Source organism: Acidovorax sp. SDU_ACID1 (genome assembly GCF_045291395.1).
GTDB lineage: Bacteria > Pseudomonadota > Gammaproteobacteria > Burkholderiales > Burkholderiaceae_C > MR-S7.
The window spans coordinates 2,864,760-2,920,784 of record NZ_CP152342.1 but is presented as its reverse complement, the minus strand read 5'-3'; the positions used below and the strand labels follow the sequence as shown (position 1 = coordinate 2,920,784).

The 56,025-nt window shown below is 68.7% G+C and carries 48 protein-coding genes, 4 pseudogenes and 1 riboswitch (2 of these 53 running past the window's edge); of the genes and pseudogenes, 43 read left to right on the top strand and 9 right to left on the bottom strand.

Going from position 1 to position 56,025, the window contains the following annotated elements:
• The 4 genes from AAG689_RS14405 to AAG689_RS14390 form a co-directional block, all read left to right on the top strand.
• Nucleotides 1-1,429, top strand: the 3' portion of a protein-coding gene (locus tag AAG689_RS14405) for a malonyl-CoA decarboxylase (RefSeq protein ID WP_020230473.1). It extends 29 nt beyond the left edge of the window; the window shows 1,429 of its 1,458 coding nt (coding positions 30-1,458); its start codon lies off the left edge, out of view; the stop codon is at nucleotides 1,427-1,429.
• A 75-nt stretch (nucleotides 1,430-1,504) separates the two neighbouring features.
• Nucleotides 1,505-2,527, top strand: coding sequence for a tripartite tricarboxylate transporter substrate binding protein (locus AAG689_RS14400; RefSeq protein WP_020230474.1), 1,023 nt, complete (start codon nucleotides 1,505-1,507; stop codon nucleotides 2,525-2,527).
• 186 nt (nucleotides 2,528-2,713) lie between these two features.
• Nucleotides 2,714-3,532 carry an enoyl-CoA hydratase/isomerase family protein gene (locus tag AAG689_RS14395; protein ID WP_406622618.1) on the top strand — a complete coding sequence of 273 codons (819 nt, stop codon included), beginning with the start codon at nucleotides 2,714-2,716 and terminating at the stop codon, nucleotides 3,530-3,532.
• A gap of 23 nt (nucleotides 3,533-3,555) precedes the next feature.
• Nucleotides 3,556-5,115: a malonate--CoA ligase gene (locus tag AAG689_RS14390; RefSeq protein WP_406622617.1), complete on the top strand. Its 1,560-nt coding sequence runs from the start codon at nucleotides 3,556-3,558 to the stop codon at nucleotides 5,113-5,115.
• Between the two features lie 52 nt (nucleotides 5,116-5,167).
• On the opposite strand, the gene AAG689_RS14385 is transcribed toward AAG689_RS14390, so the two are convergent.
• A complete protein-coding gene (locus tag AAG689_RS14385) occupies nucleotides 5,168-6,130 on the bottom strand; it encodes a LysR substrate-binding domain-containing protein (protein WP_406622616.1) in 963 nt (320 codons plus the stop codon).
• A 174-nt stretch (nucleotides 6,131-6,304) separates the two neighbouring features.
• Here AAG689_RS14385 and AAG689_RS14380 point away from each other — a divergent pair, with 174 nt between their 5' ends.
• The 6 genes from AAG689_RS14380 to AAG689_RS14355 all read left to right on the top strand — a co-directional run bounded on the left by AAG689_RS14380 (nucleotide 6,305) and on the right by AAG689_RS14355 (nucleotide 12,090).
• Nucleotides 6,305-7,537, top strand: coding sequence for an amidohydrolase family protein (locus AAG689_RS14380; protein ID WP_406622615.1), 1,233 nt, complete (start codon nucleotides 6,305-6,307; stop codon nucleotides 7,535-7,537).
• Nucleotides 7,538-7,572: 35 nt separating this feature from the next.
• Nucleotides 7,573-8,790 (top strand): ABC transporter substrate-binding protein, encoded by a 1,218-nt coding sequence (locus AAG689_RS14375; protein WP_406622614.1) that lies wholly within the window; start codon nucleotides 7,573-7,575, stop codon nucleotides 8,788-8,790.
• A gap of 73 nt (nucleotides 8,791-8,863) precedes the next feature.
• Complete coding sequence (locus AAG689_RS14370; protein ID WP_020228298.1) at nucleotides 8,864-9,739, top strand: branched-chain amino acid ABC transporter permease; 876 nt, start codon at nucleotides 8,864-8,866, stop codon at nucleotides 9,737-9,739.
• 4 nt (nucleotides 9,740-9,743) lie between these two features.
• Complete coding sequence (locus AAG689_RS14365; protein ID WP_406622613.1) at nucleotides 9,744-10,625, top strand: branched-chain amino acid ABC transporter permease; 882 nt, start codon at nucleotides 9,744-9,746, stop codon at nucleotides 10,623-10,625.
• Nucleotides 10,622-11,380, top strand: coding sequence for an ABC transporter ATP-binding protein (locus AAG689_RS14360; protein WP_024001280.1), 759 nt, complete (start codon nucleotides 10,622-10,624; stop codon nucleotides 11,378-11,380). The genes AAG689_RS14365 and AAG689_RS14360 overlap by 4 nt, the downstream gene beginning before the upstream one ends.
• Complete coding sequence (locus AAG689_RS14355; protein WP_406622612.1) at nucleotides 11,377-12,090, top strand: ABC transporter ATP-binding protein; 714 nt, start codon at nucleotides 11,377-11,379, stop codon at nucleotides 12,088-12,090. Before AAG689_RS14360 ends, AAG689_RS14355 begins: the two co-directional genes overlap by 4 nt.
• Before the next feature lie 64 nt (nucleotides 12,091-12,154).
• Here the strand turns inward: AAG689_RS14355 and AAG689_RS14350 are convergent, their stop codons facing one another.
• Entirely contained in the window at nucleotides 12,155-12,598 is a 444-nt protein-coding gene (locus AAG689_RS14350; RefSeq protein ID WP_406622611.1) for a universal stress protein, read from the bottom strand.
• Between the two features lie 112 nt (nucleotides 12,599-12,710).
• Here AAG689_RS14350 and ccoS point away from each other — a divergent pair, with 112 nt between their 5' ends.
• From ccoS to AAG689_RS14310, 8 genes are all read left to right on the top strand, one after another.
• The gene (gene ccoS, locus AAG689_RS14345; protein WP_406622610.1) at nucleotides 12,711-15,254 is read left to right on the top strand and encodes a cbb3-type cytochrome oxidase assembly protein CcoS; all 2,544 of its coding nucleotides are present in this window, start codon (nucleotides 12,711-12,713) and stop codon (nucleotides 15,252-15,254) included.
• Between the two features lie 65 nt (nucleotides 15,255-15,319).
• Nucleotides 15,320-16,759, top strand: coding sequence for a cytochrome-c oxidase, cbb3-type subunit I (ccoN, locus tag AAG689_RS14340; RefSeq protein WP_024001279.1), 1,440 nt, complete (start codon nucleotides 15,320-15,322; stop codon nucleotides 16,757-16,759).
• Between the two features lie 19 nt (nucleotides 16,760-16,778).
• Nucleotides 16,779-17,411 (top strand): cytochrome-c oxidase, cbb3-type subunit II, encoded by a 633-nt coding sequence (ccoO, locus tag AAG689_RS14335; protein WP_406622609.1) that lies wholly within the window; start codon nucleotides 16,779-16,781, stop codon nucleotides 17,409-17,411.
• A gap of 12 nt (nucleotides 17,412-17,423) precedes the next feature.
• Nucleotides 17,424-17,561, top strand: coding sequence for a cbb3-type cytochrome c oxidase subunit 3 (locus tag AAG689_RS14330; RefSeq protein WP_020228289.1), 138 nt, complete (start codon nucleotides 17,424-17,426; stop codon nucleotides 17,559-17,561).
• Between the two features lie 30 nt (nucleotides 17,562-17,591).
• Nucleotides 17,592-18,506 carry a cytochrome-c oxidase, cbb3-type subunit III gene (gene ccoP / locus AAG689_RS14325; RefSeq protein WP_406622608.1) on the top strand — a complete coding sequence of 305 codons (915 nt, stop codon included), beginning with the start codon at nucleotides 17,592-17,594 and terminating at the stop codon, nucleotides 18,504-18,506.
• Nucleotides 18,507-18,587: 81 nt separating this feature from the next.
• A complete protein-coding gene (gene ccoG / locus AAG689_RS14320; RefSeq protein WP_020228287.1) occupies nucleotides 18,588-20,030 on the top strand; it encodes a cytochrome c oxidase accessory protein CcoG in 1,443 nt (480 codons plus the stop codon).
• 59 nt (nucleotides 20,031-20,089) lie between these two features.
• Complete coding sequence (locus AAG689_RS14315) at nucleotides 20,090-20,371, top strand: FixH family protein (protein ID WP_406622607.1); 282 nt, start codon at nucleotides 20,090-20,092, stop codon at nucleotides 20,369-20,371.
• A gap of 115 nt (nucleotides 20,372-20,486) precedes the next feature.
• Entirely contained in the window at nucleotides 20,487-20,774 is a 288-nt protein-coding gene (locus AAG689_RS14310; protein WP_020228285.1) for a hypothetical protein, read from the top strand.
• A gap of 25 nt (nucleotides 20,775-20,799) precedes the next feature.
• Here AAG689_RS14310 and fnr read toward each other — a convergent pair whose 3' ends face one another.
• Complete coding sequence (fnr, locus tag AAG689_RS14305; protein ID WP_020228284.1) at nucleotides 20,800-21,522, bottom strand: fumarate/nitrate reduction transcriptional regulator Fnr; 723 nt, start codon at nucleotides 21,520-21,522, stop codon at nucleotides 20,800-20,802.
• Between the two features lie 195 nt (nucleotides 21,523-21,717).
• On the opposite strand from fnr, the pseudogene hemN reads away from it, so the two are divergent.
• The 4 genes and pseudogenes from hemN (at nucleotide 21,718) to AAG689_RS14285 (ending at nucleotide 27,682) form a co-directional block, all read left to right on the top strand.
• A pseudogene (hemN, locus tag AAG689_RS14300) lies at nucleotides 21,718-23,099 on the top strand (oxygen-independent coproporphyrinogen III oxidase).
• A gap of 3 nt (nucleotides 23,100-23,102) precedes the next feature.
• Nucleotides 23,103-23,829, top strand: a pseudogene (locus tag AAG689_RS14295) (sulfite exporter TauE/SafE family protein).
• 101 nt (nucleotides 23,830-23,930) lie between these two features.
• Nucleotides 23,931-25,235: an HD-GYP domain-containing protein gene (locus tag AAG689_RS14290; RefSeq protein WP_406622606.1), complete on the top strand. Its 1,305-nt coding sequence runs from the start codon at nucleotides 23,931-23,933 to the stop codon at nucleotides 25,233-25,235.
• A complete protein-coding gene (locus AAG689_RS14285; protein ID WP_406622605.1) occupies nucleotides 25,235-27,682 on the top strand; it encodes an EAL domain-containing protein in 2,448 nt (815 codons plus the stop codon). The genes AAG689_RS14290 and AAG689_RS14285 overlap by 1 nt, the downstream gene beginning before the upstream one ends.
• A gap of 256 nt (nucleotides 27,683-27,938) precedes the next feature.
• Here AAG689_RS14285 and AAG689_RS14280 read toward each other — a convergent pair whose 3' ends face one another.
• The gene (locus AAG689_RS14280) at nucleotides 27,939-28,280 is read right to left on the bottom strand and encodes a cell division protein ZapA (RefSeq protein ID WP_020228279.1); all 342 of its coding nucleotides are present in this window, start codon (nucleotides 28,278-28,280) and stop codon (nucleotides 27,939-27,941) included.
• Nucleotides 28,277-28,498 (bottom strand): hypothetical protein, encoded by a 222-nt coding sequence (locus tag AAG689_RS14275; protein ID WP_020228278.1) that lies wholly within the window; start codon nucleotides 28,496-28,498, stop codon nucleotides 28,277-28,279. The genes AAG689_RS14280 and AAG689_RS14275 overlap by 4 nt, the downstream gene beginning before the upstream one ends.
• A gap of 35 nt (nucleotides 28,499-28,533) precedes the next feature.
• Nucleotides 28,534-28,778: riboswitch (cobalamin riboswitch) on the top strand.
• 81 nt (nucleotides 28,779-28,859) lie between these two features.
• Here AAG689_RS14275 and AAG689_RS14270 point away from each other — a divergent pair.
• Genes AAG689_RS14270 through cobT form a run of 14 tightly spaced genes read left to right on the top strand, consistent with a single transcriptional unit; the run spans nucleotide 28,860 to nucleotide 42,183 of the window.
• On the top strand, nucleotides 28,860-30,749 hold the full coding sequence (locus tag AAG689_RS14270; protein WP_406622604.1) for a TonB-dependent receptor domain-containing protein: 1,890 nt from the start codon (nucleotides 28,860-28,862) through the stop codon (nucleotides 30,747-30,749).
• Between the two features lie 6 nt (nucleotides 30,750-30,755).
• The gene (locus tag AAG689_RS14265; RefSeq protein WP_406622603.1) at nucleotides 30,756-32,108 is read left to right on the top strand and encodes a cobyrinate a,c-diamide synthase; all 1,353 of its coding nucleotides are present in this window, start codon (nucleotides 30,756-30,758) and stop codon (nucleotides 32,106-32,108) included.
• On the top strand, nucleotides 32,105-32,680 hold the full coding sequence (locus AAG689_RS14260; RefSeq protein WP_406622602.1) for a bifunctional adenosylcobinamide kinase/adenosylcobinamide-phosphate guanylyltransferase: 576 nt from the start codon (nucleotides 32,105-32,107) through the stop codon (nucleotides 32,678-32,680). The genes AAG689_RS14265 and AAG689_RS14260 overlap by 4 nt, the downstream gene beginning before the upstream one ends.
• Nucleotides 32,677-33,546 (top strand): ABC transporter substrate-binding protein, encoded by an 870-nt coding sequence (locus AAG689_RS14255; RefSeq protein WP_406622601.1) that lies wholly within the window; start codon nucleotides 32,677-32,679, stop codon nucleotides 33,544-33,546. Before AAG689_RS14260 ends, AAG689_RS14255 begins: the two co-directional genes overlap by 4 nt.
• Nucleotides 33,543-34,610 (top strand): iron ABC transporter permease, encoded by a 1,068-nt coding sequence (locus AAG689_RS14250; protein ID WP_020228273.1) that lies wholly within the window; start codon nucleotides 33,543-33,545, stop codon nucleotides 34,608-34,610. Before AAG689_RS14255 ends, AAG689_RS14250 begins: the two co-directional genes overlap by 4 nt.
• Nucleotides 34,607-35,413, top strand: a complete 807-nt coding sequence (locus tag AAG689_RS14245; RefSeq protein ID WP_406622600.1) for an ABC transporter ATP-binding protein — start codon at nucleotides 34,607-34,609, stop codon at nucleotides 35,411-35,413. Before AAG689_RS14250 ends, AAG689_RS14245 begins: the two co-directional genes overlap by 4 nt.
• A gap of 9 nt (nucleotides 35,414-35,422) precedes the next feature.
• The gene (gene cobO / locus AAG689_RS14240; protein ID WP_020228271.1) at nucleotides 35,423-35,992 is read left to right on the top strand and encodes a cob(I)yrinic acid a,c-diamide adenosyltransferase; all 570 of its coding nucleotides are present in this window, start codon (nucleotides 35,423-35,425) and stop codon (nucleotides 35,990-35,992) included.
• Nucleotides 35,993-35,997: 5 nt separating this feature from the next.
• The gene (locus tag AAG689_RS14235) at nucleotides 35,998-36,546 is read left to right on the top strand and encodes a methylated-DNA--[protein]-cysteine S-methyltransferase (RefSeq protein WP_406622599.1); all 549 of its coding nucleotides are present in this window, start codon (nucleotides 35,998-36,000) and stop codon (nucleotides 36,544-36,546) included.
• 11 nt (nucleotides 36,547-36,557) lie between these two features.
• Entirely contained in the window at nucleotides 36,558-37,502 is a 945-nt protein-coding gene (gene cbiB, locus AAG689_RS14230; RefSeq protein ID WP_406622598.1) for an adenosylcobinamide-phosphate synthase CbiB, read from the top strand.
• Nucleotides 37,499-38,491 (top strand): aminotransferase class I/II-fold pyridoxal phosphate-dependent enzyme, encoded by a 993-nt coding sequence (locus AAG689_RS14225; RefSeq protein ID WP_406622597.1) that lies wholly within the window; start codon nucleotides 37,499-37,501, stop codon nucleotides 38,489-38,491. Before cbiB ends, AAG689_RS14225 begins: the two co-directional genes overlap by 4 nt.
• Nucleotides 38,488-39,258, top strand: a complete 771-nt coding sequence (locus AAG689_RS14220) for a HipA family kinase (RefSeq protein ID WP_406622596.1) — start codon at nucleotides 38,488-38,490, stop codon at nucleotides 39,256-39,258. The genes AAG689_RS14225 and AAG689_RS14220 overlap by 4 nt, the downstream gene beginning before the upstream one ends.
• Nucleotides 39,245-39,655, top strand: coding sequence for a DUF3037 domain-containing protein (locus AAG689_RS14215; protein WP_406622595.1), 411 nt, complete (start codon nucleotides 39,245-39,247; stop codon nucleotides 39,653-39,655). The genes AAG689_RS14220 and AAG689_RS14215 overlap by 14 nt, the downstream gene beginning before the upstream one ends.
• Nucleotides 39,652-41,115: a cobyric acid synthase gene (locus AAG689_RS14210; RefSeq protein ID WP_406622594.1), complete on the top strand. Its 1,464-nt coding sequence runs from the start codon at nucleotides 39,652-39,654 to the stop codon at nucleotides 41,113-41,115. The genes AAG689_RS14215 and AAG689_RS14210 overlap by 4 nt, the downstream gene beginning before the upstream one ends.
• Before the next feature lie 21 nt (nucleotides 41,116-41,136).
• The gene (gene cobT, locus AAG689_RS14205) at nucleotides 41,137-42,183 is read left to right on the top strand and encodes a nicotinate-nucleotide--dimethylbenzimidazole phosphoribosyltransferase (RefSeq protein ID WP_406622593.1); all 1,047 of its coding nucleotides are present in this window, start codon (nucleotides 41,137-41,139) and stop codon (nucleotides 42,181-42,183) included.
• 61 nt (nucleotides 42,184-42,244) lie between these two features.
• On the opposite strand, the gene AAG689_RS14200 is transcribed toward cobT, so the two are convergent.
• The 3 genes and pseudogenes from AAG689_RS14200 to AAG689_RS14190 all read right to left on the bottom strand — a co-directional run bounded on the left by AAG689_RS14200 (nucleotide 42,245) and on the right by AAG689_RS14190 (nucleotide 48,202).
• Nucleotides 42,245-43,795 (bottom strand): efflux transporter outer membrane subunit, encoded by a 1,551-nt coding sequence (locus AAG689_RS14200; protein WP_406622592.1) that lies wholly within the window; start codon nucleotides 43,793-43,795, stop codon nucleotides 42,245-42,247.
• Nucleotides 43,792-46,934, bottom strand: a pseudogene (locus AAG689_RS14195) (efflux RND transporter permease subunit). Before AAG689_RS14195 ends, AAG689_RS14200 begins: the two are co-directional and overlap by 4 nt.
• A 14-nt stretch (nucleotides 46,935-46,948) precedes the next feature.
• A complete protein-coding gene (locus AAG689_RS14190; protein ID WP_406622591.1) occupies nucleotides 46,949-48,202 on the bottom strand; it encodes an efflux RND transporter periplasmic adaptor subunit in 1,254 nt (417 codons plus the stop codon).
• A gap of 247 nt (nucleotides 48,203-48,449) precedes the next feature.
• Between AAG689_RS14190 and AAG689_RS14185 the strand changes: the two are divergent.
• From AAG689_RS14185 to AAG689_RS14155, 7 genes and pseudogenes are all read left to right on the top strand, one after another.
• Nucleotides 48,450-50,103 (top strand): annotated as a pseudogene (locus tag AAG689_RS14185) (methyl-accepting chemotaxis protein).
• A gap of 190 nt (nucleotides 50,104-50,293) precedes the next feature.
• On the top strand, nucleotides 50,294-50,938 hold the full coding sequence (locus AAG689_RS14180; protein ID WP_406622590.1) for a DUF937 domain-containing protein: 645 nt from the start codon (nucleotides 50,294-50,296) through the stop codon (nucleotides 50,936-50,938).
• An 83-nt stretch (nucleotides 50,939-51,021) separates the two neighbouring features.
• Complete coding sequence (locus AAG689_RS14175; protein WP_020228257.1) at nucleotides 51,022-51,459, top strand: CBS domain-containing protein; 438 nt, start codon at nucleotides 51,022-51,024, stop codon at nucleotides 51,457-51,459.
• Between the two features lie 127 nt (nucleotides 51,460-51,586).
• Nucleotides 51,587-52,744: a branched-chain amino acid ABC transporter substrate-binding protein gene (locus AAG689_RS14170; protein WP_406622589.1), complete on the top strand. Its 1,158-nt coding sequence runs from the start codon at nucleotides 51,587-51,589 to the stop codon at nucleotides 52,742-52,744.
• 35 nt (nucleotides 52,745-52,779) lie between these two features.
• The gene (tsaD, locus tag AAG689_RS14165) at nucleotides 52,780-53,823 is read left to right on the top strand and encodes a tRNA (adenosine(37)-N6)-threonylcarbamoyltransferase complex transferase subunit TsaD (protein ID WP_406622588.1); all 1,044 of its coding nucleotides are present in this window, start codon (nucleotides 52,780-52,782) and stop codon (nucleotides 53,821-53,823) included.
• Nucleotides 53,824-53,944: 121 nt separating this feature from the next.
• Complete coding sequence (locus tag AAG689_RS14160) at nucleotides 53,945-54,604, top strand: DUF2242 domain-containing protein (protein WP_406622587.1); 660 nt, start codon at nucleotides 53,945-53,947, stop codon at nucleotides 54,602-54,604.
• 82 nt (nucleotides 54,605-54,686) lie between these two features.
• Nucleotides 54,687-55,988, top strand: a complete 1,302-nt coding sequence (locus AAG689_RS14155) for a branched-chain amino acid ABC transporter substrate-binding protein (protein ID WP_406622586.1) — start codon at nucleotides 54,687-54,689, stop codon at nucleotides 55,986-55,988.
• Nucleotides 55,989-56,000: 12 nt separating this feature from the next.
• Here the strand turns inward: AAG689_RS14155 and AAG689_RS14150 are convergent, their stop codons facing one another.
• On the bottom strand, nucleotides 56,001-56,025 hold the 3' end of the coding sequence (locus AAG689_RS14150) for a DUF2059 domain-containing protein (protein ID WP_406622585.1). The gene runs 995 nt beyond the window's last position; the window shows 25 of its 1,020 coding nt (coding positions 996-1,020); its start codon lies off the right edge, out of view; its stop codon occupies nucleotides 56,001-56,003.

Genomic DNA, 56,025 nt, shown 5'->3' with positions numbered 1-56,025 from the left:
CAACGTCGGCCGCCTGCGGTCCGCCGATGGCAAGGCCGCCGCCGCGAAAGAGGAGGGCGCCGCCGCACCCAAGGCCGCCGCGCCCGAACGCTCCACGCACGAGCGCCTGCAGGCCACGCTGCGCAAGAGCGGCGAGGCCCTGTCGCCGCGCGCGCTGCGCCGCGTGCTGGCCGACTTGCAGGAGGTGGTGGCTCCGCGCGTGAGCGAGATCGAGGGCGGGCGCCGCGCGCAGCTCGTCGCCGCCTGGTACGCCGAGGCCGCGCCCGAGGAGCGGCGCGACATGTGGCTGCTGATGTGCGAGCAGTTCGCTCCCGACGCCACGCGCTTCAAGTCCGCCCAGCAGCGCTACGAAGCCGCCGCCGGCACGGCCGACGCGCCGCAGGCCGAGGCCCACCTGCGCCGCGCGCTGGTCTCGCCGCGCACGCGACTGCTGCAGCGCTTCGCCGTGTTCCCCGAAGGCATGCGCTTCCTGGTGGATCTGCGCGCCGAGATGCTGCCGCAGCTCAAGGGCGACAAGCGCCTGCTGCCGCTGGAGGCCGAACTGGAGCAGCTTTTCGCCACCTGGTTCGACGTGGCCTTCCTGGAGCTCAAGCGCCTGTCGTGGGACTCGCCCGCCTCGCTGATCGAGAAGCTCATCAAGTACGAGGCCGTGCACGACATCCGCAGCTGGGCCGACCTGAAGAACCGGCTGGACAGCGACCGCCGCTGCTACGGCTTCTTCCATCCGCGCCTGCCGGGCGAGCCGCTGATCTTCGTCGAGGTGGCATTGGTCAACGAGATCTCCGAGAGCATCACGCCGCTGCTGGACGAATCGGCCGCTCCGGAGGACATCAAGCGGGCCACCACGGCCATCTTCTATTCGATCAGCAACACCCAGACGGGGCTGCGCGGCGTGAGCTTCGGCGACTCGCTCATCAAGCACGTGGTGGAGACGCTCACCGCCGAGTTCCCGCGCCTGCGCACCTTCGCCACGCTGTCGCCCATTCCGGGCTTCCGCTCCTGGCTGTCCAAGAACGGCGCCGCGCAGATGGAGCGGCTGGACGACAAGCAGCGCGCCGAACTGGGCCGCGCCGTAGGCTTCGAGCCGCCGCAGCTCACCCACGTGCTGGCCGCGGCGGACAACGCGCTGGAGCTGCCCCCGAAGTCGCCCGTGCGCCAGCTGCTGCTGCAATGCGCCGCGCGCTACCTGGGCCGCGAGCTGAACGACGGCAAGCCCGTGGACCCCGTGGCGCGCTTCCACCTGGGCAACGGCGCCCGCGTGGAACGCCTGAACTGGGCGGGCGACCCCTCGGCCAAGGGCCTCAAGCAATCGTTCGGCCTCATGGTCAACTACGTGTATGACCTCAAGCGCATCGACCGGCATCGCGGCATGCTGGCCGAGGGCCGCGTGCCGGTATCGAGCGACATCGACGGCCTGTGCCGCGACTGAGCTTCTGAGTACATTCCAAGAGCGCCGTGCAGGCGCCTATCTGTTCCCGTTCCATAACCGCAAGGAGACAAAGCGATGCAAGAGAGAGACGACACCACCCTGTTCACGGGCCTGCCACGGCGGCGCGACATGCTGCGCGCCGCAGGTGCGGCGGGCCTGGCGGCTGCGGCCGGCGGGGCGTGGGCGCAAGGCGCCGCCGCATGGCCGAGCAAGCCGGTGAACCTCGTGGTGCCCTTTCCCGCAGGCGGCGGCACCGACGCGTTCGCGCGCCCGCTGTCGGCGCAGTTCGCCAAGAACACGGGCAAGACGCTGGTGATCGACAACCGCGGCGGCGCGGGCGGCACGGTGGGCGCGAGCTACGCGGCCAAGGCGCACGGCGACGGCTATACGCTGTTCATGGGCGCGGTGCACCACACCATCGCCCCGTCGATGTACCCCAAGCTGGACTACGACCTCGAAAAGGACTTCATCCCCCTGGCCCTGTTGGCGGACGTGCCGCAGGTGCTGGTGGTCAACCCCAAGAACGTGCCGGAGGCCGACTACCAGGCCTTCATGGAGCGGGTGCGCCGCAACCCTGGCCTGCTCAACTACGGCTCGGCCGGGCCGGGCACGTCGCACCACATGGCGGGCGAGCTGTTCAAGCAGCAGACCAAGACCTTCATCACCCACATTCCCTACACCGGTGCGGGCCCCGCGCTGCGCGACCTCGTAGGCGGGCAGGTGGACATGATGTTCGACGGACTGGGCTCCTCGGCGACCCACATCAAGGCCGGGCGCATCAAGCCGCTGATGGTCTCGGGCGGCAAGCGCAACCCGGCATTCCCCAACGTGCCTTGCGCCGCCGAGGTCGGGCTGCCCGACTACACCGTCACCACCTGGTACGGCCTGTGGGCGCCCAAGGGCACGCCGGCCGACGTGCAGGCGCGCATCGTCGAGGAAGTCCGCAAATGCGGCGCCGCCGAGGAGATCAAGGCCATCTGGGCCAGCAATGGCGCCGAGTTCGGCACCCTGAGCCCGCAGGACTTCGGCAAGATGGTCAGCAGCGAAATCAAGCGCTGGGCGCAGGTGGTGAAGGCCTCCGGCGCCAAGATGGATTGAGATGAAACGACAACCCCCTGAGCCGCTTCGCGGCTTCCCCCTTCTCTCTACATGCTTCGCGCTAGGGGAAGGGGGACGCAGCCAGCGCGGTGGGGTGGCGCGGCCGGCCCAGGCCCTTGCGCGGCTGCCCGCGCTTGGGAAGCGCCAGTTTCATCGGTTGCGCGCGTAGCGCCGTGGAAAACTGATATGACAGGTGAAGTGCGGGCGGCCGAGGCCGCGGGAGAGGCGGCCGGCTGTGGCGTGGTGCGCGTGGTGCTGCGCCACGAGGGGCGGCTCAACGCCATGTCGCGCGGCATGTGGCGCGCGCTGCGCGCCGTCTTCGAAGACATCCAGCGCAGCGCCACCGTGCGCTGCGTGCTCATCGAAGGCGAGGGCGAGGCTTTCTGCGCGGGCGGCGACATCTCCGAATACCCCGCCTTCCGCTTCCACCCCGACAGCCTGCGCGACTTCCACGAGAACGACGTCTGGGGCGGCCTGGGCGCGATGCTGGCATGCGACGTGCCCATCGTCGCGCGCATCGCCGGCGCCTGCATGGGCGCGGGCGTGGAGATCGCGAGCTGCTGCGACGTGCGCATCGCTGCCGCCTCCGCGCGCTTCGGCGCGCCCATCGCGCGGCTGGGCTTCCCCATGGCGCCGCGCGAGGCCGCACTGGTGGCCGGCGCCGTGGGCGAGGTCACCGCGCGGCAGATGCTGCTGGAAGCCGCCACCTTCAACGCGCACGAAATGGCGCAGCGCGGCTTTTTGAGCCAGGTGGTGGAGCCCGGCCTGCTGGAGGCCCAGGCGCTGGGCAGCGCGCTGCGCATCGCCGCGCTGGCGCCGGGCGCGGCGCGGCTCAACAAGCAGACCTTGCGGGCGCTTCAAGCATCGAAATGGTCTCCAGCGCCCGTCCACCAAGCGCAAGCAGCTATCGATCCGGTAGCAAACGACCCCTACGCCTACGCCGACAGCGCAGAGCACCGCGAAGGCATCGCGGCGTTCCTGGCCAAGCGGCCCCCTGTTTTCTGACTGTCCTTTTTGGTTGGCACACCATGAGTTCCTCTTCCCAGAACCTGTTCACGGCGCTGCGCGCCGCCTTCCCCCGCGACCTGGAGCAGATCGCCGTCGAAACCACCTCGGCGGCAGGCGAGCCGCTGCGCTACACCTGGCGCGACCTGGACCGCGCCAGCGCCCGCATCGCCAACCTGCTGGCCTCGCTGAAGCTGCCCGAAGGCAGCCGCGTGGCCGTGCAGGTAGACAAATCCGTCGAGGCCATGCTGCTGTACCTCGGCACGCTGCGCGCGGGCTACGTGTTCCTGCCGCTCAACACCGCCTACCAGAGCGCCGAAATCGAATACTTCGTGGGCAACGCCGAGCCCGCCGTCGTCGTGTGCACGCCCGCCAACTTCGGCTGGGTCTCCAAGATCGCCTTCACCGCCGGCACGCAGCACGTCTTCACCCTGGGCGACGACCGCACCGGCAGCCTGCTGGAGCGCGCCGCGCACCATGGCGACGAACACACGCCCGTGGCGCGCGCGGCCGACGACCTCGCCGCCATCCTCTACACCAGCGGCACCACCGGCCGCAGCAAAGGCGCGATGCTCACCCACGGCAACCTGCTGTCGAACGCGCAGGTGCTCCAGGACTACTGGGGCTGGAAGCCCGGCGACGTGCTCATCCACGCGCTGCCCATCTTCCACGTGCACGGCCTGTTCGTGGCCATCCACGGCGCGCTCATCAACGGCAGCAAGATGATCTGGATGGCGAAATTCGACCCCAAGGCCGTCATCGCCGCCATGCCGCGCGCCACCGTCTTCATGGGCGTGCCCACGCTCTACGTGCGCATGCTGGCCGAGCCCGCGCTCACCCAAGCCGCCGCCAGCCACATGCGCCTGTTCATCGCCGGCTCGGCGCCGCTGCTCATCGAAACCTTCAAGGAATGGCAGGACCGCACCGGCCACACCATCCTGGAGCGCTACGGCATGAGCGAAACCATCATGCTGACCAGCAACCCCTACGCGGCCGATGCGCGCTACGGCGGGCAGGATGAGCGGCGCGGCTCCACCGTGGGCTTCCCGCTGCCCGGCGTGGGCCTGCGCGTGGTGGATGACAAGGGCGGGGAAGTGCCCGTGGGCGAGATCGGCAACATCCAGGTGCGAGGCCCCAACGTGTTCAAGGGCTACTGGCGCATGCCCGAGAAGACGGCGGAAGAATTCACGGCGGATGGCTGGTTCAAGACCGGCGACGTGGGCAAGGTCGACGAGCGCGGCTACGTGAGCATCGTAGGCCGTAGCAAGGACCTGATCATCAGCGGGGGCTACAACGTCTACCCGGCCGAGATCGAGGGCTACATCAACGAGATGCCCGGCGTGGCCGAAAGCGCGCTGGTCGGCGTGCCGCACCCGGACTTCGGCGAAGTGGGCGTGGCAGTGGTTACGCCCAGGCCCGGCGCGAAGCTCGATGGCGAGGCGATCATCGGCGCGCTCAAGAGCCAGCTGGCCAACTTCAAGATCCCCAAGCGCTGCTTCGTCACGGCGGAGCTGCCGCGCAACGCCATGGGCAAGGTGCAGAAGAACCTGCTGCGCGAGCAGCACAAGGGGTTGTTCGCCTGACTATGGTTTTGATAGCTGCTAGCGCTTGATGGACAAGCGCTAGGGGCTGTTTTCATGCTTGGCGCAGCGGAGGCGGCGGCGCGCTGCAGAACAGGCATTGGCCGCCGGCGGCCGCCCCGCCGTCGGCATGGTTGCAGCAGTGCTCCAGCCATGCGCTCACGAGCTTGTAGACCGAGAGGTTGGTGCGCGCGCTGGGCGCGCACAGGTAATAGCCCAGCGGGCTGTCGAAGCGGTTGCCGAAGGGCTCCACGAGGCTGCCTGCCTGCAGTTCGTCCTCTACGAGGCAGGTGGGCACGATGCCCACGCCGAAGCCCGACACGGCCGCCCGGATGATCAATGAGTAGAGGTTGAATCCCGGGCCGAAGCGGCTGCCGCTGGCGTCGCAGCCGTGGGCCTCCAGCCAGTCCTGCCAGGCCAGCGGCACCTCGATGTGCTGCAGCAGCGTCGCGCGCTCCAGGTCGGCGGGCGCGCGTAGCGCCAGCGTGTCGCGCAGCTGCGGGCTGCAGACGATGCTGGTTTCCTTGCCGATCAGGTAGCGCGCATTGGCGCTGGGCCAGTTGCCGTAGCCGTACTGGATGGCGGCGTCGAAGTCGTGCGGGACGGAGAAGTCGTGCGCGTGCTGGTAGCGCACGAAGTTCAGCGTGACCTGCGGCAGCGTGCGCTTGAAGTGCCCCAGCCGCGGGAACAGCCATTGCGCTGCGAACGTGGGCGGCACCGAGAGGTTGAGCGCGCCGCCCGCACCCCCGTACGACATGAGCTGGGCCGTGGCCGATTCCAGCGCGGCCATCGCGGGGCGCGTGGTGTTCAGGTAGGTGGCCCCGGCATCGGTGAGCTCGAGCCCCGTGGACTTGCGCAGAAACAGCTTCTGCCCGAGGTAGTCCTCCAGCGAGGCGATGTGGCGGCTGATGGCGCTTTGCGTCACGCACAGCTCCCTGGCGGCCATCGTGAACGCGAGGTGCTTGGCCGCGGAGTGGAAGGCATTCAGTTCCGAAATCGTGGGGCAGAGGCGGCGCATGGCGGGAGGCTATGAGTATTGCTCATGGACTGGTGAGATTTTAGGCGGTTGCTCGATGGCTCGAATGGATCGATAAACGCGTTCCGGAAGGGGTGTGCATACGCGTCTTCCTGAAATGTCCATGCCGCATGGGCCATGAGTATTTTGAAATCGTAACCGTATCCGCCCGAGTTCATGACCCCCTTGTTTATCGCGAACGGCAACGTTCTGGACGTCCATACCCTCACCATGCATGCCGGCCATTCGGTGCTCGTGGAGGGCGGGCGCATCGCCGCCATAGGCGCGGGGCTGCAGGTGCCCGAGGGCGCCGAGGTGGTGGATGCCGCGGGCCTCACGGTGATGCCCGGCATGATCGACTGCCACGTGCACACGGTGGCCTCGTCGTTCAACCTGGGCAACGTGGCCAGACTGCCCAACGTGCTCACCATGCTGCGGGCGCTGCCCATCATGCAGGCGATGCTGGGACGCGGCTTCACGAGCGTGCGCGACGCGGGCGGGGCCGACTGGTCGCTGGCCGAGGCGGTCCGCACGGGGCTCATCAGCGGGCCGCGCATCTTCCCGTCCGGCAAGGCGCTGTCGCAGACGGGCGGCCATGCGGACTTCCGCCCCCGCAGCGACGAGCTCGACCTGTGCTCCTGTGTGCACAAGCTGGGCAACATCGGCCGCGTGGTGGACGGCGTGGACGCCTGCCGCATTGCCGTGCGCGAAGAAATTCTCAAGGGTGCGACGCAGATCAAGGTGATGGCCTCGGGCGGCGTGGCCTCGCCCAACGATCCGATCGGCAACCTGGGCTATTCGGAAGATGAGCTGCGCGCCATCGTGGAGGAGGCGGGCAACGCCAACACCTATGTCATGGCCCACGCCTATACGCCGCGCGCCATCAGCCGGGCCGTGCGCTGCGGGGTGCGCACCATCGAGCACGGCAACCTGGTGGACCGGGAAACCGCCGAGCTCATGGCCGCGATGGGCGCGTACATGGTGCCCACCATGATCACCTATGAGGGCCTCGCGAACGAGGGCGAGAAGTACGGCCTGCCGGCGCTCTCCATCGCCAAGATCGAAGGCGTGCGCGGGCCCGGCCGCCAGGCCCTGGAAATCCTCGCCAACGCCGGCGTGAAGATGGGCCTGGGCTCCGATCTGCTCGGCGAGACGCACTACCTGCAGGCCGAGGAGCTGCGCCTGCGCGCCGAGGTGCTCGGCAACGGCCCGGTGCTGCAGCAGGCCACGCTGATCGGCGCGGAAATCCTGGGCCACAAGGGCGAGCTGGGCGAGGTGACGCAGGGCGCGATCGCCGACCTGCTGCTCGTCGACGGCAACCCCCTCCACGACATCCAGTGCCTGCTGGACCAGGGCGCCCGGATCCGCGCCATCGTCAAGGACGGCCGCATCGCCAAGAACACCCTCTGACCTTCCACCTCAACGCACGACACAAGGAGACCACCATGCAACGTAGACAATTCGCCAAGCTCACGGGCGTCGCCGCGGCCCTGCAGTGCATCCCGGGCATCGGTTTCAGCCAGACGGGCGAGACGTTCCGCATCGGCTCGCTCACGCCCATCACCGGCGCGGGCAGCCCTTACGGCCCAGGCATGCAGCAGGCCATCCGCATCGCCGTGGACGAGATCAACGCGGCGGGCGGCGCGGGCGGGCGCAAGCTGGAGCTGTTCACCGAGGACGACCAGACCAAGCCGGACGCCGCCGTGCTGGCCGCGAAGAAACTCATCGAGGTGAACAAGGTGCAGGCCGTGCTGGGCACCTGGGCCTCCGGCGTGACGCTGGCCGTGCTGCCGCTCACCGATGCGGCGGGCATCATCCAGATGAACGTTTCGGGCGCGCCGGCGATCTCCACGCTGGACACCAAGGACCTGGTCTGGCGCTTCCAGGCCACCAACGACCGCTTCGGCATCGCGTTCGCAGAGATCTGCAAGAAATACGGTTTCAAGCGCCCGGCCACCATGGCGTTCAACAACGCTTCGGGCCTGGGCAACGTGGAAGGGTTCACGCGCGTGTGGACGCAGCGCGGCGGCAAGGTGGTGGCGCACGTGACCTACGAGCCCAACCGCCCGAGCTACCGCAGCGAGCTGCAGAAGATCCTGGCGGCCAAGCCGGACGTGATCGTGATGGGTTCCTACCTGCCGGACACCACCATCATCCTGCGCGAATGGTTCCAGTCGGGCGCGGAGAACAAGTGGGTCATCCCGGGCTGGGCCGCCAACCCGGACCTGGTCAAGGCCCTGGGGGCGGAGGTCTGCGAAGGCATCATCTCCGTGGATACCGTCTCCAACGAGAAGAGCGCTTCCTACGCGCACTTCGATGCGGCCTACACCAAGGCCACCGGCAAGCCCGCCTCCACCAACATCTACGCCGCCATGGCATACGACATGGTGATCTCGCTGGGCCTGGCCATGGAGGCGGCGGGCCCAGGTGCGAACGTCACGCAGGTCAACGCCAAGCTGCGCGACGTGGCCAACCCGCCGGGCAACGCGGTGGCCACGTTCGCCGAGGGCAAGGCGCAGATCGCCAAGAAGGGCAAGGTGAACTATGAAGGCGCCTCGGGCAAGCTGGACTTCGACAAGTACGGCGACGTGACGCCCGACTTCGGCGTGTACATCATCGAAAAGGGCCAGCTGGCGCGCCGCGACGTGGTGTCCATCGCCTGAGCCTTTTCCCCTGCGGGTGCGTGCGCCGGCCCATGGCGGCTGGCGGCATCCGGGCTGCGAACGGAATGAGCCAATGACCTGGATAGATATTGCAAACCTGCTCATCAACGGCGTGATCGAGGGGCTGGTGGTGGCGCTGCCCGCGCTGTCGATGACGCTGGTGATGGGGGTGAACCGCTTTCCCCATGCCGCGACCGGCGACTTTCTGACGCTGGGCGCCTATGCCGCGGTGGGCTGCCAGCTCTTGCTGGGCTCGCCCCTGTGGCTGGCTGCGCTGCTGAGCGCGGCCGTCACGGCGGTGGTGTCCGCCGGCTCGTACCAGCTGATCTTCCGCAAGCTCGCGGGGCGGCCCATGGTGTCGTCCATGCTGGCAGCGATCGGCCTGGGCTTCCTGATCCGCAGCCTGATCTCCTTCTTCGCGGGGCACGACCAGCGCACGTTCGACATGCCGCTGGTGCGCGCGTGGAATTTCGGCGGCATCCGCATCTTGCCCACCGACCTGGTCATCGCAGGCATTGCGCTGGCGTGCCTGCTCGTGGTATTCGTGCTGCTGTACCAGACCAGCTTTGGCCGCCAGCTGCGTGCCGTGGCCGACAGCGCCGACCTGGCGCGTGCCAGCGGCATCCGTGCCAAGGGGCTGATGCTGGCGCTGTGGCTGCTGGTGGGAGCCGTCTCGGCCATCGGCGGCGTGCTGCTGGGCATGAAGGCCATCGTCATGCCGGAGATGGGCTGGGAATTCCTCATCCCGGCCTTCGCCGCCATGGTGCTCGGCGGCATCGGCAGCCCGGTGGGCGCGGTGCTCGGAGCGCTGCTGCTGTGCATCGCGCAGGAACTCTCGGTGCCGCTGCTCGGCCCTTCCTACAAGCTCGTGCTCTCGTTCGCGGTGCTGGCGCTGGTGCTGCTGCTGCGGCCCGCCGGCATCCTTGGCCGCATCCAACTGGTGAGGTGACGCCATGATCGCCTATCTCTGTGCCATCGGCATCGTCGCGCTGATCTATGCGCTGCTCGCGCTGGGGCTGAACCTGCAGTTCGGCCTCACGCGGCTGGTGAATTTCGGCGTCGTGGCGTTCTTCGCCCTGGGCGCCTACACCTCGGGCCTGCTGTCGCTGCAGGGCGTGCCGCTGGCGGTCTGCTTCGTCGCGGCGATGCTGCTGTCCGCCGTGCTCGCGTTGCCCATCGGCCTGCTGTCCCTGCGGCTGCGCGACGATTATCTGGCCATCGTCACGCTGGGTTTTTCGGAGGCCGTGCGCATCACCATCCAGCAGGAGGAGTGGCTGACCAAGGGCGTCCAGGGCCTGCCCGGCCTGCCCAAGCTGTTCGCGGGCTGGGGCTCGCCGGCGGCGGAAGTGGCGCTTTTCGCGCTGCTGGTGGCCATCGTGGCCCTCGTGGCCTGGGGCACGGTGCGCCTTGCGCGCAGCCCGTTCGGCCGCCTGCTGCGCGCGATCGGAGACGACGAGGCGGCGCTCTCCGCCCTGGGGAAGGACCCTGCGTGGTTCAAGGTGCAGATCTTCATGCTCGGGGCGGCGCTGTTCGGCATGGCGGGCGCGTTCTATGCGCACTTCATCACCTTCATCACGCCTGAGCAGTTCATCCCGCTCATCACCTTCTACGTCTGGATGGGCCTGGTGATGGGGGGCACGGGCAGCGTGCGGGGCGCGCTGGCCGGCACTTTCCTGCTGATGGTGTTCCTGGAGGGCTCGCGCTTCGTGAAGGACTGGATTCCCGGCGTGTCGGAGGTCGGCATGGCCAGCCTGCGGCTGGCGGCCGTGGGGCTGGCGCTGATCCTGGTGACCTTGTACCGGCCCAACGGCATGTTTGGAGGCAAGCCGCAATGATGTTGACAGTCCATTCGGTGACGCGGCAGTTCGGCGGGTTCAAGGCCGTGGACGGCGTGTCGCTCCAACTGGCCGCCCAGGAGATCCTGGGCATCGCCGGGACCAACGGCGCAGGCAAGAGCACGCTGTTCGCAGCCATCGCCGGGCAGCAGCCGGCGGACGCGGGCGAGATCCGTTTCGAAGGCCAGGACATCACGCACCAGGCGCCATACCGCCGCGCGCGTCTCGGCCTGGTGCGCACGTTCCAGGTGCCCCGGGAGTTCAAGACGCTCACGGTGCACGAGAACCTGCTGGCCGCCGCACCGAACCCCTCGGGCGAACGGCTGCTGGGGTCCTTCTTCCCCACGCGCCATGTGCGTGAACACGAGGCGCGCCTGGCCGAGAAGGCCGACGGCATCCTGGACTTCCTGAACCTCGCGCGCGTGCGCGACGTGAAGGCCGGCGGCCTGTCCGGCGGGCAGAAGAAGCTCGTGGAGCTTGGGCGCGTGCTGATGCTGGATCCGCGCTGCATCCTGCTCGACGAGCCCTTCGCCGGCGTGAACCCGGTGCTGATCGAGGAAATCTGCGACCGCGTGCGGCAGCTCAACGCGCAGGGCATCGCATTCATCGTGATCGAGCACCACTTGCAGGCGCTCAAGTCGCTGTCCAACCGCATGATCGTCATGGACCGCGGCCGCATCCTGGCCGAGGGCGACCCGCATGCGGTGCTGGAGGACCCGCGCGTGCAGGAAGCCTACATGGGAGGGGTGGTATGAATGCGCAGCACCCATTGCTGGAGCTGAAGCAGCTGCGTGGCGGCTATTCGGAGGTGGACATCATCCACGGCATCGACCTGCGCGTGCTGCCTGGCGAGATCGTGACCATCGCCGGCACCAACGGCGCCGGCAAGTCCACCTTGGTCAAGGCGCTGCTGAGCCTGCTGCCGCGCGTGCACGGCGAGATCCATCTGCAGGGCCGGGCCATCACGAAGCTGTCGGCCGAAGACCGTTTCGACGCCGGCCTGGCCTACGTGCCCCAGGTGGCCAACGTGTTCCCATCGCTCACGGTGAAGGAGAACCTGCTCGTGGTGCGCGGCGTGCCGGACCTCAAGCGGCGCATGGACGCCGTGCTGGCGGATTTCCCCGCGCTGGCCGACCGGCTGCTGCAGCATGCGAGCAACCTGTCAGGCGGAGAGCGCCAGCAGCTCGCGTTCGCGCGCGCGCTGATGCCCTCGCCGCGCATCATGGTGCTGGACGAGCCGACGGCGGCGCTCGCTCCGTCGCTGGTGGGCAAGGTATTCGAGATGGTGCAGAGGCTGCCGGCCTCCGGCATCGGGGTGCTCATGGTGGAGCAGCGCGCGCGCTTGGCGCTGCAGATCAGCCAGCAGGGCTACATACTCGACCAGGGGCGCTGCGTGCTCCATGGCGTCGCGCAGGACCTGTTGAGCGACGACCGCATGGCGCAGCTGTATCTGGGCAACCACTGACGATTGCTGCATTAATAATAGCTGCCAGCGCTTGCTGCACAAGCGCTGGCAGCTATTTTCGTGCTTAGCGCAGCACCAGCACGGGAATGTGCGAATGCGTCAGCACGTGCTGCGTCTCGCTGCCCAGCAGCAGGCGCTTGAGGCCCTTGCGGCCATGCGAGGCCATCACGATCAGGTCGCACTTGTGCTTCTTGGCGGCGGCGATCACGGCCTCGGCGATCAGGTCCGACTTGGCGATCACGGTCTTCACGCTCACGCCATCGGCGGTTCCGCGCGCCTTCACCTTGTCCACCAGTTCCTGAGCGGCGTCGCTCCATTGCTTCTCGATGCGCTTGACGTCGGTGGCATCCACGGGCATGCCGCCTTCGAAATAGCTGCGCGGATAGCGGGGCACCACCTTGAGGGCGACGACCGAAGCGCCCGACAGGCCGGCGAGCGACAGCCCGCTTTCAACGGCTTTGTCCGAGAGGGGGGATCCATCGGTGGCGATCAGAATGCGCTTGTACATGCTCTAGCTCCTTTTGTTTGGTTGAAATCAAGAATGAGCATAGGATGGCCCACGGCGTCTATCTTGATCCAAGTCAATGACCCTGTCACGCAACGCGGATAGTCTCCGATCCATGTCAAATCGTTCTGCCGGCCCGTTCGCGCCTGCCGGAAATACCGCTGCGCCCGACGCGGCGGCCGGCCAGGAAGGCGCGGCGCTGCTGGACGATCCGCAGGAGTGGTCCGCGTTCGGCAAGCCGCTCGCCGGCGCGCCCCAGGCGGCTGCGGCCGAAGCCCTCTGGGAATCGCACGTGGTGCTGGAAGGCATGCACTGCGCCGCCTGCGCCCTGACCATCGAAGATGCCCTGCGCCGCGTGCCCGGAGTCACCGAGGCAGACGTGAGCGCGGCCACGCGCCGCGCGCGCGTAGTGTGGCACCCCGGGCAGGTGCTGCCCTCGCAGTGGATGGAGGCCGTGCGCCATGCCGGCTATCGAGCCATGCCCGCCATGGACGCCTTCGCGCGCGAGCAGCGCCAGCGCGAGCACCGGCGCGCGCTGTGGCGCTGGCTGGTGGCGGGCTTTTGCATGATGCAGGTCATGATGTACGCATGGCCCGCCTACCAGGCCATGCCGGGCGATCTCACTACCGAGATGGAGCAACTGCTGCGCTGGGCCTCGTGGGTCATCAGCCTGCCCGTGGTGCTCTTCGCCTGCGGGCCGTTCTTCTCCAGCGCGCTGCGCGACGTACGACAGCGCCGCGTGAGCATGGACCTGCCGGTCGCGCTGGGCATGCTGATCACCTTCGCCGTGAGCATGGCCGGCACGTTCGACCCGACAGGCCCCTTCGGCCGCGAGGTCTACTACGACTCGCTCACCATGTTCGTGTTCTTCCTGCTCACGGGCCGCTGGCTGGAACTGCGCCTGCGCGACCGCACGGCCGGAGCACTGGAGGCGGTGATGAACCGCCTGCCCGACAGCGTGGAGCGTCGCGCGGCGGACGGCAGCTTCGTGCGCGTTGCCACGCGTCGCCTGCAGGAGGGCGACGTGGTGCGCGTGCTGCCGGGCGAAGCATTCCCCGCCGATGGCCGCATCCTGCAAGGCAGAACCCAGGCCGACGAGGCGTTGCTCACCGGTGAATCCACGCCCGTGGACAAGCCGCAGGGCAGTGTGGTCACTGCCGGCAGCTACAACCTGCGTGCGCCGGTGGAGGTGGGCGTGGAGAGCCTGGGCGCGCAGACGCGCTTCGGCCAGATCGTCGCGCTGATGGAAAGCGCGTCGCTGCAGAAGCCCAGGCTGGCCCAGCTCGCGGACCGTGTGGCGCGCCCCTTCTTGGTCGCCGTGCTGTTGGCGGCCGCTCTGGCAGCCGCGTGGTGGTGGCCCACCGACCCCAGCCACGCCCTGATGGTGGCCGTGGCGGTGCTCATCGTTACGTGCCCGTGCGCCTTGTCGTTGGCTACGCCGGTGGCCATGCTCACGGCGGCGGGTTCCCTGGCGCGCCGCGGCGTGCTGGTGCGCAACCTGCAGGGCCTGGAAGCTCTGGCCGCCGTGGATACGGTGGTGTTCGACAAGACGGGCACGCTGACCCGCGATGGACTGTCCGTGTGCGAGGTCCATGTGGCGCCCGGTGCCGACCTGTCGCCGCAGCAGGCGCTGGACCTGGCCGCCGGGCTGGCCCGCCGGTCGCTCCATCCGGTATCGCGCGCTCTGGCCGCCGCCGCTGGCGGCGATGGGGTCGTGGGTTGGTCCGTGCTGTCCGTGCAGGAGATTCCGGGCGCGGGCCTGGTGGCCGAGGCCCGCAGGGCAGGAGCTGGCGACATGACGCTGCGCCTGGGCTCCCCCGCGCATGCACGGGTGGCGCCCGCACCGCAAGCCGCCCAGCAGGTGGTGCTTTCGGTGGAAGGGCAAGGGGCCGTGCGTGAGCTGGCCCGCTTCGACCTGAGCGAAGAGTTGCGCCCCGAGGCGCGGGCCATCGTCCAGGAGCTGCTGCAGGCCGGTGTGGCGGTTGAGTTGCTGTCCGGCGACCGCACTGCCACGGTGCAGCGGGTGGCTGCGCGAGCCGGCATCGCCGTGGCGCATGGTGATTGCACGCCGCAGGACAAGTTGCAGCGACTGCAGACGCTGCAGGCCCAGGGACACCATGTGGCAATGGTGGGTGATGGCCTGAACGACGGGCCCGTGCTGGCGGGTGCGCATGCCTCGTTCGCATTCGGCAGGGCGGTGCCGCTGGCGCAGTCGCGCTCCGATTTCGTGGTCATGGGCGACGACCTCGCCCTCGTGGCCCAAACGCTGTTGCTGGCGCGCCGCACGCTGCGCGTGGTGCGCCAGAACCTGTGGTGGGCGGCCGGCTACAACGCGCTGTGCGTTCCGCTGGCCATTGCCGGGTACATGCCGGCCTGGCTGGCGGGGCTGGGCATGGCGCTGAGCTCCCTGCTGGTCGTGGCCAATGCCGCCCGGTTGGCGCGCGGACCGGGTGCCGTTGCTGCCGACCCTCGCGCAACCCAGGCGCCGCAGCTGGCGCATTCCCCCTGGAGGCGGCCTGACATGGACATTCTTTATCTGCTGATCCCCCTCTCCGTGGTGCTGGTCCTGTTCGTGCTGGCCGGCCTGTGGTGGGCCGTATACCGTGGCCAATTCGAGAATGTCGATCAAGAGGGAGAGCGCATTCTGAAAGACGGTTGATGTTCATCAACGCTTTCGGGTTGCGCCTGATTGAAACTTTTCGCTGCAATTATTAGAGGTGCCCGATGGATACTCCACAAGCAAAAGTAGCGCATTACGACGACACCGTCGTGCGCCAGTTTTCTATCATGGCCGTTGTATGGGGGGTGGTTGGGATGTTGGTCGGCGTGTTCATCGCCGCCCAACTGACTTGGCCTGAACTCAACTTCGGCATCCCATGGCTGAGCTATGGGCGGCTGCGGCCGCTGCACACCAATGCGGTGATCTTCGCCTTCGGCGGTTGCGGCCTGTTCGCCACCAGCTACTACGTGGTGCAGCGCACCTGCCAGACGCGCCTGTTCGGCGGGCCGCTGGCGGCGTTCACGTTCTGGGGCTGGCAGTTGGTGATCGTGGCGGCTGCCATCAGCCTGCCGCTGGGCTATACCTCCGGCAAGGAATACGCCGAGCTGGAGTGGCCCATCGACATCCTGATCGCCGCCGTGTGGGTCTCGTATGCCGTTGTGTTCTTCGGCACCATCGGCAAGCGCAAGATCAAGCACATCTACGTGGCCAACTGGTTCTTCGGCGCGTTCATCATCGCCGTGGCCCTGCTGCACATCGTCAACAGCGCCGCCATTCCGGCAGGCTTCATGAAGAGCTACTCGGCCTATGCCGGCGTGCAGGACGCCATGGTGCAGTGGTGGTACGGCCATAACGCCGTGGGCTTCTACCTGACCACGGGCTTCCTGGGCATGATGTACTACTTCATCCCCAAGCAGGCCGGCCGTCCGGTGTACAGCTACCGCCTGTCCATCGTGCACTTCTGGGCGCTGATCTTCACCTACATGTGGGCGGGTCCGCACCACCTGCACTACACCGCGCTGCCCGACTGGACGCAGTCCGTGGGCATGGTCTTCTCCCTGATCCTGCTGGCACCGAGCTGGGGCGGCATGATCAACGGCATCATGACCCTGTCGGGTGCATGGCACAAGCTGCGTGACGACCCCATCCTGCGATTCCTGATCGTGTCGCTGTCGTTCTACGGCATGGCCACGTTCGAAGGTCCGATGATGTCCATCAAGACCGTCAACGCACTGTCGCACTACACCGACTGGACCGTGGGCCACGTGCATGCCGGCGCTCTGGGCTGGGTGGGCCTGATCACCATGGGTTCGCTCTACTACCTGGTGCCGCGCCTGTTCGGCAAGGAAAAGATGCACTCGGTTAAGGCCATCGAGCTGCACTTCTGGCTGGCCACCATCGGCATCGTGCTGTACATCGCCGCGATGTGGATCGCCGGCGTGATGCAGGGCCTGATGTGGCGCGCCGTGAATGCGGACGGCACCCTGACCTACACCTTCGTGGAAAGCGTCAAGGCCACCTATCCGTTCTATGCCATCCGCTTCGTCGGTGGCCTGCTGTATCTGGGCGGCATGGTGGTCATGGCCTGGAACGTGTGGCTGACGGCCATCTCCGGCCGTTCCGTCAAGGTGGCCATCCCGGCCGTGAATGCTGCTCACGCCTGAAGGCCCGAGGACTCAAGACATGTCTGATACCCAAAACAAAGCATCGTCCGGCTTCACCCACGAGAAGGTCGAGACCAGCAACTTCCTCATGATCGTCCTGATTCTGCTGGTGGTCGCCGTCGGGGGGCTGGTGGAAATCGTTCCGCTGTTCTTCCAGAAGTCCACCACGGAGCCGGTCCAGGGCATCAAGCCCTACACGGCCGTGCAGTTGATCGGCCGCGACATCTACCTGCGCGAGGGCTGCTACAACTGCCATTCGCAGATGATCCGCCCGTTCCGCGCCGAGACGCTGCGCTACGGCCACTACTCGGTGGCGGGTGAGTTCGTCTACGACCACCCCTTCCAGTGGGGCTCCAAGCGTACCGGTCCCGATCTGCACCGCGTGGGCGGCAAGTACAGCGACGAATGGCATCGCATCCACCTGAACAACCCGCGCGACGTGGTGCCCGAGTCCAACATGCCTGCCTATCCGTGGCTCGAGAAGAACCTGATCAATCCTGCCGACGTGGCTCCGCGCATGAAGGCGCTGCGCACCGTGGGCGTCCCGTATACGGACGAGGACATCGCGGGAGGGGCGGAGGCCGTCAAGGGCAAGACCGAGATGGACGCCGTCGTGGCCTACCTGCAAGTGCTGGGCCGCGCGCTCAAGTAAGGAGAGGAAGCCATGGACATCACCACCATGCGCATCGTGGCCACGCTGGCATCGCTGGCGTGTTTCGTGGGCATCTGGTTCTGGGCGTACATGCGCAGCAACCGGGCCCGCTTCGAAGAGGCCGCGCAAGTGCCCTTCGCCGAGGACTGAATGGCTCCTTCACAAGAAAAGAGATAACCCATGAGCGATTTCACCCATAACTTCTGGTCCCTCTATGTGGCCGGAATCACCATCATCGGCATCGTGGCCTGTGGCCTGCTGCTGTGGATCACCTCGCGCAAAAAAGTCGAGGCGACGGCGGACAATACGACCGGCCACGTCTGGGACGTCGATCTGACGGAAATGAACAACCCCATGCCCCGCTGGTGGATGTGGCTGTTCGTCATCACTCTCGTTTTCGGTGCCGGCTACCTGATCGCCTATCCTGGCCTGGGTACCTTCAAGGGCCAGCTGGGCTGGACCCAGCTGGGTGAGTACCAGGCTGAGGTCGACAAGGCTTCTGCGGAACTCCAGCCTCTCTATGCCCGTTTCGCCAGCATGAAGACCGAGGAAATGGCAGGCGATGCGGCGGCCATGGCCATCGGCGAGCGCTTGTTCATGAACAACTGCGCGCAATGCCACGGTTCCGACGCGCGCGGCAGCAAGGGCTTCCCCAGCCTGGCGGACGGCGACTGGCTGTATGGCGGCGCGCCCGACCAGATTCGCCAGACCATCCACGACGGCCGCGTGGGTGTCATGCCCCCCATGGCTGCAGCGGTGGGCTCTCCCGAGGATGTGCGCAACCTCTCGCACTATGTGCTCAGCCTGTCGGGCAGCCCGCATGACTCGCTGAAGGCATCGCTGGGCAAGTCGAAGTTCACGGCGTGCGCTGCGTGCCATGGCATGGACGGCAAGGGCAACGTGGCTCTGGGTGCCCCCAATCTGACGGATGACATTTGGCTGCACGGTTGGGGCGAAGCCGCCATCACGGCTATGATCAACAACGGAAAGACCAACGAGATGCCGGCACAGGCCGGCAAGCTGACCGACGCACAGATCAGCGTGCTGACAGCTTACGTGTGGGGCTTGTCCAACAAGGCCGGCGCCGCGCGCTGACGCCCCTCCACCGGCCGGACACCCCCTCATGGGGTGCCGGCCGTTTTTCATGCGGAAGCCGCTTCCCAAGAGATCCCCACCATGAAGCCAGCCGAAGGCCAGCCCCGCAAGGTGATCCCCATCGCACCTGCCGCGGCAGATAACTCGCAAACCGAAGTTGTTTCGCTGTACGAGGCGCAGAAGAAGATCTATCCCCGTTCCATCAGCGGCATTTTTGCCCGGTGGCGGTGGGTCATGGTGTTCCTGACGCAGTTGATCTTCTACGGGTTGCCATGGTTCGAGTGGGGCCAGCGCCAGATGGTGCTTTTCGACCTCGGTGCCCGGCGTTTCTACATCTTCGGGCTCGTGCTCTATCCGCAGGACTTCATCTACCTGACGGGCCTGCTCATCATCTCGGCCCTTTCGCTGTTCCTGTTCACCGCTGTCGCAGGGCGCCTGTGGTGTGGTTTCTCGTGCCCGCAGACGGTCTACACGGAAATGTTCATGTGGATCGAGCACAAGATCGAAGGGGATCGCAGTGCCCGCATGCGCCTGGACAACGGACCGTGGACCTTCGAGAAGGTGTGGAAGAAGTCGCTCAAGCAACTGGTCTGGATTGCCGTGGCGTTCTGGACAGGGTTTACCTTCGTGGGATACTTCGTTCCCATTCGCGAACTGGGCAGCGAATTGCTGGCGCTCCAGGGGACGTGGCAGATTTTCTGGGTGCTCTTCTACGGTTTTGCCACCTACGGCAATGCGGGCTACCTGCGCGAGCAGGTGTGCAAGTACATGTGCCCCTATGCGCGCTTCCAGAGCGCCATGTTCGACAAGGACACTTTGGTCGTGACGTACGACCCTGAGCGCGGTGAGCCGCGCGGGCCACGCAACAAGAGCATCGATCACAAGGCGAAGGGACTCGGCGACTGCATCGACTGCACGCTGTGCGTGCAGGTGTGTCCTACGGGCATCGATATCCGGGAGGGCCTGCAGTATGAATGCATTGGCTGCGGCCTCTGCGTGGATGCATGCAACACCGTGATGGACAAGATGAAGTACCCGAGAGGGCTGATCCGCTTCTCTACGCAGAACGGCGTGAAGAACCATTGGACGCAGTCGCAGATGCTCAAGCGCGTGCTGCGTCCGCGCGTGCTGATCTATACGGCTGTGCTGGCCTTGCTGTGCGTGGGCATGCTGGCCAGCCTCGTGGTGCGCACGCCGCTCAAGGTGGACGTGGTCCGCGACCGCGCGGCACTGTCCCGGATCGTGGCAGGCGGCAAGCTGGAAAACATCTACCGCTTGCAGATCATGAATGCCACCGAAGGCACGCAGCGCTACCGTATCAGTGCGCGCGGGCTGGAAGGGCTGGAAGTCGCCTCCGAATCGGAGATCGATATCGGACCGGCCGAGTCGCGCTGGGTGGCAGTGCGGCTGCAGGTGCCCTATGGTTCTGCCGCGCCCGGGTCGCACACTGTGTTTTTCGACATCCAGGCACAAGGCGATAAAGCGCAGGTGGCCGAGAAGTCGGTGTTCCTGGTACCCCGCTGATGGGCTTGCCAGGTGGTTATGTTCAGGTCAGGCCTCCTTATGGGGCCAAGGAGTTTCCCATGCCCGCAGTCCCATCCATGAATGAATCGCCAGTGGCGCAGCCTTGGTGGAAATATGGCCATGTCTGGCTGGTGATCGCCGGGCCGGTGATCGTGGTGATCGCTGGCTTCGTGACGCTGTGGCTCGCGATCCGGCAGCCCGACCCTGTATTGGCGGAAGACTATTACCAGCGTGGCCTAGAGATCAACAAGACGCTCCAGCATTCCGAGGCCAGCATGGCCCCTGCGATAAAGGGCCGCAACCATGCCGCCACGCCCCTCGAGGACCAGCCTCGCCGGTGACGCGGAGCCGCATCCGAAAAGAATTGATGCAGGTAAGGGGAATCGAGAGGTCGGGTACTCTTTGCACGCGCAGGGCATGATGCTAGGCTGTCACCATTGCAAGGAGGCACGCGAAATGTGGACGCAGCGACTGATGTGGATTGCCTGGCCCGCCTTTCTGATGGCAGGGGTCATGGAAATGGTGGTGTTTGCCTTCGTGGATCCGGAGGCATTGCACTGGTTCGACCAACCCATGAACCTATCGCGGCAAGGCGTTTACACCGTTGCCTTCTTCATCTTCTGGTTGGTGATCATGGCGTCGAGTGCATTGACGACCATGCTGTCCCTCTCGCCGTTCGAGGTCAACCGCTGTCCTGTGCCCAAGGGAGACCGTCCCCTGGACTGCGCAAAGTATTCGTCCTGAAGACGCGGGCCGCCTGCAAGGCGGTTCAGTGGCAGGCTTGTTGGCTGTTCACGATGCGTTTCAGGGCATCGGTGTCCACGATGCGGACATGCCGCTGCTTGACTTCCACGATGCCTTCTTCCACGAATTTCGAGAATGTACGGCTCACGGTTTCCAGCTTGAGACCGAGGTAGCTGCCGATTTCCTCACGCGTCATGCGCAGGACCAGTTCCGACTGGGAAAATCCCCGCGCATGCAGGCGCTGCACCAGATTCAACAGGAAAGCCGCTAGACGCTCCTCGGCGCGCATGCTGCCGAGCAGGAGCATGACGCCATGTTCACGCACGATCTCGCGGCTCATGATCTTGTGCACATGGCTCTGCAGTGCCGTCACTTCGCGGGAGAGCTCTTCAATGCGGTCGAAGGGCATCACGCAGACTTCTGCATCCTCGAGCGCTACGGCGTCGCAGGTGTGCCTGTCGTTCACGATGCCATCGAGGCCGATGATCTCCCCGGCCATCTGGAAGCCGGTGACCTGATCGCGTCCATCCTCCGTGGCGACGCAGGTCTTGAAAAAGCCCGTGCGGATCGCAAAAAGGGAAGTGAAGGCTTCACCGTTGCGAAACAGCGTGCCGCCTCGCTTGATCTTGCGGCGGATGGCCACGATTTCGTCGATGCGTTGCAATTGCTGGTCGTTCAGCCCCAGGGGCATGCAAAGCTCGCGCAAGTTGCAGTTGGAACACGCAACTTTGATGGTCTGCAGATTCATGTGCACGGGCGCCCTGTTCATGTGGCTAGCTTACCTCTGAAACCCCTGGAGGCGGAAATGCCGCAGGGAATTGACCGACTTTGAGCCGAAATCAAATTGTCGCTATCCTGACCCCGTGAGTGCTTGATTAAAGTCAAGGACGAGCCGGGGTCTCTGCGGCACAGTGGATAGTCAGATACAAGGAAAATTTTCCCCATGACTGTTGTCACCACCGAGCTCTTGCGTCGCTTCGATGTGCCTGGGCCGCGCTACACCTCCTACCCGACGGCGGACCGTTTCGTGGAGGCTTTTGGCGAAGAAGAATACATTCTTGCGCTGCAGCAGCGCCGCGTGGGTTCGGCGGCCAAAGCGATGCCATTGTCGCTGTATGTGCACATCCCGTTTTGCGAGTCGCTGTGCTACTACTGCGCATGCAACAAGATTATCACGCGGCACCCGGAACGGGCGGAGGTCTACCTGCGCTATCTGAGTCGGGAGATCGACCTGCATACGGCCCATTGCGGTGTCGGGCAGCACGTCAGCCAGTTGCATCTGGGAGGGGGACGCCGACATTCCTGTCCGACGAGGGGCTGCGCGAGCTCATGGGCATGCTGCGCCGCAGCTTCGTGCTGGCGCCTGGGGGCGAATATTCGATTGAAGTGGATCCGCGCACGGTCGACGAGCAGCGCCTGGCTCTGCTGGCGGAACTGGGCTTCAACCGGCTCAGCTTCGGTGTGCAGGATTTCGACCCCGAGGTGCAGAAAGCGGTGCACCGCGTGCAGCCCGCGGAGAAGGTATTCGCCCTGGTGGCGAGCGCCCGCAAGCTGGGATTCGAGTCGGTCAACGTGGATCTGATCTACGGTTTGCCACGCCAGACTCCGGAGTCCTTCGACCGTACGCTGGAGCAGGTCACCCAGTTGCGCCCGGACCGCATTGCGCTCTACGCGTATGCCCACCTGCCCGAGCGGTTCAAGGCGCAGCGGCGCATCGTCTCCGCCGAGTTGCCCATGGCATCGGCCAAAGTGTCCATGCTGGCCCGCTCCATGGATGTCTTCATGGCTAGCGGCTATGTGTACGTGGGCATGGATCATTTTGCCTTGCCGGACGACGCTCTGGCCGTGGCCAAGCGCCAGGGGCGCCTGCATCGCAACTTCCAGGGCTACAGCACCCAGCCTGACTGCGACCTGATCGGCCTGGGCGTCTCGGCCATCGGCCGCATCGGCGCTACCTACAGCCAGAACGTCAAGACCCTGGACGAATACTACGACGCGATCAACCAGGGGCACCTGCCCGTTGTGCGCGGCTTGGCGCTGACCCGTGACGATCTGATACGCCGTGCGGTCATCATGGCCTTGATGTGCCAGGGCAAGGTGCTTTTCGAGCCCATGGAGCAATCCTGGCTGATCGATTTTCGCCGTTACTTTGATGTCGAACTGGCCCGGTTGCAGGAGATGGAAGGGCAAGGCCTGGTGAAAATCAATTCCGATGGCGTGGAGGTCACGCCGATGGGATGGTTCTTCGTGCGGGGTGTGGCGATGGTGTTCGACAAGTACCTGCAGGCCGGGCGCAACCGGGCGCAGTTCTCCCGCATCATCTGATCCATGCTGCTGGCCCTGGCCTCCACGGCATTGCTCATGGGCATCACGGGCGGGGCGCACTGCCTTGTCATGTGCGCGGCTCCTTGCGGCGCATTGACGGGGCAAGGGGGGAAAGCCACAGGCCTCGGAGCAGGCGGTCCAGTGGGTCTCGCACAAGCGCCGGGGCAGGGGGCGCCTGCTGGGATTCCACTTGGGGCGGCTCGTTGGCTACGGTGCGGCGGGAGCCATGGCTGCGCTGGCAATGGAGCGCCTGGCGTGGCTGAGCCAGTTCAGCCCTGCGCTGCGCCCAGCGTGGACGATGATGCATGTGATGATCCTGGCCTGGGGGGCGCTGATGGTGCTGCAGGCGCGCCAGCCCGCGTGGATCGAAGCCGCTGGTCGCCGCGTATGGGCCAAAACCAAGCCTCTCGTATCCAAGCCTGGAGGGGTGTTTGCTGCGGGAGTCGCCTGGGCCCTGCTGCCTTGCGGCCTGCTGTATACCGCATTGCTCATGGCCGCACTGAGCGGCAGTGTGGCCAACGGGGCTGCGTGCATGGTGCTGTTCGGAATCGGCAGCGGTTTGTGGCTGGTCGCCGGCCCTTGGGCATGGAGCCGGTTGCGCGAGCGGCTGAACGCGCTGCGCGGAAGCTGGGGGACGCGGTTGGCCGGCGCGGTGCTCCTGACCATGGGGGCATGGGCCCTATGGATGGACGTAGTCCACGGACAGCCGGCCCCCTGGTGCGTGAGCTGAGTGTTGCATCGGCGGCTGTCGCCTACTATTTGTAACAACTCTAAAGCTGCCGTAACTGATGATAATGGTTCAATCAAAGCGAGCTGCCTGCGCTCCGTGAAGTGAACCAATCCGTCCTGATCGACATCGACCAGCTCCGTGTGGGCATGTTCATCCAGCTCGACCTGGGGTGGATGAACCATCCTTTCCCGATGAGCAGCTTCCGGGTGTCCTCGCAAGAGCAAATTCACACCCTGAGAGAGCTGGGACTGAAGCAGGTGCGCTATGTGCCCGCCAAAAGCCAGCCAGTGCCCGAGGTACCCGCCAGATCGGGCTTGCAAAGGGATGGTGCAGAAACGGCGGTGCCCGATCCTGCGGGTGCTTTCGGTACGCAAGAGCAATCCCTTGACACAAGTGCCCCATTTTCCGGCACGCGAGCCTGGCGGGAGCAAAGCGAGTCGCTGCAGCGCTGCGGCCAGCGCTACAGGGAAGCCACGGACACCTATGTCATGGTGTCCACGCAGGTTCTGGTTTCCCCACTTGACGCACGGAGGCAGGTGGACGCGTTGGTGGGCAGTTGTGTGGCCGAGCTGCTGGACGCCGAGCATTGCGCGATCCGCTTGCTGGCCGAGGTGCCCAGCGAGCGACCGGCCCTGCATGCTGTCAATGTCATGGTGCTGGCATTGCTGCTGGGGCGGGCGCTAGGGCTGCAGTCCAGGGAGTTGCACCACGTCGGCGTAGCCGCCTTGCTCCATGACTTGGGCAAGATCATGCTGCCTCCCCACGTCGGCGAGCCGGGAGCTTCGCTGACGCCGGCCGATCTCTCGCGTTATGAGGGGCATGTCGGCCATTCGGTGGAGCTGGGGCAGCGGATGGAGCTGGCCAGCGATGTGCTCATCGCCATCGCCCAGCACCATGAAATGGCGGACGGCAGCGGCTTTCCCTTGCGTCTCATGGCGGACGACCTGGGCCGGGGAGGGCAGATCGTGGCGCTGGCCAATCGCTACGACCGCCTGTGCAATCCGTTGCATGGCGCGCAGGCGCTGACACCGCATGAAGCACTGTCGCAGATTTTCGCGCAGCAGAAGATGTGTTTTGATGCCACGGTGCTGGGCGCCTTCATCCGCATGATGGGGGTCTACCCACCGGGCTCCCTGGTTCAGCTGACGGATGGTCGCTTCGCTTTGGTGGTCTCGGTCGATGCATTGCACCCGTTGCGGCCTTGCGTGTTGCCGTTCGACGCGAAGGTGCCGCGGTCGCAAGCCGTGGCCATGGATCTGGCTGCATATCCGGACGAAGGCATACGCCGCAGCCTCAAGCCGGAACAGCTGCCCCGCGAAGCGCTCGACTACTTGTCGCCGCAGCAGCGCATCTGCTACTTCTTCGAGCGCGCCGTGGATGCGCGGCGGTGCGAGGACGGTGCTTGATGGACAGCCGCCTCTCCCTCGCAGCCTGGACTGCGGTGTGCGACGGCTTGGACGTCGCCCTCTGGGTGGTGGATGGACAGGCGCTGGACATCCTGCACGCCAACGAGGCGGCAGCGCGGCTTGTAGGCCGTCCGGTGGGAAGCATGGTGGGCATGGCGGTGCAGGCGTTGGCCGAGACGCCCGAGGACCACATCTTCTGGAGCCAGTCTGCGCAAGACATCGTGCGGGGCATCCACTCCCGCACCAGCGTCCGGCATGCGGGGAGCGGCCATCTGGTGCCGGTGGAGCGCCGCGTGCTCGCCCTTGTGGGCCACGAAGGCTTGCTGCTGCTGACGATGTACGACCGCTCCGAGCAGGAGGCTTCCGAACGCGAGCTGGAAACCTTGTTGTCCGAGCTGCGTGCGACGCTCGATTCCGCGGCCGACGGTGTGCTGACCTGCAACCTCCACGGCGAGGTGCGTGCCTTCAACCAGCGCCTGGCCCAGATCTGGCACATACCGCGCGAACTGCTGGTGCAGCGCGACGATGCGGCCATCCGGGAGCACATGGAAGCGCAGGTGCTGGACCGCGATGCCTACCGGGCGCGCCTGGCTTCCATTGCGCTGGAGCCGCTGCTCGAAACGACGGACGTCCTGCATCTGCGCAACGGCGCCACGATCGAGCGCTGCTCCGTGCCGCAGCTCATCAAAGGCCGGCCCGCCGGGCGCGTGTTCTCCTTCCGCGACATTTCCCGGCAGGCGGAGGTGCAGGCGGGCCTGCGCCTGGCGGCGCGGGTGTTCGAATCCAGCCTGGATGCCATCTTCATCGCGGACGAGCAGCATGCCGTCGCACGCATCAATCCCGGCTGCGAGCGGCTGCTGGGAGCCGACGCGCAGGCGCTGGTAGGCCGCCCGGCCCAGAGCCTGCTGTGTCCGAACGACGAGGCCGATGCGTTCATGGGCCGGGTGGCGGACGGGTGGGCGCGCAGGGGGTTCTGGGAAGGCGAACTGGCCCTTGCCCGGCAGGACGGCAGCCGCTGCGCCGTGCAACTGTCCTGGGTGGCGCTGCGCGACGATGCGGGCGCCATCACGCAGAGCATCGGCTTCATGCGCGACCTCACTTCGCAGCATGCAGCCCAGCGGCGCATCGAAGAGCTGGCCTACCGCGACGTGCTGACGGGCTTGCCGAACCGGCTGCTGCTGGGGCAGCGGGTCATGGCGGCCATCGACGGCGTGAGCACGCGCGGCGGCGGCTTTGCGATCCTTTTCCTGGACCTCGACCGCTTCAAGATCATCAATGACTCCATGGGGCACCCGTTCGGAGACCGGGTGCTGCAGCTCGTGGCGAGGCGGCTGCAGGACTGCCTGCGCCAGTCAGACATGCTCTGCCGCCTGGGAGGCGATGAATTCGTCATCTACCTGCACGATGCCGATGCGGTGGTGGCAGAGGCCGTAGCGCGGCGTGTGCTGGACGAGATGGCGAGCCCGTTCATGCTCGATGAGCTGGGGTTCTCGATCCAGTGCAGCATCGGCATGGCCTTGTATCCCCGCGACGGCATGACGCTGGACGACCTCATCAAGCAGGCGGACACGGCCATGTACCGCGTCAAGGAGCGCGGACGCGGCAGCTACGGCTTCTACCAGCCGCAGATGAATGCCCATCTGCTGTCGCGCATGAAGATGGAGCACGCGATGCGGCAGGCCCTCGGGCAGGGGCACATGGCCGTGCACTACCAGCCCCAGGTGGGCATGGCGGACGGACGCATCGTGGGCGCTGAGGCGCTGGTCCGGTGGACCGACCCTGAATTGGGCGCGGTATCGCCCAGCGTGTTCATTCCGCTGGCAGAGGAGTCCGGCTACATCGTCACGCTGGGGGCATGGGTCATGGAACAGGCCATCCGGGAAGCGGCCCGCTGGCGGCGATGCGGCGTGCCGCTGCCGGTGTCGGTCAATGTCTCGGCACTGGAGTTCCGCCAGCCCGGCTTCGTGGAGCGCGTGACCGGCCTGCTGGACGAATGCGGCCTTCCGCCGGACCAACTGGAGCTGGAACTGACGGAAACCATCCTGCTGCAGGATGCGCTGGAGATGGAGCAACTGCTCCATGCCTTGTCGCAATTGGGCGTGCGTCTGTCCATTGACGACTTCGGAACCGGCTATTCCAGCCTGGCCTATCTCAAGAAGCTGGACATCCACAAGCTCAAGATCGACAAGTCGTTCGTGAGCGGCCTGCCCGGCGACGAGGGTGACCGGGCGATCGTGCGCGCCATCGCCAGCATGGGCCGCGCGCTGCGCATCGAAGTTCTCGCGGAGGGCGTGGAAACCGAGCAGCAGCGGCTCGCGTTGCGTGAGATGGACTGCGACTGCTACCAGGGATTCCTGTGCGCGCCCGCCTTGCCGATGGCCGACTTTCGCGCTCTGCTGGCGCGGCAGTGGGGCGCTTCTGGCTTGCTGGCGGGGGGTGAGGTCTGATGCGTGCCCTGCGTCATGGGCACAGGAAGAGGGTGTCTGCAAATGCCACCGGACCGGCATCCTGAACCGGGGGTTCAGGTGGGCGAGGGCAGCCAGGCGTTGGGTTCATCTGACGCGAGATGATCACGCTCACCAGGCAATGTACCAAGCCCGTGCTCAATGAGCATTGGTTCAAGGAAATATAAAGTCCGGCAGCACTGCAGACGGTTCCATTGTAAGGCCGCGAGTCCGGGTTGGGGACCTCTTCAGGGAATGCTTACAAGAGTCGCCCGTCGTCACCCAGGGCTTCGTCCAGGCGCAGCAGCAACTGCTGCACGCGTTCGTCGCCGGCGGCTTCATCCGTGCCGGTTGGCGCGGCGCTGGCCCGCGCAACGGACTGCGCCGCGGCGGACAGGGCTTCCCGGTCGGCCAGCTCGAATGCCAGGTTGAGGGCAGCCAGCACCGCGATGCGCTCGCGCGCGCGTACCTTGCCCGCGTCGCGGATACGGGTCATGGCCGTGTCCACGCGCTCCACGGCGTCCAGCAGGCGGGCCTCCTGCCCTTCGGGGCAGGCCAGCACATAGCTTTGCTGCAGGATCTGGACCTCGATTTGCTTCATGGCGCGTCCTTCGTCTCGGAAGCAGGGGGCAGGCGGTCAAGCAGTGCGTCCACGCGCGCGCGGGCGGCCTGCAGGCGGGATTGGAGGGAGTCGCGCTCCTGCGTGAGCGCCATGACCTGCTGCGCCAGCAGCGTGTTGGTGCGCTGCAGCTCCGCATGGCGCAGCAGCAAGCGCTCGACGCGCTCGGCGATCTGATCGAGGGAGGAGGGGTGGGCCATACGCCGCCGATTGTAGGGACGGCGTCGCCGGGCAACGTAAAATTACACGCGTTGGTGCTCGCGGCGTGGTTCGCATGCCGCAGTTCAACGGGAAGCAGGGAAGGCGCCTCCGCCATGGAGCGTGTCCTGTGCCTGCGCTGCCCCCGCAACGGTCAGCGGATGAGTCGCACGCCGGCTCCACTTTCATACACACGCCACTGGGTGCCTTGAACAAGCCCCTGGGAAGGCCATGGAAGCTGTTCCGCCAGCCCGGATACCGGCCAACATGGTGGCCGTGTGCGCCTGCAAAAAGGCGCACGCGGCTGTATCACCCAACGCTGGCGGGGAAGCTGGCACGGGTTACCTAGCAGTAATTTTTCCTATGATGAATCGGTCTTTCCGCGAGTGCGCCGCAGCGCCCGCGCGTGCGCACCTGCGCTATTCGGCCTTGGCCCTGGCGGCCATGGTGACCTGTGCGGCGCAGGCCCAGGAGGGTGGCGTGCTGGTGGCGCAGAATCTGCGCGCCCCTTCCCTGAATGAAGTCGTGATCACCGCCACCCGCACCGAGCAGCCGCTGACCGACATCGTGGCGGACGTTTCCATCGTGGACCGCGAGACCATCGACACCGCGGGCGCCACCGGCCTGGTGGACCTGCTGGCGCGCCTGCCGGGCGTGGAGATCACGCGCAACGGCGGCGTAGGCAATTCGTCCAATGTGTTCATGCGCGGCGCCGAGGGGCGCTTCACCGCCGTGTACATCGACGGCGTGCGCGTGGACTCGCAGTCCACCGGCGGCGCCGTGTGGGAGCAGATCCCGCTGTCGCAGATCGACCGCATCGAGGTGCTGCGCGGCCCGGCCGCTGCTGTCTACGGCTCGGACGCCATGGGCGGCGTGATCCAGCTCTTCACTAAGAAGGGCGAGGGCCCGGCGGCGCCCTACGTGGGCGTGGGCCTGGGCTCGCACAACCTGCGCAAGATCGAAGCGGGCGTGAGCGGCGCGGCGGGCGCCTTCGACTACGCGCTGGGCATCAGCCACGAGCGCAGCGACGGCTACGACATCCGCGACAACGCGGGCCACAACCCCGACAAGGACGGCTACCGCGCCACGGCGGGCAATGCGCGCCTGGGTTTCCAGATCAATACCGCCCATCGGCTCGACGCCACGCTGCTGGCCAACGAGATGAAGTCGGGCTACGACGGCTCCAAATACACCCCGGCCAACCCCGAGAACGACCAGAACGACAACCGCATGCACACGGCGGGCCTCACCTGGTCGGCCAAGTGGACGGATGCGTTCAGCTCGCGCGTGTCGGTCACGGACTCGGTCAGCCGGTACGAAACCACGCCTGCCTACTACCTCACCCGCACGCACCTGCGCGGCTACCTGTGGCAGAACGAATACCGCCTGGGCGCGCACCTGTTCACCGCCGCGCTGGAGCGCCGCGAGGACGAGTTGGCCAATGCCCCCATCGACCGCGACCGCTCGCAGGACGCGCTGGCCCTGGGCTACGGCTTCAACGCGGGCGGCCACACCCTGCAGCTCAACGTGCGCCATGACTCCGACAGCGAGTTCGGCAGCAAGAACACGGGCAGCGTGGCCTATGGCTACGCGATCACGCCCACGCTGCGTGCCACGGCATCGGCTGGAACGGCCTTCCGCGCCCCCACGCTGTACCAGCGCTTCAGCATCTACGGCGATCCCAGCCTGAAGCCCGAGACAGGCCGCAACGTCGAACTGGGCCTGCGCTACGCGAGCGGCGCCAGCTATGCGGGCGTGGTGGCTTACCGCAACCGCGTGAGCGACCTGATCGTCTTCGACAGCGGCTACACGGCCTGCAACCAGGCATTCGGCTGCTACAACAGCGTGGGCCGCGCTGAATACAAGGGCGTCACTCTCTCCGCGGGCCACCGCATCGGCGGCGTGACGCTGCGCGGCTCCATCGACCTGCAGAACCCCAAGGACCTCACCACCGGCAAGCAGCTGCAGCGCCGCGCCAAGCGCCATGCCACCTTCGGCGCCGATACGCAGCTGGCCGGCTGGACGCTGGGCGCCGAGGTGCAGGCCTCGGGCCAGCGTTTCGAGAACGCGACCAACACGCAGGTGCTGGGCGGCTACACGCTTGTCAACCTCTATGCCAGCACCCAGGTGGCGCGCGACTTCACGCTGCTCGCCCGCGTGGACAACCTGGGCGACAAGGATTACCAGCTGGCGCGCACCTATGTGACGCCGGGGCGCTCCGTGTACGTCGGCCTGAAGTGGGCCCCGCGCTGACCTGACATGGCCCGCTGCCCCGCACTGGTCATCGCCGCGCCCGCCTCGGGCCAGGGCAAGACCACCGTCACCGCCGCCCTGGCGCGCCTGCATGCACGCCAGGGCCGGCGCGTGCGCGTTTTCAAGTGTGGGCCGGACTACCTCGATCCCCACTGGCACCAGCTCGCCAGCGGCGCGCCAGTGCACCAGCTCGACCTGTGGATGACCGGCGAGGCCGACTGCGCGCAGCGCCTGGCGCAAGCCGCCGCGCAGGCGGACCTGCTGCTGGTCGAAGGGGTGATGGGCCTGTTCGACGGCGAGCACAGCGTGGCCGCGCTGGCGCGGCGCTTCGGTATGCCCGTGCTGGCAGTGGTCGATGCCGGTGCCATGGCCGGCACGCTGGGTGCCGTCGTGCACGGGCTGCGCCACTACTGGGCGGACCTGCCCTGGGCCGGCGTGCTGGCCAACCGCGTGGCGGGCGAGCGCCACGCGGACATGCTGCGCGCCGGGCTACGGGACGGCGCCGACTGGCTGGGCGCCCTGCCACGCCTCACGGATGCCGCTGCGGGTACGGGGGAGCCTGGTGGCCTCCTGCCCGAGCGGCACCTGGGCCTGGTGGGCGCACAGGAGCTGCCCGATGCCCTGCCGCGCCTCGATGCGGCCGCCGACGCGCTGGCCGCCACGCCGCTGGGCCGCATGGATCTGCAGGCGCTGCAGCGCTTTGCCGTGGACTTCGCCGCGCCCTTGCAGCCAACGCCCGTGCCGCCGCTGCTCGCCGGCCGCACCGTGGCCGTGGCGCAGGACGCGGCCTTCTGCTTCGTCTACGACGCCAACCTGGACACCCTGCGCAGCCTGGGCGCGCGGGTGGCCCTCTTTGCCCCGCTGCGCGGCGACCCGCTGCCCGCCTGCGACGCCGTGTGGCTGCCCGGCGGATACCCTGAATTGCATGCCGACACGCTGGCCGCGAACACGGCCCTGCGCGAGGCCCTGCGCGCGCACGTGGGGGCAGGCCGGCCCGTGTGGGCCGAGTGCGGCGGCATGCTGGCGTTGCTGGAGTCGCTCACGCTGGCCGATGGCCGCAGCGTGCCGATGTGGGGCCTGCTGCCGGGCCGCGCCGCGATGCGCCGGCGGCTGGCGGCGCTGGGGCCGCGCGAAGTGCCGCTCGAGGGCGTGGATGGCGCGCAGGCGCTGCGCGGCCACACCTTCCACTACAGCACCACCGACAGCCCGGCCACCGCCTGCGCCCACACCCGGCGGCCCGGCGAAGACGCCGTGGACGAGCCCGTCTACCGCCACGGCAGCATCCGTGCGAGCTACTTCCATGCGTGGTTCGCCTCCAGCCCGCGGGCCGTGGCCGCGCTTTTCACGCAGGCGCCATGAACATCGCCCGCAGCGAACTCATCCTGGGCGGCCAGAAGAGCGGCAAGTCGCGCCGCGCCGAGTTGCTCGCGCGCGCTTGGCTGGCGCAATCCCCCGCGCACCGCGCCGTGCTCATCGCCACCGCCCAGCCGTGGGACGACGAAATGCGTGCACGCATCGCCCGCCACCAGCGCGAGCGTGCCGAGCGCGTGCCTGGCATGGCCACGGTGGAGGCGCCGCGCGACCTTGCCGGCGCGCTGGCGCGCCATGGCGCGGCCCATACCCTCGTGGTGGTGGACTGCCTCACGCTGTGGCTCACCCACTGGCTGATGCCCATGGAATCCGAGTCAAATCAGCCTCCAGCGCTTGACTGGCAAGCGCAAGCAGCTCACTTTTTCGAAGCGCTGGCTGCCAGCCCCGGCCCCGTGGTGCTGGTGGGCAACGAGATCGGCCTGGGCGTCATCCCGCTGGGGCGCGAGGTGCGCGCCTTCGTCGATGCGCTGGGCGTGCTGAACCAGCGCGCGGCCGCCGCCTGCCGCCGCGTGACACTGATGGCGGCCGGACTGCCGCTCACCTTGAAGGACGACACATGAAGCCCTGGCACCGCCTGCTGCTCGCCGCCTGCTGCCTGCTGGCCGGCGCCGCGCAGGCCATCACCATCACCGACGACCGGGGGCGCCAGCTCCACTTCGACGAGCCGCCCCGGCGCATCGTGAGCCTGCTGCCCTCGCTGACCGAAAGCGTGTGCGAGCTGCAGCACTGCGACCGCATCGTGGGCGTGGACCGCTACTCCAACTGGCCCGCCTCCATCCAGCGCCTGCCCCAGGTGGGCGGCGGGCTCGACCCGAACATCGAGGTCGTCGTCGCCCTGCGCCCGGACGTGGTGCTGCTGTCCGTCAGCAGCCGCGTGAGCGACCGGCTGGAGGCCCTGGGCGTGAAGGTGGCCGCGTTGGAGCCCAAGAGCCACGCCGACGTGCGCCGCGTGCTGCGCGTGGTGGGCGACCTGCTGGCCGTGCCGCATGCGCAGGGCGCCGACCGCGTGTGGCGCGTGATCGACGCGGCCGTGCAGGCCGCCGCGCAATCCCTGCCTGAGCGGGCGCGCGGCACGCGGGTGTATTTCGAGGTGAGCCGCGGCCCCTACGCGGCGGGCGCCAGCTCGTTCATCGGCGAGACGCTGGTGCGCCTGGGTGTGCGCAACGTGGTGCCGCCCGAGCTGGGGCCCTTCCCGCGCCTTAATCCGGAATTCGTGCTGCGCGCGCGGCCCGACGTGATCATGGTCGCCAACCGCAGCATGCAGCCCATGGTGCTCTACCCTGGCTGGCAGAACATGGCGGCCGTGAAGGAGGGGCGCATGTGCGAGTTCGGCCCCGAAGTCTCCGACGTGGTGGTGCGCCCCGGCCCGCGCATGGCCGAGGCCGCGCGCATCATGGCCGGCTGCCTGGCAAAGTCCTTCCCATGAACCTGCACGTTCCCCCAAGCGATACCCTTGCCGCGGCCGTGGAGCCGGCGGCACCGGGCCCGGCGCCCGGCAGCCGCCGCGCGGCGCTGCTGGCCACCTGGCTGCTGTCAGGCACGGCCGTGCTGCTGCTGCTGGGCGCCAGCGTGGGGAGCACCGGCTGGGACAGCGTGCTGCATATGGGCAGCGATCCGCTGGCGTGGCAGATCGTGTGGGACATCCGCCTGCCGCGCACGCTGGGCGCGTGGCTGGCCGGCGCGCTGCTGGGGCTGGCCGGTGCCGTTGCGCAGGGCCTGTTCCGCAACCCGCTGGCCGACCCCTACCTCCTGGGCAGCGCCTCCGGCGCGGCGCTGGGCGGGGCCATCGCCATGGCCATGCTGGGCGTCTCGCCCACCACGGCGGGCTGGCTGGTGCGCCTGGGCGTGGTCGGCATGGCCTTCCTCGGCGCGGCCGGGGCCGTGCTGCTCACGCTCACGCTGGCGGGCGGGGTGCAGCACACGCTGCGCCTGCTGCTGGCGGGCGTGATCGTGGGCGTGGTGCTGGGCGCGGTGCGCGACCTGATCCAGGTGGCCAAGCCCAGCATTCTGGAATCCATGCAGGTCTTCACCATGGGCAGCTCCGCCTTCGTGGGATGGCAGGCCTGCGCGCTCATGGCCGCCGGCTGGGCGCTGTGCGCGGGCACGGCCTGGGCGCTGTCGCGGCTGCTGGACGGGCTCATGCTGGGCGAGGCCACTGCTGCCAGCCTGGGCCTGCCGCTCGCGCCCATGCGTGCCGGGCTGGTGCTGGCGCTGGCGCTGGCCACCGGGCTGGCCGTGGCGCACACGGGGCTGATCGCCTTCGTCGGCCTGGCGGCGCCGCACCTGGTGCGGTCGATCGCGCGCGTCACGCACCAGTGGCACGTGTGGCTGTCCAGCCTCATGGGCGCGGTGCTGCTGCTGGCGGCCGACATCTTGGCGCGCTGGGTCATCGCGCCGCAGGAGCTGCCCGTGGGCGTGCTCACCGCCGCGCTGGGCGGCAGCTACCTGCTGTGGCTCATGCACCGCCGCACGCGCGGAGGCGGACTATGAAAAACATAGCTATCAGCGCTCGCCAGATAAGCGCCAGCATTGGAAATGCCCACATACTGCGCGGCATCGACCTGGACCTGCCCGCCGGCCGCTGGACCAGCGTGGTCGGCCCCAACGGCGCGGGCAAGTCCACGCTGCTCAAGGCCTTGGCCGGCCTGCTGCGCCATGCGCGCGCGCAGGGGCAGGTGGAGCTGCTGGGCCGCCCGCTGCACGCCATTCCCATGCGCGAGCGGGCGCGCCAGCTCGCCTGGCTGGGGCAGAACGAGTCCACGGCTGATGACCTGCCCGCCTACGAGGTCGCCATGCTCGGCCGCCTGCCGCACCGCCCGTGGATGGCGCCCCCCAGCGCCGCCGACCACGCCGCCGTGCAGCAGGCGCTGCACACCACGCAGGCCTGGGAATGGCACGCGCGCGCGCTGTCCGAACTGTCGGGCGGCGAGCGCCAGCGCGTGCTGCTGGCGCGGGCCCTGGCCGTGCAGGCGAGCGTCACGCTGATGGACGAGCCCCTGGCCAACCTGGACCCGCCGCACCAGACCGACTGGATGCTCGCCGTGCGCGCCCTGGTGGAGCAGGGCGGCACTGTGGTCAGCGTGCTGCACGAAGTCTCCATCGCGCTGCAGGCCGACGACATGGTGATCATGGCCGCCGGCCGCGTGGCGCACCACGGGCCCTGCGCCGACGCGACCACCCACCGCGCGCTGGAACAGGTATTCGACCACCGCATCCAGGTGCGCCAGATCGACGGCGCCTGGATCGCCTTGCCCCGCATGGCGGCGCAGGCAACCTCTTCCTTGATTGATTAGGATCGTCCCATGCAGATCGAGAATCCTCCCACCGAAGCCCGCTACGACAAGCCCCAGGGCGAACGCCGGGGCCTGGTGCTGGTGCACACCGGCGACGGCAAGGGCAAGAGCACGGCGGCCTTCGGCCTGGCGCTGCGCGCGCACGGGCGCGGCAAGGCCGTGAAGATCTTCCAGTTCATGAAGGTGCCCTCGGCGCGCTTCGGCGAGCACCGCATGTTCGAGCAGCTGGGCATTCCCATCGAAGGCCTGGGCGACGGCTTCAGCTGGAAGAGCAAGGACCTGGAGCACTCCGCCCAGCTCGCGCGCGATGGCTGGCAGAAGGCCCGCGCGGCCATCCTCTCGGGCGACCCGTTCCTGGTCGTGCTCGACGAGATCACCTACCCGCTGATCTACGGCTGGCTGCCGCTGCAGGAGGTGCTGGACACGCTGGCCGCCCGGCCCACGCTGGTGCACGTGTGCCTGACCGGCCGCCGCTGCCCGCAGGAAATCATCGACATCGCCGACACCGTGACCGAGATGAAGCTCATCAAGCACGCGTTCCAGGCGGGCGTGCCCGCCCAGCGCGGCATTGAGGACTGATCTCCATGGCCCTCCTGTCGCGCCGCCTGCCCACGCCGCTCGGCGAAATGCTGGCCGTCGCCTCGCCGCAGGGCCTGTGCCTGCTCGAATTCATCGGCCAGCGCGGCGTGGAGCGCGAACTGGCCCAGGTCGAGGCTGCGCGCGGCAGCCCGGTGGGCGAGGGCGACAGCGCCATCACCGCGCAGGCCGCGCACGAGCTGGCCGAATACTTCGCGGGCCGCCGCACTGCGTTCGGCGTGCCGCTGGACCTGGTGGGCACGCCGTTCCAGATCGATGCGTGGCACGCCCTCGTCGCCATTCCCTACGGCCAGACCCGCAGCTACGCGAGCCAGGCCCGCGCCATCGGCCGCCCCACCGCCACGCGCGCCGTGGCGGCGGCCAACGGGCAGAACAAGATCTCCATCATCGTCCCCTGCCACCGCGTGATCGGCAGCGACGGCAGCCTCACCGGCTTCGGCGGCGGGCTGCCGCGCAAGCAGGCGCTGCTGGCGCTGGAGGGCAGGGCGGTGCAGGCGGACTGGCTGCACGGCGAAGCCGGAGGCTTCGCCCTGTGATGGAGGTGGCCATGGCGCTGGCAGTGGCCGGCGCGCTGCTGCTGGCCCTGGCCGTCGATGCGCTGTGGGGCGAGCCGCCCGCGCCCGTGCACCCCGTGGTGTGGATGGGGCACGCGCTGCATTGGTGCGGCGAGCGCCTGGCACCACTCTCGCCCCGGGGGCGGGATTACAAGGTTTTTTGGCTCGGAGCGCTTGCCTGGTGTGTGCTGGCAGCTATTGTTTTTGTAGTCTTTTGGGGCCTGGAGCGGCTGGCGCTGCACCTGCCCGCGCCGCTGGCGGCATTGGCGCTGGCGCTGCTGCTCAAGCCGCTGCTCGCGTGGCGCATGCTGAAGGGCGAAGTGCTGGCGGTGGAGGTGGCGCTGTCGCAGTCGCTGCCCGCCGGACGTGAGCGGCTCTCACGGCTGGTGAGCCGCGACGTGGAGCGGCTGGATGCGGTGCAGGTGCGCGAATCGGCCATCGAGTCGCTGGCCGAGAACCTCAGCGACTCGGTGGTCGCGCCGCTGTTCTGGTTCGCGCTGCTGGGCCTGCCGGGCGCCGCGCTCTACCGCTTCGCCAACACGGCCGATGCGATGTGGGGCTACACCGGCATGCGCGGCGGGCGCTACTGGCAATGGGCCGGCAAGTGGGCGGCGCGCGCCGACGACGTGCTTTCGTGGCTGCCTGCGCGCCTCACCGCACTGCTGCTGGCGCAAGCCGCGCGCGGCCTGCCGCTGCGCGCGCTGGCGCGCGAGGCGCGCAAGACGCCTTCGCCCAACAGCGGCTGGCCCATGGCGGCCATGGCGCTGGCGCTGGGCGTGCGCCTGGCCAAGCCCGGCGTCTATGCGCTGCACCCGCGCGGCCGCCGTGCCGGGCCGCTGGACACGCGGCGCGCGGCCAGGCTGGGTTCGCTCGCGGTGCTGCTGCTCGCACCTGTGGCGGCAATGGCGGCTGCGCTGCTGTACTGGGCGCTGCCATGAACGCGGTGCACGGCGGGCCGGACGCGCTGGGCGTACCGGCGCACGATTTCTCCACCAACGCCAACGCCTGCGGCCCCTGCCCGCAGGCGCTCGCCGCGCTGCGCGAGGCCGACCGCAGCCGCTACCCCGATCCCGCCTACACGGCGCTGCGCGCGCGCCTGGCCGCGTTCCATGGCGTGGAGGCGGGGCGCATCATCGTCGCGGCCAGCGCCAGCGAGTTCATCCACCGCATCACGGCCTGCGCGGCACGCGCCGGCCTGCGCCACGCCGTGCTGCCCGCGCATGGCTATGGCGACTACGCGCGCGCGGCGCAGGCATGGGGGCTGGCGCTGGCGCCGCAGGAGCCCGCGCTGCACTGGGCCTGCGAGCCCGCGAGCCCCCTGGGCACGGCGGATGCAGCCCTTGCGCAGTGGGCGCGGCAGCCCGCATCGCCGGGCGCGCTGCGCGTGATCGACTGCGCCTATGCGCCGCTGCGGCTCGAAGGTGCCGGTGCGGCCCCGCCCGGGGATGCCTGGCAGATGTGGACGCCCAACAAGGCCCTGGGCCTGACCGGAGTGCGCGCGGCGTATGCCATCGCGCCCGGTACCGCCGAGGGGGTGTCGCAGGCCGCGGCCGTGCAGGCGCTGGCCCCGTCCTGGCCCCTCGGCGCGGACGGTGTGGCCCTGCTCCAGGCCTGGGTGGAGGAGGGCGCGCAGGCCTGGCTGGCCGCATCGCTCGCCACGCTGCGCAGCTGGAAGACGCGGCAGGCGGCGCTGTGCACGGCGCTCGGCTGGGCCGTGGTGCCCGGCAGCCTGGCCAACTACTTCACGGCCCGCCTGCCGGTAGCGGACGTTCCCGCCGCGCTGCAGGCGCTGCGCGCGCGGGGCGTCAAGCTGCGCGACTGCGCATCGTTCGGCCTGCCGGGCCATGTGCGGCTGGGCGTGCTCGCGCCCGTGTCGCAGCAGGCGTTGCGCGAGGCATGGACCGGCGCGGGCTACCATTTCGCATGACCCCTGAAGTCCAACCCCTGCGCTCCGTCATGGTGGAGCGCTACGTCACGCCGCTGCGCGAAGGCGGCTCCATGCCCGCCGTGGTGGAGGCCGACGACCTCGGCCTGTACGTGCTCAAGTTCCGCGGCGCCGGCCAGGGCGTGCGCGCCCTGATCGCCGAGATCCTCTCTGGCGGCATCGCCCGCGCCTTGGGCCTGCCCGTGCCCGAGATCGTGCTGGCCACGCTCGACCCCGAACTGGCGCGCACCGAGCCCGACCCCGAGATCCAGGACCTGATCCGTGCCAGCGGTGGCCTGAACGTGGCGCTGGACTACCTCTCCGGCGCGGTGAACTTCGACCCCGCCGTGGACGAGGTCACGGCCGACTTCGCCTCGCGCCTCGTATGGTTCGACACGCTGGTGAGCAACGTGGACCGCACGGCGCGCAACACCAACCTGCTGGTCTGGCACCGCCGGCCCTGGCTGATCGACCACGGCGCCAGCCTCACCTTCCACCACGCCTGGAACGGCACGGTGGCCGACCCGGGCAAGCCCTTCGCCCCCACCGGCGAACACGTGCTGCTGCCGCGCGCCGACGGCCTGGCGCAGGTGGATGCCGAACTGGCCGCGCTGCTGACCCCCGCCGTGCTGCAGGCCATCGTGGCCGCGGTGCCGCAGGACTTCCTGGACCAGGCGGGCGTGCCGGCCCAGGCCTATGCCGATTATTTCCAGGCCCGCCTGGCCGACCGCGGCCGCTGGCTGCAAGGGGCGATCGATGCGCGCGGCTGAGCTGTACGACTACGCCGTCGTGCGCGTGGTGCCGCGCGTGGAGCGCGAGGAATTCATCAACGCGGGCGTGATCCTCTCGTGCCAGCGCACCGGTTTCCTGCGCGCGGCCGTGGAGCTGGACACGGCGCGCTTACTGGCGCTGGATCCGCACGCTGACGTGGATACCGTGCACCGCCACCTGGGCGCCATCGTCGCCATCTGCGCGGGCGCGCCGGACGGCGGCCCCATCGCCCGGCTGCCGCTGCGCGCACGCTTTCACTGGCTCACCGCGCGGCGCAGCAGCATCATTCAGACCTCGCCCGTGCACACGGGCCTGTGCGTAGATGGGGCCGCAGCGCTCGAACACGCCATGGACCGCATGGTGCGCCCGCTGCCCGCGCCCCGGAGGCCCGCATGACCGCTCGCTGCGTCATGGTGCTGGGCACCACCAGCGGCGCCGGCAAGAGCTGGCTGGCCACCGCGCTGTGCCGCTACTACAGCAACCAGGGCCTCAAGGTCGCGCCCTTCAAGGCGCAGAACATGAGCAACAACGCGCGCGTGGTCGCCACACCCCTGGGTGGATACGGCGAGATCGGCAGTGCCCAGTACTTCCAGGCCCTGGCCGCGCGCGCCACGCCTGACGTGCGCATGAACCCGCTGCTGCTCAAGCCCGAGGCCGACACCCGCAGCCAAGTGGTGCTGCTGGGCCAGGTGAGCGCAGCGCTCTCCGCCATGCCCTGGCGCGGCCGCAGCCAGCACGTGTGGCCGCAGATCGCCGCCGCGCTCGGCCAGCTTCGCGCCGAGAACGACGTGGTGGTGATCGAGGGCGCCGGCTCGCCCGCCGAGACCAACCTGCACGCGAGCGACGTGGTCAACATGCGCGTAGCGCGGCATGGCGGCGCGCGCTGCCTGCTGGTGACCGACATCGACCGGGGCGGCGCCTTCGCTCACCTGTACGGCACCTGGGCGCTGCTGCCCGAGGACGAGCGCGCGCTGATCCGCGGCTTCGTGCTCAACAAGTTCCGCGGCGACGCCAGCCTGCTCGCGCCTGCGCCCGAGGACCTGCAGCGCCGCACGGGCATTCCCACCGTGGCCACCATCCCCATGCAGTGGCGCCATGGCCTGCCGGAGGAGGACGGCGTGTTCGACGACCGCAGCGCCGCCGCGGGCGCCGTGCACACCACGGTGGCCGTGGTGGCCTACCCGCGCATCAGCAACCTCGACGAGTTCCAGCCCCTCAAGAACGTGCCGGGCGTGCGCCTCGTGTGGGCGCGCAGCCCGGCTGCGCTGGCGGGCGCCGACTGGATCGTGCTGCCCGGCTCCAAGGCCACGGCGGCCGACCTGGGCTGGCTGCGCGCGCAAGGGCTGGACGGAGCCATCGCCGCGCACGCGGCGCGCGGCGGCCGCGTGCTGGGCGTGTGCGGCGGCCTGCAGATGCTGGGCGAGGCCCTGATCGACACCGAGGGCATCGATGGCAACGCGCCCGGTCTGGGCCTGCTGCCGCTGGTTACCGCCTTCGCGCAGGGCAAGACGGTGCGGCCCACGCGTGAGCGCTTCGGCGCGGTGCCCGGTGCCTGGGCGCCTCTGGCGGGCGTGGTGGTCGCAGGCTATGAGATCCACCACGGCCAGACCGCGCAGCACCCCGCCATGGCCGCCGCAGGCGACGTGGCCCGCGAAGTGCTGCCGGGCCTGGCCTGGAGCAACGCCGCGGGCAACGTGCTGGGCCTGTACCTGCACGGTCTGTTCGAGGACGCGGCCGCGCTGCAGGCGCTGTTCGGTGCGCAGGCGCCCACGCTGGACAGCGTGTTCGACGGGCTGGCCGAGGGCATCGCTACCCACTTCGCCCCGGGCGTGCTCGACGCGCTCGCGGCACCATGAAAAGATCATGAACACGCTCTTATGACGACCTCTTCCCTTCTCCCTTCCATCGGCGACCTGCACGACGCGGCACTGGCCGCCCGGCTGCAGCACCGCATCGACCACAAGACCAAGCCGCTCGGCTCGCTCGGCCAACTGGAGCGCCTGGCGCTGCACCTGGGCCTCATCCTGGGCACCGAGACGCTCGCGCTGCAGGCGCCGCAGATGCTGGTGTGCGCCAGCGACCACGGCCTGGCCGCACGCGGCGTGTCGGCCTATCCCGCCGACGTGACCTGGCAGATGGTGGAAAACTTCCTCGCCGGCGGCGCAGCCGTGAGCGTGCTGGCGCGCCAGCACGGACTGGCGCTCACCGTGGTGGACTGCGGCGTGGCCAAGGATTTCGCGCCGCGCCCCGGCCTGGTCGTGCGCAAGATCGCCCACGGCACGCAGGACGCATCGCAAGGCCCTGCCATGACGCATGCGCAGTGCGAAGCCGCCATCGCCAACGGCCGCGAGGTGGTGCGCGCGCTGCCCGGCAACGCGCTGCTGCTGGGCGAGATGGGCATCGGCAACACCTCTGCGGCATCGCTGCTGCTGGCGCGGCTGGCAGGCGTGGACCTGGCCGAGTGCACGGGCGCAGGCACCGGGCTGGACGACGAGGGCATCGCCCGCAAGCGCGCGGTGCTGCGGCAGGCCCTGGACGCCAACGCCGGCGCTGTGGCGCCGCTCGATGCGCTGGCGGCGCTGGGCGGCTTCGAAGTGGCCACGCTGGTGGGGGCGGTGCTGCAGGCGGCGTCCGAGCGCCGGGTGGTGGTGGTGGACGGCTTCATCACGAGCGCTGCCGTGCTGGTGGCCAGCCGCCTGCAGCCGCTGGTACTGCAGCGCTGCGTGTTCGCGCACCGCTCGGGGGAGCGGGGGCATGCGGCCATGCTGGATGCGATGGGCGCGCAGCCGCTGCTGGACCTGGGGCTGCGGCTGGGAGAGGGATCGGGGGCGGCGCTGGCCTGGCCGTTGCTCGTGTCGGCTTGCGCGGTGCTGCGGGAGATGGCCAGTTTCGAGTCGGCTGGCGTGGTCGGGGCGACTGGTTAATAATGAAACTGGGCTCTGGCGCTTATGTGGAAAGCGCTGGCAGCTATCAACTCAGGAGCAATCAGCCCCTGTTCGCCATACCTTCCACATCCTCGCGCAGCAGGGTGCCGTCCGCCCAATGCCCGCCCAGCACCTTGTAGAGCGTGATCCGGTTCACCTGCTCGGCCAGATGCAGCGAGATCTGCGCCTGCTGTGCGGCATAGAGTGAGCGCTGCGCGTCCAGCACAGTGAGGTAGTTGTCCGCACCCAGGCGGTAGCGTGCATCCGACAGCTCCAGCGCACGCTGCGTGGCGTCCACCAGCGAGCGCTGCGCGTCCAGGCGCTCGGCCAGGGTGGCGCGCTCGGCCAGGGCGTCGGCCACCTCGCGGAAGGCGGTCTGCACGGCTTTCTCGTACTGGGCCACGGCGGTGCCCTGCGCGGTTTCGGCCACGCGCAGGTTGGCGCGGTTGCGGCCGGCGTCGAAGATCGGCAGGCGGATCTGCGGCGCGAAGCTCCAGGTGCCGTTGCCGCCGCCCCACAGGCCCGAGAGCTGGTTGCTGGCCACGCCCACCGAGGCGGTGAGGGTGATCGACGGGAAGAAGGCTGCGCGCGCTGCGCCGATGTTGGCGTAGGTGCCCTGGAGCTGGTGCTCGGCCGCCTGCACGTCGGGGCGGCGCAGCAGCACGCTGGAAGGCAGGTCGGACGGTACGGCCAGCAGCACCGCGGCGGGCTCGGCCGGCGGAGCCAGGTGCGGGGTGGCGCCGGCGCCGGTGGCGGTGGGCGGGGCCATGGCATCGGCCACGCCGGGCGGCAGCAGCGTGTCGGGCACGGGGGTGCCGGCCAGCAGCGCCAGCGCGTTGCGGTCCTTGGCGAGCTGCGATACGTAGGCCGCCACGTCGGCGCGGGCGCTGTCCACGGTGGTCTGGGTCTGCGCCAGCGTCAGGCCCGATGCGGCGCCCAGCGCGTGGCTCTGGCGCGTGAGGTCGAGCGCCTGCTGGCGCGCGCGCAGGGTTTCGCGGGCCAGGCGCAGGCGGCGCGCATCGGCATCCAGGGCGAGCCAGGCATTGGCCACCTCGGCCACCAGGCTGAGCTGCACGCTGCGGCGGTTCTCGGCCACGCGCAGGAACTCCTGCAGCGCCACTTCATTGAGATTGCGCACGCGGCCGAAGAAGTCGATCTCGTAGCCGGTGAAGCCGAGCTGGGCGCTGTACTGGCCCGAGACGTTGGGCCGGCCGGCGGTGACCAGGTCGTCGGCCGTGCGGCTGCGGCTGCCCGCGCCCGTGGCATTGACGGCCGGGAAGAGGGCGGAGCGCTCGATGCCGTACTGCGCCCGCGCCCGCTCGATGGCCAGCAGCGCCACGCGCAGGTCGCGGTTGTGGTCCAGCGCCAGGGCCACCACCTCGCGCAGGCGCGGCTCCTGGATGAAGCCGGCCCAGGGCATGGGGCCGTCCTCGGTGATGCGCAGGGCGGCCTCGCGGTCCGGGGCCATCGCCTGCGCCGGGACTTGCGGCTGGGTGGCGCCCAGGGTCTGCGGCACGGGCAGGGCGGGGGCGTGGTACTCGGGCGCGAGCGAGGTGCAGGCGGTGAGCGCCAGCGGCAGCGCCCAGAGCACGGGGATGGAGGGGCGGGTCATGGCGTGGCCTCCGGCTGGGGTGCCTGGTGGGCGGCCGGGGTGCGCGTGAACAGGCGGCGCACGATGAGGAAGAACACGGGCACGAAGAAGATGCCCAGCAGGGTGGAGAACACCATGCCTCCGAGCACGGCGGTGCCGATGGCCTGGCGCCCGCCGGCGCCCGCGCCCGTGCCGATGGCCAGGGGCAGCACGCCGAAACCGAAGGCCAGCGAGGTCATGAGGATGGGCCGCAGGCGCAGGCGCACGGCTTCCACCGTGGCGTCGAACAGGCTGCGCCCGCGCTCCTGCAACTGCACGGCGAATTCCACGATCAGGATGGCGTTCTTCGACGCCAGGCCCACGGTGGTGAGCAGACCGACCTGGAAATAGACGTCGTTGGCCATGCCGCGCAGGTAGGTGGCGGACAGCGCGCCGATCACGCCCAGCGGCACGGCCAGCATGACCGAGAAGGGCACGCTCCAGCTCTCGTAGAGCGCCGCCAGGCACAGGAACACGAAGAGGATGGAGACGGCGTAGAGCATGGGCGCCTGCGAGCCCGATTGGCGCTCCTGCAGCGAGGCGCCGGTCCACTCGAAGCCGATGCCGGTCGGCATGGTGGCCATGATTTCCTCGATGGCGGCCATCGCGTCGCCCGAGCTGGCGCCGGGCGCGGTGTTCGCCTCCATCTCCATGGCGGGGCTGCCGTTGTAGCGCATGAGCTGGGGCGAGCCGCTGGACCAGGAGGTGGTGGCGAAGGCCGCGAAGCGCACCATCTCGCCGTTCTTGTTACGCACGGACCACTGGCCGATGTCCTGCGGCAGCATGCGCGAGGGCGCATCGCCCTGGATGTAGACGCGCTTGACGCGGCCCTGGTGGATGAAGTCGTTCACGTAGGTGCCGCCGAGGGCGCTGGAGAGCACGCCATTGATGTCCGCCACGGCGATGCCGAGGGCCGCAGCCTTGCGGTCGTCGATCTCCACCTTGAGCTCGGACGTGTCGTCGAAGCCGGTGGTGCGCATGTTGGTCAGGGCCGGGTGGTCGCGCGAGGTGGTGATGACCTTGTCCATCGCCTGCATCAGCGCCTCGTGGCCCAGGCCGTTGAGGTCCTTGATGACGAAGTTGATGCCCGCATTCGCGCCCAGGCCGCGCACCGCCGGCGGCAGCGTGACGATGATGCGCGCATCGCGGATCCTGGCCAGGTCCTTGTTGGCCTGGCGCACCAGCGCTTCCGCGGACTGACCGGGCAGCGGCCGCTGGTCCCAGGTCGTGAGCCGCACGAACATGGAGCCGGAGCTCTGGTTGCCGTTGTTGCCCAGGATGGCGTTGGTGCTGAAGACCTCGGGCTTGTCCTTGAAGTACAGGCGGATCTCGTCCATCACCTGCTGCAGGCGTGCATCGGTGGCGCCCGAGGGCAGGGTGACGATGACGCGCACGAAGCCCTGGTCCTCGTTGGGCAGGAAGGACGTGGGCAGGCGGTGGAACATGAAGGCCACGGCCGCCAGCACCATGCCGAACAGCACCGCCATGCGGCTGGTGCGGCGCAGCAGGCGCGCCACCGCGCCCTGGTAGCGCGTGGCACTGCGGTCGAAGTGGTGGTTGAACCAGAGGAAGAAACGGTCCACCCAGCCGAGCGGGCCGTGGCGCACTGTGCGCTCGTGCGCCATGGGCTTGAGCAGCGTGGCGCACAGCGCTGGCGTGAGCGTCAGCGCCACGAATACCGACAGGCCCATGGCCGCGACGATGGTCACCGAGAACTGCCGGTAGATCACGCCCACCGACCCTGCGAAGAACGCCATGGGCACGAACACCGCCGACAGCGTGAGGCCGATGCCCACCAGCGCGGGCGTGATCTCCTTCATGGACTTGCGGGTGGCCTCCTTGGGCGACAGGCCTTCTTCGCTCATCACGCGCTCCACGTTCTCCACCACCACGATGGCGTCGTCAACCAGCAGGCCGATGGCCAGCACCAGCGCGAACATGGTCAGCATGTTGATGGAGTAGCCCATGGCAGAGAGCACGCCCAGCGTGCCCAGGAGCACCACGGGCACGGCGATGGCCGGGATCAGCGTGGCGCGGAAGTTCTGCAGGAAGAGGAACATCACCAGCGTCACCAGCACCATGGCCTCGGCCAGAGTCACCACCACCTCCTTGATGGAGGCGCGCACGAAGGGCGTGGTGTCGGAGCTGACGAAGCCGGTGATGCCGTCGGGAAAGAAGGGCGCCAGCTCGGCGATCTTCTTGGCCACGGCATCGGCCACTTCCATGGCGTTGGCGCCGTCGGCCAGCACGATCCCCAGGCCCGCGCCCGGCTGACCGTTGAGGATGGAGCGCACGGTGAGCGTGTCGGCCGCCAGCTCCACACGCGCCACGTCGGCCATGGTGACCACCGAGCCGTCGGAGGCGGACTTGAGCACGATGTCCTTGAACTCCTCCACCGTCTGCAGCTTGGAACGGGCGGTGACGGTGGCATTGAGCATTTGCCCCGGCACCGCGGGCAACTGCCCGAGCTGGCCGGCCGAGACCTGCGCGTTCTGCGCGTTGAGTGCGTTCACCAGATCCGAGGGCATGAGCGCGTACTTCTCCATCAGTGCCGGATCCATCCAGATGCGCATGGCGTAGTTGGTGCCGAACACGCTCACGTCGCCCACGCCGTCCACGCGCGCGATCACGTCCACCACGTTGCTGGTCAGGTAGTCGCCGATGGTCACCTGCGACACGTTCGGGTCGGGCGAGGTGAACACGTAGGTCACCAGATAGTCCTGGCCCCCTTGTTGACGAACACGCCGCGGCTCTTGACCGCATCGGGCAGGCGGTTGACCGCGCCCTGCAGCTTGTTCTGCGCCTGCACCTGGGCCACGTCGATGTTGGCGCCGGGCTCGAAGGTGAGCGTGGTGCGCGAGCGGCCGGCCGAGTCGCTGGTGGAGCTCATGTAGAGCAGCCGGTCCAGCCCCTTGAGCTGTTGCTCGATCACCTGCGTGACCGAGTTCTCCACCGTTTCGGCCGAGGCGCCGGTGTAGGTGGTGTTGAGGGTCACACGCGGCGGTGCGATGTCGGGGTACATCTCCAGCGGTAGCGTGAAGATGGACAGACCGCCCGCGAGCATGATGACGATGGACAGCACCCATGCGAAGACGGGGCGGTTGATGAAGAACTGCGCCATGGCGAGGCCGTCCCTTATTGCGGCGCGGAGGCGGGAGCGGACGCCGGGGCGGCCGCGCCCTGCGCCTTTGGCGTCCAGGGCACGGCACGCACCGTGCTGCCCGGGCGGGCGCGCTGCGCGCCGTCCACCAGCACGCGCTCGCCCGCCGACAGGCCCGAGAGCACTTCCCAGCGGTTGCCCACGGCCGCACCGGTCACGATGCGGCGGCGCTCTACTTTGTTCTCGGGCGTGACGACCAGCACGCTCGGGTTGCCCGCCGGGTCGCGCGTCACGGCCTGCTGGGGCGCGAGCAGGGTCTGCTCGTTCACGCCGGCCTCCAGCACGGCACGCACGTACATGCCGGGCATCAGCAGCCCGTCGGGGTTGGGCACCACGGCGCGCAGCGTGACCGCGCCGGTGCCGGGGTTGACCTGCACGCCGCTGAACTGCAGGCGGCCGGGGTGGGCGTAGGTGCTGCCGTCGTCGAGCTTGATGGCCACGCGCACGTCGTCCTTGCCTTCGCGCTTGAAGCGCCCGCTGGCCAGGTCGTTCTTCAGCCGCAGCACCTCGGTGCTGGACTGGGTCACGTCCACATAGAGCGGATCGACCTGCGATACCGTCGTCAGCGCAGCCGCCTGGTTGGCGGTGACCAGCGCGCCCGGCGTGACGGTGGACGTGGTGGTGCGACCCGCGATGGGCGACTTGATGCGCGTGTAGCCCAGGTTGATGCGCGCGGCCTCCACGGCCGCGGTGGCCACTCCGACGTCGGACTGCGCCTGCGCGGCGGCGGCCTGGCTGTCGTCGTGCACCTGGCGGCTGACGGCGTCGATCTTCACCAGCTCGGCGTTGCGCCGGGCGTTGGTCTGCGCCGTGCCCAGTGTGGCGCGGGCCTTGGCCAGCTGCGCCTCGGCCGAGGCCAGCGCGACCTCGTAGCTGGCAGCGTCCAGCTGGTAGAGCACCTGGCCGGCCTTGACCTCCGCGCCTTCGGTGAACAGGCGCTTTTGCACGATGCCGCCAACCTGCGGGCGTATCTCGGCCGTCAGGAAGGCACTGGTGCGCCCCGGCAGTTCGGTGGTGACCAGCTGGCGCTCGGGCTGGAGCGTGACCACGCCCACTTCCGGCGGCTGGCCGGCCGCGGCGGGCGCGGCGTTCTTGTCGCCGCAGGCGGCCAGGGCCAGCGCCAGTGCCATGCCCCATGCCAGCCTGAACCCGGCGCCTGGGCCCGAGAGGGATGATGGGATGGGGGAAAAGGAGGCCAGGGCAGGGCTGACGCGGATCGCGGGTGTCATGGAGGCGGAACGCAGTATGTCTCGGTTGGGCCGGCAAACAGAGGCCCCCGGCGCCGGGCCGGGGCAGGGCCAAGACCGCAATGTCGCATATCGGCGTTAGGGCTGCTCCGGAGGGCGGTTTTCTTCATTTTTCTTTACATTGAGGAAAGTCAACGTTCACAATGTTCTGACGATTCGGGCTGGGAGCATCAGCCTCCGGCAACGGGATATCAACTGGCACACCAGAGCCAAGAAAGAGGGAGGCTTCATGCGCGTGAATCTTCCGGTCAGTAGGCAGGAATTCGCTTTTCCCAAGGGGAGACGCTGGTCTCGACCACCGATCTCCAGGGACGCATCCTGTATTGCAATCCCATGTTCATCGAGGTCAGCGGCTTCACCCGCGAAGAGCTGCTGGGCCAGCCCCACAACCTGATCCGCCACCCGGACATGCCGCCCGAGGCCTTCCGGGATATGTGGCAGACCATCGGCAACGGCCTGCCCTGGTCGGCGCCCGTGAAGAACCGGCGCAAGAACGGTGACTACTACTGGGTCATGGCCAACGTGACGCCGCTCATGGAGGGCGACCAGCCTGTGGGGTACATGTCGGTGCGCACCGAGGCGTCGCAGGCGCAGGTGCAGGAGGCCGAGCGGCTCTACCAGCGCATGCGCGAGGAGGAGAAGGCCGGCCGCCAGGTGCTGCGCTGCGCGCGGGCCGCTTGGTACGGGCCACGCCGGCAGGAAGGCTGCTGGAGTCGCTGTCGCTGGGGCTGGCGGGCAAGGTCGGACTGGCCTTCCTGGCCGTGCTGGCGGCGGCGGGGGCCGCGGCTTATGCCACCACCCATGCCACAGGAGGCTGGGACGCGCTGGCGTGGGCCGGGGCGCTGGCCGTCACGCTGGTGGCTTTGGGCTACGTGCAGCGCGTCGCCGTGGCGCCGCTGGCGCAGCTGGTGCAGGCCGCCAACCGCATGGCGGCGGGCGACCTGACCCAGCAGCCCGTCGTCACCCGTGCCGACCTGGTGGGCGACCTGCAAAAGGGGCTGTCGCAGCTCAACGTGAACCTGCTGTCCATCGTGCGCGACGCGCGCCAGGAGAGCGACAAGATGCGCGCCGCCACGCGCGAGATCGCGGAGGGCAACCGCAACCTTTCCGGGCGCACCGAAAGCCAGGCCAGCAACCTGCAGCAGACGGCCGCCTCCATGGAGCAGATCACCGGCACGGTGAAGCAGACCAGCGAGTCGGCGCGCCAGGCCACCCAGCTGGCGGACCAGGCCACCGCCGTGGCCGAGCGCGGCAGCCAGGCGGTCGATGGCGTGGCCTCCACCATGCAGCAGATCCAGCAGGCGTCGGTGCGCATCGGCGAAATCACGCAGCTCATCGACAGCATCGCCTTCCAGACCAACCTGCTGGCGCTCAACGCCGCCGTGGAGGCCGCGCGCGCGGGCGAGCACGGGCGGGGCTTCGCCGTGGTGGCGGCCGAGGTGCGCGGCCTGTCGCAGCGCACCCAGGCGGCGGCCAAGGAGATCCGCGAGCTCATCGCCGAGTCGGCGGCCACGGTGGGCGAGGGCCACCGCAAGACCGGCGAGGCGCAGAAGACCATGGAGGAATCCCTCTCCATGGTGCGGCGCGTGGGCACGCTGATCGGCGAGATGCACAACGCATCCAACGAGCAGCTTTCGGGCATCTCGCAGGTGAATGCCGCCGTGGCCCACCTCGACACGATCACACAGCAAAATGCGTCGCTGGTCGAGCAGAGCGCGATGCTGGCCGTGCAACTGCAGGCCCAGGCGCAGATCGTCTCCGAAACGGTGCAGATGTTCCGCATCGATGCGGCGCAAAGCCGGCAGGCGCCGCAGGCCGTGGAGCTGCGCCGCGCCATGAAGGCCGCGCGGGGCGCCGCCGTCGCGCTGCCCGGCAGCGCCTGAGGGTGGTGAGCGAAATCGGCCTCCAGCGCTGGATGGGAAAGCGCAGGCAGCTATCGAATTTGAAGTCTTCCGCGATTGTCAACTTCGGTTGCGGACCCGGGCATGCCCGCGTGTCCGGCGCGGGCCGGCATACCATGCGGGCATGCGGCCCCTCGCGGGCCGTCTCCACCGTTTGAAGGAATCCGTGACCATGAACAACTCCGCTTCCACCCCGCTGCTGGCCGAAGAACTGATGCAGCAACTGCAGGGCGCGCCGCTGCAGAACATCGCCCAGCAACTGGGCACCAGCACCGCCGAGACGCAAAGCGCCGTGGCCATGGCGCTGCCGCTGCTGCTGGGCGCGCTGGGCCGCAATGCACAGGATGCGCAAGGCGCGCAGTCGCTGTTCGGGGCGCTGCAGCGCGACCACATGCCCCAGCAGGCGGCGGGCCTGGGCGGCGGCATGGATCTGGGCGGGCTGCTCGGCGGCCTGCTGGGTGGCGGCCGGCAAGGCGGCGGGGCGGGCGCGGACATCCTGGGCCACATCCTCGGCGGAGGCCAGGCGCGCGCCGAATCGGGCCTGGGGCAGGCCAGCGGCCTCGGCGCGAACGCGGGCCAGCTACTGCAGATGCTGGCGCCCATCGTCATGTCCTTCCTCGCCCAGCGCGTGAGCGCGGGCGGCATGGATGCCGGCGGCCTGGGCCAGATGCTGGGCCAGGAGCGCGCCAGCGTGCAGCGCCAGGGCACGCCGGGCGGCGACTTGCTGGGCAGCCTGCTGGACCAGGACGGCGACGGCCAGGTGGGCCTGGGCGACCTGCTCAAGATCGGCGGCAGCCTGCTCGGCGGAAGGCGCTAGGTCACTTGCACGGCGGCCCGGGTTCAGCGGACACTTCCCCCAGCGTTTCGGTTTTTGTTCCACTCACAGCCAGGGAGGCCGCCATGACAACCGTTGCAGAAATCCTCAAGTCCAAGTCCAGCGCGCAGATTTACAGCGTCGCCCCCTCGGACACCATCCTTTCCGCGCTGCGCCTCATGGCCGACAAGGGGATCGGCGCGCTGCTGGTGATGGAGGACGGGCAGATCGCGGGCATCTTCACCGAGCGCGACTACGCCCGCAAGGTGGTCCTGCTGGGCCGCAGTTCGGGCGACACGCCCGTGCGCGAGGTGATGACGCGCGCCGTGCGCTTCGTGCGCTCCACGCAGAGCACCGACCACTGCATGGCCCTCATGACCGAGAACCGCCTGCGCCACCTGCCCGTGGTGGACGATGGCGAGGTGGTGGGGCTGGTGTCCATCGGCGACCTGGTGAAGAACATCATCTCGCACCAGCAGTTCCTTATCGAGCAGATGGAGCAGTACATCACCGGCGCACGTTGATGCAGCCGGGGCCGCAGGCATCGGGGTTTGCCCTGGTGCCCGCGGCCATGCGGGCATTCCCGCTGTCGCGTGACCTCCTTCGTGGATATACATCCGGTCACATTTTTCCTTACGAAGGAGCGCGCGCGTGAACAATGCAATAAGCCGCCGCAGGTTCTCTGCCGGCCTGGGCGCGGCAGCGCTGGCCGGCGCGGGACTGCCTGGCTGCAGCAAGGTGCCCGACACCATCAAGATCGGCGTGGCCCAGCCGCTGTCCGGGCCCATCGCGGGCCTGGGGCAGGACCTGCTCAACGGCGTGAAGCTGGCGGTGGACGAGCTGAACCGGTCCGGCGTGCAGGTCGACGGCAAGCGCGTGGCCTTCGAGATCGTGGCGCAGGACGACCGCTCCGACCCCGTGGCCGGGCGCGCGGCGGCGCAGCAGTTGCTGGACTCGGGCGTGGTGGCGGTGATCGGCCACCTGAATTCGGGCGTAAGCATCGAGGCCGCGCCGCTGTACGCGGCCAGGCAGGTGCCGCAACTCGTCATCTCCACCAACCCCCGGATCACGCAGATGGGGCTGGGCACGCCCTTTCGCATCGTGGCCAACGACTCGCTGCAGGCGCGCGCCATCGGCTCCTTCGCGGCCACGCAGCTCAACGCCGAGAGCTATGCCGTGGTGGACGACGGCTCGCCCTACGGCAAGGGCCTGGCCGACGGTGCGGCCGCCGAGCTGCAGGCGGCCCGCAAGAACATCACCGTGCGCCAGAGCTTCGACGACAAGACCGTCGCCTTCGCCGACCTCGCGGCCAAGCTCAGGGACGAGCGGGTAAGCGTCATCGTCTGCATGCTCAACGACTTCCAGGCCCTGGCGCTGCTCGAGGAGCTGCGCAAGATTGGCCATACGCGCCTGGCCCTGCTGGGCGGGGACCTGGTCAAGACCACCGACATGACCCAGGGCATGGGCGTGGTCGACGGCATCTACGCCACCTCGCCCGTGCTCGACGTGACCGAGTTCACCACCGGCCGGCAATTCCTGGCCAAGTACGAAGCGGCCTTCCGGAAAGCCCCCGCCTATGGCGGCCACTACACCTACGACGCGATGTACGTCCTCAGCGAGGCCATCAAGAAGGCCGGCTCGGCCGCGCCCGCGGACATCACCAAGGCACTGCGCACCATCAACGGCTACGCCCCCGTCACCGGCACCATGACCTGGGACGACAAGGGCGAGCTGCGCTACGGCGCCGTGGGCGTGTACGAGCTGCGCAAGGGCAGCTGGGAGCTGCGCATGCGCTCCGACCGCTGGTGAGGGGGACGGGGAGCGGGGGCTACACTTGCGGCCCTATGAATGGGCTGATCCTGGGCATCGAATCCTCCTGCGACGAAACCGGCGTGGCGCTCGTGCGCGCGCAGGCCGGCGGCGGCCTGCCGGTGCTGCTGGCGCACGCGCTGCACAGCCAGATCGAGATGCACCAGGACTACGGCGGCGTGGTCCCCGAGCTGGCCAGCCGCGACCACATCCGCCGCGTGCTGCCGCTCACGCAGGCGGTGCTGGCCGAGGCGCGGCAGGAGCTGGCCGACGTGGACGTGGTCGCCTACACGCGCGGCCCGGGCCTGGCCGGCGCGCTGCTGGTGGGCGCGGGCGTGGCTTGCGCGCTGGGCGCGGCGCTGGATCGGCCGGTGCTGGGCGTGCACCATCTGGAGGGGCATCTGCTCTCGCCCTTCCTGAGCAGCGACCCGCCGGAGTTTCCCTTCATCGCGCTCCTGGTGTCCGGCGGGCACACGCAGCTCATGCGCGTGGACGGCGTGGGGCGCTACGCCATCCTGGGCGAGACCATCGACGACGCGGCCGGCGAGGCCTTCGACAAGTCCGCCAAGCTGCTGGGCCTGGGCTATCCCGGCGGGCCGGCGCTCTCGCGCCTGGCGCAGGAGGGCGACCCCGCCGCCTTCAAGCTGCCCCGGCCGCTGCTGCACAGCGGCGACCTGGACTTTTCCTTCGCCGGCCTCAAGACCGCCGTGCTCACCCAGGCGAAGAAGCTCGGCGACGGCCTGCAGGCGCGCCGCGCCGACCTGGCGGCCAGCACGCAGGCCGCCATCGTCGAGGTGCTGGTGAAGAAATCCCTGATGGCGTTGGACGCCACGGGCCTGCAACGCCTCGTGGTGGCGGGCGGCGTGGGCGCCAACCGGCTGCTGCGCGCGCAGCTCGACGCGGCCTGCGCGCGGCGTGGCGTGCGCGTGCACTACCCCGAGCTGCACCTGTGCACCGACAACGGCGCCATGATCGCCATGGCTGCCGCCATGCGCCTGCAGGCAGGGCAGCAGCAGCCCAACCGCGACTACGCCTTCGACGTCAAGCCGCGCTGGCCGCTGGATGCCATCGCCGGCTGAGGGTCGTGCGGCCCGTGGCAGTGGGCATGACGTTGCGATGGGTTACAGGGGCGCGCCGCACGCTCCGGGCCATACAGGCTTCACAATGTGCGTTGCTGCGACATACCGCCCCCTGATTGCCGTGAACCGTTCTCGACGCCGTTCCTCTCGTCCGCTTGCTCCCTTTTCCCTTCTGCTGCTGGCCGCTGCGCTGCTGGCGGGCTGCGCGCGCATGCCGGAGTCCATGCCCGGGCTGGACCGCAACCTGGCCTTCACGCCGAACGACTTCGACGGTGCCAGCATCCACACGCGCCACATTGGCGCCTCGCAGGAGCGCACCTGCGAGGCCGCGCGCCGCGCGCTGCTGAGCCAGGGCTACCTGGTGCACACCGCCACCAGCGAACTGGTCGCCGGCCGCAAGTACTACCAGCCGCACACCGACGTGCACTACGAGGTGGAGATGCGCATCGTCTGCGCCCCCGAGGGGCTGGGCGACACGCGCACCTCGGCCTTCGCCAGCGCGCTGCAGGACCGCTACGTGATCAAGAAGATCAACAACTCCGCCTCGCTGGGGGTCGGGGCCATCGGCTCGGTGTCGCTGCCGGTGAGCGCCACCGACGACACGCTGGTCAAGGTGGGCAGCGAAACCGTCACGGACGCGCAGTTCTACGAGCGCTTCTTCCAGATCTTCGAGCGCTACGTGGGCGTGCTGCCCGACCTGCGCCCGGCCACGGCCCATCCCGTGCCTTTGCAGGAGCGCGAGGCCGTGGACCGCGGCACCGAGCTGCCGCCGGCCGAGTAGGCGGCAGCGCCTTCCCATCGTCCTGGGGTCTTCGCACCGCAACCGCTGCGCAGCACCGCTCCGTTCCTTTCTTCTCGCACGCATGATGTCCATCTCCCGCCGCCAGGCCGCCGTCGCCTGCGCATGGGCCCTCGGGGCCGCCGCCGCGCCGCTGCCGGTGCAAACCACCACCGCCGCGCAGCCCGCAGGCGCGCCCATCAAGGTGGCATTGGTCGAAAGCCTGTCGGGCAGCTTCGCCAACACGGGCGAGGCGGTGTTCCGCAACATCGCCTGGGCCATGGAGCGCGTGAACGCGCGCGGCGGCGTGCAGCTGCCATCGGCCGAGGGCGGCGCCCGCCCGCTGGTCCTCACCCGCTACGACAGCAAGGGCACGAACGAGGAGGCGCTGTCGGCCCTGCGCGCGGCCATCGACGACGGTGCGCGCTTCGTCATGCAGGGCAACTCGTCCGCGACGGCCGCGGCGCTGGTCGAGGCCGTCAACAAGCACAACCAGCGCGACCCGCAGCGGCGCGTGGTGTTCCTGAACTACTCTGCCGTCGATCCCGCGCTGACCAACGAGAAGTGCAGCTTCTGGCACTTCCGCTTCGATCCCCATGCCGACATGCGCATGGCCGCGCTGATGCAGGTGATCCGCGAGGACAGGAGCGTCAGGAACGTCTACCTCATCGGCCAGGACTACAGCTTCGGCCAGGCCGTGCTGCGCGAGGCCCGGCGCCAGCTCGCGAGCCAGCGGCCCGACGTGGCCGTGGTGGGCGATGAGCTGCACCCCGTGGGCCGCGTGAAGGACTTCGCGCCCTATGCCGTGAAGATCAAGGCCAGCGGCGCGCAGGCCGTCATCACCGGCAACTGGGGTAACGACCTCACGCTGCTCGTCAAGGCCGCGCGCGAAGTGGGCTACGACGGCATGTTCTACACCTTCTACGGCAACGCCCTGGGCGCGCCCGCCGCGCTGGGCGAAGCGGGCGTGGGCAAGGTGGTGGCGGTGGCCGACTGGCTGCCCAACGTGCTCACGCAGGGCAGCGAGGCGTTCTACCGCGCGTTCCGCGCGCGCTTCCCCAAGCCGCAGGACGACTACGTGCACATGCGCATGCAGCTCATGGTCGAATCCCTGGCCCAGTCCATCGAGCGTGCCGGCAGCACCGACGCGACGGCCGTCGCGCACGCGCTGGAGAAAGCCAGCGTCCAGCTCGCGGGCCAGGCGGGGGCCATGCGCGCGGCGGACCACCAGTTCCAGCAGCAGCTCGTCGTGGGCGTGATGGACCGGCGCGGCGCGCCGGGCGTGCAGTTCGACGTGGAAGGCTCGGGCTACGGCTTCCGCGTGGTGCGCCAGCTCACGGCCGCGCAGGCCGAGATGCCGCACGCCTGCCAGATGCAGCGGTTCTGACGCCCGGCGGCGTCAGGGCTTGCGCGCGCCTGCCTCG

Excerpts from the sequence above, each read along its gene's own strand:
- AAG689_RS14350 (WP_406622611.1), bottom strand. The coding sequence starts at position 12,598 with ATGTACAAGCGCATTCTGATCGCCACCGATGGATCCCCCCTCTCGGAC.
- AAG689_RS14275 (WP_020228278.1), bottom strand. The coding sequence starts at position 28,498 with ATGGCCCACCCCTCCTCCCTCGATCAGATCGCCGAGCGCGTCGAGCGC.
- AAG689_RS14310 (WP_020228285.1), top strand. The coding sequence starts at position 20,487 with ATGTGGACGCAGCGACTGATGTGGATTGCCTGGCCCGCCTTTCTGATG.
- AAG689_RS14180 (WP_406622590.1), top strand. The coding sequence starts at position 50,294 with ATGAACAACTCCGCTTCCACCCCGCTGCTGGCCGAAGAACTGATGCAG.
- AAG689_RS14380 (WP_406622615.1), top strand. The coding sequence starts at position 6,305 with ATGACCCCCTTGTTTATCGCGAACGGCAACGTTCTGGACGTCCATACC.
- AAG689_RS14215 (WP_406622595.1), top strand. The coding sequence starts at position 39,245 with ATGCGCGCGGCTGAGCTGTACGACTACGCCGTCGTGCGCGTGGTGCCG.
- AAG689_RS14265 (WP_406622603.1), top strand. The coding sequence starts at position 30,756 with ATGGCCCGCTGCCCCGCACTGGTCATCGCCGCGCCCGCCTCGGGCCAG.
- AAG689_RS14260 (WP_406622602.1), top strand. The coding sequence starts at position 32,105 with ATGAACATCGCCCGCAGCGAACTCATCCTGGGCGGCCAGAAGAGCGGC.
- AAG689_RS14390 (WP_406622617.1), top strand. The coding sequence starts at position 3,556 with ATGAGTTCCTCTTCCCAGAACCTGTTCACGGCGCTGCGCGCCGCCTTC.
- AAG689_RS14355 (WP_406622612.1), top strand. The coding sequence starts at position 11,377 with ATGAATGCGCAGCACCCATTGCTGGAGCTGAAGCAGCTGCGTGGCGGC.
- AAG689_RS14360 (WP_024001280.1), top strand. The coding sequence starts at position 10,622 with ATGATGTTGACAGTCCATTCGGTGACGCGGCAGTTCGGCGGGTTCAAG.
- AAG689_RS14400 (WP_020230474.1), top strand. The coding sequence starts at position 1,505 with ATGCAAGAGAGAGACGACACCACCCTGTTCACGGGCCTGCCACGGCGG.
- AAG689_RS14285 (WP_406622605.1), top strand. The coding sequence starts at position 25,235 with ATGGACAGCCGCCTCTCCCTCGCAGCCTGGACTGCGGTGTGCGACGGC.
- AAG689_RS14365 (WP_406622613.1), top strand. The coding sequence starts at position 9,744 with ATGATCGCCTATCTCTGTGCCATCGGCATCGTCGCGCTGATCTATGCG.
- AAG689_RS14220 (WP_406622596.1), top strand. The coding sequence starts at position 38,488 with ATGACCCCTGAAGTCCAACCCCTGCGCTCCGTCATGGTGGAGCGCTAC.
- ccoS (WP_406622610.1), top strand. The coding sequence starts at position 12,711 with ATGTCAAATCGTTCTGCCGGCCCGTTCGCGCCTGCCGGAAATACCGCT.
- ccoN (WP_024001279.1), top strand. The coding sequence starts at position 15,320 with ATGGATACTCCACAAGCAAAAGTAGCGCATTACGACGACACCGTCGTG.
- AAG689_RS14330 (WP_020228289.1), top strand. The coding sequence starts at position 17,424 with ATGGACATCACCACCATGCGCATCGTGGCCACGCTGGCATCGCTGGCG.
- ccoO (WP_406622609.1), top strand. The coding sequence starts at position 16,779 with ATGTCTGATACCCAAAACAAAGCATCGTCCGGCTTCACCCACGAGAAG.
- ccoG (WP_020228287.1), top strand. The coding sequence starts at position 18,588 with ATGAAGCCAGCCGAAGGCCAGCCCCGCAAGGTGATCCCCATCGCACCT.
- AAG689_RS14255 (WP_406622601.1), top strand. The coding sequence starts at position 32,677 with ATGAAGCCCTGGCACCGCCTGCTGCTCGCCGCCTGCTGCCTGCTGGCC.
- AAG689_RS14210 (WP_406622594.1), top strand. The coding sequence starts at position 39,652 with ATGACCGCTCGCTGCGTCATGGTGCTGGGCACCACCAGCGGCGCCGGC.
- fnr (WP_020228284.1), bottom strand. The coding sequence starts at position 21,522 with ATGAATCTGCAGACCATCAAAGTTGCGTGTTCCAACTGCAACTTGCGC.
- AAG689_RS14175 (WP_020228257.1), top strand. The coding sequence starts at position 51,022 with ATGACAACCGTTGCAGAAATCCTCAAGTCCAAGTCCAGCGCGCAGATT.
- AAG689_RS14245 (WP_406622600.1), top strand. The coding sequence starts at position 34,607 with ATGAAAAACATAGCTATCAGCGCTCGCCAGATAAGCGCCAGCATTGGA.
- AAG689_RS14225 (WP_406622597.1), top strand. The coding sequence starts at position 37,499 with ATGAACGCGGTGCACGGCGGGCCGGACGCGCTGGGCGTACCGGCGCAC.
- ccoP (WP_406622608.1), top strand. The coding sequence starts at position 17,592 with ATGAGCGATTTCACCCATAACTTCTGGTCCCTCTATGTGGCCGGAATC.
- AAG689_RS14270 (WP_406622604.1), top strand. The coding sequence starts at position 28,860 with ATGATGAATCGGTCTTTCCGCGAGTGCGCCGCAGCGCCCGCGCGTGCG.
- AAG689_RS14190 (WP_406622591.1), bottom strand. The coding sequence starts at position 48,202 with ATGACACCCGCGATCCGCGTCAGCCCTGCCCTGGCCTCCTTTTCCCCC.
- AAG689_RS14235 (WP_406622599.1), top strand. The coding sequence starts at position 35,998 with ATGGCCCTCCTGTCGCGCCGCCTGCCCACGCCGCTCGGCGAAATGCTG.
- AAG689_RS14370 (WP_020228298.1), top strand. The coding sequence starts at position 8,864 with ATGACCTGGATAGATATTGCAAACCTGCTCATCAACGGCGTGATCGAG.
- AAG689_RS14315 (WP_406622607.1), top strand. The coding sequence starts at position 20,090 with ATGCCCGCAGTCCCATCCATGAATGAATCGCCAGTGGCGCAGCCTTGG.
- cbiB (WP_406622598.1), top strand. The coding sequence starts at position 36,558 with ATGGCGCTGGCAGTGGCCGGCGCGCTGCTGCTGGCCCTGGCCGTCGAT.
- AAG689_RS14200 (WP_406622592.1), bottom strand. The coding sequence starts at position 43,795 with ATGACCCGCCCCTCCATCCCCGTGCTCTGGGCGCTGCCGCTGGCGCTC.
- AAG689_RS14375 (WP_406622614.1), top strand. The coding sequence starts at position 7,573 with ATGCAACGTAGACAATTCGCCAAGCTCACGGGCGTCGCCGCGGCCCTG.
- cobO (WP_020228271.1), top strand. The coding sequence starts at position 35,423 with ATGCAGATCGAGAATCCTCCCACCGAAGCCCGCTACGACAAGCCCCAG.
- cobT (WP_406622593.1), top strand. The coding sequence starts at position 41,137 with ATGACGACCTCTTCCCTTCTCCCTTCCATCGGCGACCTGCACGACGCG.
- tsaD (WP_406622588.1), top strand. The coding sequence starts at position 52,780 with ATGAATGGGCTGATCCTGGGCATCGAATCCTCCTGCGACGAAACCGGC.
- AAG689_RS14250 (WP_020228273.1), top strand. The coding sequence starts at position 33,543 with ATGAACCTGCACGTTCCCCCAAGCGATACCCTTGCCGCGGCCGTGGAG.
- AAG689_RS14385 (WP_406622616.1), bottom strand. The coding sequence starts at position 6,130 with ATGCGCCGCCTCTGCCCCACGATTTCGGAACTGAATGCCTTCCACTCC.
- AAG689_RS14280 (WP_020228279.1), bottom strand. The coding sequence starts at position 28,280 with ATGAAGCAAATCGAGGTCCAGATCCTGCAGCAAAGCTATGTGCTGGCC.
- AAG689_RS14155 (WP_406622586.1), top strand. The coding sequence starts at position 54,687 with ATGATGTCCATCTCCCGCCGCCAGGCCGCCGTCGCCTGCGCATGGGCC.
- AAG689_RS14395 (WP_406622618.1), top strand. The coding sequence starts at position 2,714 with ATGACAGGTGAAGTGCGGGCGGCCGAGGCCGCGGGAGAGGCGGCCGGC.